The following is a 56912-nucleotide window of genomic DNA, read 5'->3' on the forward strand; positions in this document are numbered from 1 at the left end:
GGCTTTCCGGCGAGCTGGCACCGGCCTTCTCCAGAGCGGCCTCGACCTTCTGCATCGCCATCGCGAAGTCGCGGGTACCATCGGGCTTTTCCGCCCAGTTGGCAGTATAAACGCCGGGATCGCCGCCAAGCGCGTCGATGACCAGGCCGGAATCATCCGATAGCGCCGGCAGACCGGAGGCATGCGCGGAGGCCAGCGCCTTGATCGCGGCATTTTCCTCGAAGGTGGTGCCGGTCTCGTCCGGTTCGATGAAATTGAGATCGGCGGCAGACTTGGCGGTAAAACCGAGCGGGCCGATCAGGTCCCGAATCTCCTGGATCTTGCCGGCATTGTGGCTGGCGACGACGATGGTCTTGGTATCAAGTTTGCGCATATCCTGTCCTGTCATAGGCCCCAGATGCGGGGTTCGGCGCATTCCAGGCTGTTGCCGGCCGGATCGCGGAAATAGATCGAGCGGCCGCCGTTCGGCCAGTGAAAATCAGCTTCGATGTCGATCCCGGCAGCCTTCAGCTTCTGAGCCATCGCCTCGATATCGTTGCCGCTGACCCGGAAGCAGATATGGCCGTGTCCTTTCGTGCCATGCGGTGGCACGGGCAGGGCGCCCGGCTCGTGCGGCTTAACGGTTTCCTCGCTGTTGAAGATCAGCAGCACGCCCGGCCCGCAGCGATAAAAGACATGGCGGTTGCCCCCGCGCGAAATCTTCGGCAGTCCGAGAATGCCGCCATAGAAGGCCTCGGCTGCATCGAGATCGTCCGCATAAAGAGCGGTTTCGAGGACACTTTCGATTATCGCATTGCTCATCGAGTTAGCCCCTCACCCTAGCCCTCTCCGCGCTCGCGGGGAGAGGGGACGACCTCATATATGGACGCCTCCCGATTCCCATGAAGCTGAGGGATGACGGCAGGTGCGTCTTGCCCCTTCTCCCCGTCGAGACGGGGAGAAGGTGGCCGCCCTTCGATAAACTCAGGGGCCGGATGAGGGGCAAGCTGCACGCTCCGCATTTGCTGATATCCTCAGGCAATCGCCTGCTTCTGCAGCTCCACCAGTTCGGCAATGCCGTTTTTGGCGAGGTGCATCAGGGTTGTGAATTCTTCTTCGCTGAAGGGCGTGCCTTCGGCCGTGCCTTGGATCTCGACGATGCCGCCCGCGCCGGTCATGACAAAATTCGCGTCGGTCTCGGCGGATGAATCCTCGAGATAGTCGAGGTCGATCACCGGCTGGCCGGCAAAGATGCCGCAGGAAACGGCGGCGATATGATCCTTCAGGACACGGTCCGTCTTGATCATGTTGCGGCTTTCCATCCACTTCAGGCAGTCGTAGAGCGCGATCCAGGCGCCGGTGATCGAGGCCGTGCGGGTGCCGCCATCGGCCTGGATGACGTCGCAGTCGAGCGTAATCTGGCGTTCACCCAGCGCCTGTAAGTCGACGACAGCGCGCAGCGAGCGGCCGATGAGGCGCTGGATCTCCTGCGTGCGGCCGCCCTGCTTGCCTGAGGCGGCTTCGCGCTTCATGCGTTCGCCGGTGGCACGCGGCAGCATGCCGTATTCGGCCGTGATCCAGCCCTTGCCGCTGTTGCGCAGCCATGGCGGCGTCTTTTCTTCGAGGCTCGCCGTGCAAAGCACATGCGTGTCGCCGAATTTGACCAGGCACGAGCCTTCTGCGTGCTTGGAAAAATTGCGCTCAAATGACACTTTGCGCATCTGGTCGGTTTTTCTGCCTGAAGGCCGCATTCTACTCTCCTGAACGTTTATTGACCGCTTCTACGATCCACCGGCGGCTTTTGCAAAGGAAAAGCAGGTCGGAGGGCTTTGTTGCGGCAGCCTTGACATTTTTCCCTTTTGCCATTGCTAACTGAATGATTATATTTTGACTAAGGCTCAACAGAACGGATTTGACGGCGAAATGGGGTTCACGACATCGTCGGTTTCGGATGCCATTGCAGCGCTGGACGAACGCTCGAAGGAAATCTTCCGCCGTATCGTCGAAGGTTATCTGGAGAATGGTGAACCGCTGGGATCGCGCAATCTCTCGCGCTTGCTGCCCATGTCTCTGTCGCCGGCCTCCGTGCGCAACGTCATGAGCGATCTGGAAGAACTCGGTCTCATCTATTCGCCGCATATCAGCGCCGGCCGCCTGCCGACGCAGCTTGGATTGCGCTTCTTCGTCGACGCCTTCATGCAGGTCGGCGATCTCTCAGCGGAAGACCGCGCGACCATCGACCGCCAGGTGCGCGGCAGCAATCGCGACCAGCCGATGGAATCGGTCATGACCGAAGCTAGCCGCATGCTTTCGGGTATCTCGCGCGGCGCCGGACTGGTGATCACCTCGAAGAGCGATCCGGTGCTGAAACATGTCGAATTCATCCGCCTGGAGCCCACAAAGGCGCTCGCCGTGCTCGTCGGCGATCACGATCAGGTGGAAAACCGCATCATCGAATTGCCGGCCGGCGTTACCTCTTCGCAGCTTACGGAAGCGGCGAACTTTCTCAACGCCCACATGACCGGCCAGACGCTGCCGGAACTGCGCCGTCAGTTGCAGACGTTGAAAGAGAGTGTGCGTCAGGAACTCGATATTTTGTCGCGCGAGCTCGTGGAACGTGGGATCGCGGTCTGGTCCGGCGACGGGGATGACGGCAAGCCGACGCAACTCATCGTGCGCGGCCGTGCCAATCTGCTGGCCGAAGTCGGCGGTGCCGAAGATCTGGACCGGCTACGGCTGTTGTTCGACGATCTCGAAAAGAAGGACAGCCTGATCGAGATCCTGAACCTGGCCGAAAGCGGGCCGGGCGTGCGTATCTTCATCGGCTCGGAAAACAAGCTCTTTTCGCTCTCCGGCTCCTCGCTGATCGTCGCGCCCTATCGCGATGATGACGACCGCATTGTCGGCGCCGTGGGCGTCATCGGCCCGACGCGGCTGAATTACGCCCGCATCGTGCCGATGGTGGACTATACCGCCCAACTGATCTCAAGGCTGTCGCGGCCGGGGATTTGACGAAGGCCCTCCGCAGAGCGGGCAGCTCTATTGAAAGATCGTTTAGTCAGGCAGCAGGGTTCCCGATCCGCCCATCTCCGCCGGCATGTCCTTTTGTTTCGGCAGGCCGTCCCTCAGGTGCAGCACGGTGTTCTCGTAGTTGACATGAAGCATCGGCTGAAAATCGAGGGTTGGAATGATAGCGGCGTAGACATCGGTCACGCCCCACAAGGGATGCTCGGTCAACAGATGGCCGCCGCAAATCTTGCACCATTTGCGCAGGCTCTTTTCGCTTCTCTGATAACTGCCGATGTGATCGGCCCCCTTGGTGACGTGCACGGCTTCCGGCGGCCAAAGCGAAAAGGCGTTGACCGGCCCGGCCGACCACTCCCGGCAGGAGTCGCAATGGCAATAACCCATCGCCACCGGCTCGCCACTGACCGCGATTTCCACTGCGCCGCAGAAACATTTGCCCGAATGAGACTGGCTGCTGGACATGGATGCACCTCATGTCGTGTTGAAAACGGCCCGACTATACCTGGAAAGGCTCTTCGATAGTAGAAGCCTCAACGGAGGAGGCGTTTTCACCCAATTGGTATTCGGGCAAATATGGCCGGATTGCCGGGAAATGCCGGTTCTTGACGACAAAGCCTTGATTTTTTCCGGCCAAACCTCGATATCGGGCACATTCAAAAGACAAAGCAATTCGGAGACCGTCATGACTGACGAAACAACGAAGACCGGACCTGACGCCACGGCGACTGACAATCCCGCGGGCTTTGCGCAAGAGGCTGCCGAAACCGCTGATGCGGCCGAGCCTGCGCAGCCGGATCCGGTCGAGCTGCTTAAGGCTGAAAACAGCGATCTGCGCGACCGCTATCTGCGCCTTGCCGCCGAGATGGACAACTTGCGCCGTCGCACCGAGCGTGACGTTAAGGACGCCAAGTCCTATTCCGTCGCAAGCTTCGCCCGCGACATGCTGGCCGTAGCGGACAATCTGCGCCGCACGCTGGAAGCCATTCCGGCCGAAGCCCGCGCCGAAGCCGATGCCGGCCTGAAGACGCTGATCGAAGGCGTGGAAATGACGGAGCGCTCCATGCTGTCGGCCTTGGAGCGCCACGGTGTCCGCCAGATCGAGCCGGTCGGCCAGAAGTTCGATCCCAACTTCCATCAGGCGATGTTCGAGGTGCCGAACACCGAAGTACCGAACAATACGGTCGTGCAGGTGGTGCAGGCCGGCTTCGTCATTGGCGAGCGTGTTCTGCGTCCGGCGATGGTTGGCGTTGCCAAGGGCGGCCCGAAGGTGGCCGAGATTTCCGAACCGGGCGCCAACAGCCCGTTCGACGAAAAAGACGCCTGATCTTCAAGTCATGTATCAAAGAAAAGAGCCGGATGACAACGTCATCCGGCTCTTTTCATGAGCGTTTAACTCGCGTTGGGCCGCTAGAGTGGTCAAGCGTTTCAACGATTCGCTTTCCCGTTCTAACCCTTTGTTTTTTTGCACAATTCCGGACGAAAAACCGCTTCGCACTTTTCCTGGAATTGCTCTAGGCCGCGTTGGACGCCTGCTCCTCGTTGAGGAAGGCGTAGATCGCCGAGGCGGATTCGGTGGCACGCAGCTTGGCGACGAGATCCTGGTCGCGCAGCACGCGCGCAATGCGCGACAGCGCCTTCAGATGGTCGGCGCCGGCGCCCTCGGGGGCGAGCAGCAGGAAGACGAGGTCAACGGGCTGGTCGTCCAGCGCCTCAAAGTCGACCGGCGCTTCCAGGCGCGCGAAAATACCGATGATGGATTTGATGCTGGTGAGCTTGCCGTGCGGAATGGCAATGCCGTTGCCGACGCCGGTGGAGCCGAGACGCTCCCGCTGCAGCACGACGTCGAAAATCTCGCGCTCGGGCAGTCCGGTCAATTTGGAGGCTTTGGCTGCCAGCTCCTGAAGCAGTTGTTTTTTGGAATTTGCCCTCAAGGCGGGGATGATCGCATCTTGGTGCAGCAAATCTGCCAATGCCATTCTCTTTATCCTTCGTGTCGCCGAGATCCGATGACGGAGGAGCGGCGGCCGGCTGTTACAGCCCGGGGCCGTCGCTCATCTTCTTTTCTCAGCCTTTGATATTGGCTGCGTCGATCCAGCCAATGTTGCCGTCCTGGCGACGGTAAACGATATTCAGATGTTCCTTGCCGGGGCTGCGGAAAAGCAGCAGCGGCTCGTCGGTCATGTCGAGCGCCATCACGGCGGTCGCGACCGACATGGTCTTTAGCTGTTTCGTGCTTTCGGCGACGATCGCCGGCGCGAAATCGGCAGGGACCTCGTCTTCGTCGTCTGGAACACCGTCCATGACAGTATAGGCGACTTCAGCGAGGCCATTGGTGTGGTTGCCGGCTTGGTGATCCTTGAGTTTACGCTTGTAGCGGCGCAAGCGCTTTTCAATGCGCTCGGAGGCCGCGTCGAACGCCAATTGTGGATCCATCGCCTCTCCGGCGGCATGCAGGACAACGCCACTGTCGAGATGAAGTTTGCAATCGGCTGCGAAGCGGGAACTGGATTTCTGTACCGTCACTTGGCCTGAATACCCCCCGTCGAAGTATTTCGTCACGGCCATACCGATCTGGTCTTCAATCCGTTGGCGGAAGGAGTCGCCAATTTCCATATGTTTCCCGGAGACACGCACACTCATGGAGTTTCCCTTCTTGTAGCGGTTATTGGGCGCGCCAGTTTACGCCAAGCCTCAAGCTCATCCAAGCACTTCACGCAGTCAAAGACAAATTGCGTTTGTCAGGCGCCCTGGGGATGGTGGGGATAAGTTCATGGCAGTGATGTCCTGCACCGATTGCGGCGGGCTTCTAGCTCCGCCACATCGGAAAGTCAACTGAATCTTAAGGATCTGTTAGGACATTCGCAGTCTGCGGTTGAGGCTGGGCAATTGCTAAAAGCCGGCTACTTTTGCCAGCGCGCGCTTCTCCCGGCGCCTTTGCACCGAGGAAGGGATGTTCATCGCTTCACGGTATTTTGCAACCGTACGGCGAGCAAGATCTATGCCGCCCTTTTTTAGTGTATCGACGATGTCGTCGTCTGACAGCACCGCGTCGGGGCTCTCCTGCGAGATCAGCATACGGATCTTGTGACGCACGGCCTCGGCCGAATGGCTGTCACCACCCTCGACGGCACTGATCGAGACGGTGAAGAAGTATTTGAGCTCGAACAGGCCACGCGGCGTCAGCATGTATTTGTTCGAGGTCACGCGGCTGACGGTCGACTCATGCATCTTGATGGCGTCCGCCACGGTCTTCAGATTGAGCGGCCGCAAATGATCGACGCCGTGCACGAGGAAGGCATCCTGCTGTCGGACGATCTCGCTCGCGACCTTCATGATCGTCTTGGCGCGCTGATCGAGGCTGCGTGTCAGCCAATTGGCGTTTTGCAGGCATTCCGACAGGAAGGCGTGATCCTGGCTCGTCTTGGAAACAGAGGCGAAATAGGACTGGCTGACCAGCACGCGCGGCAGCGTATCCGGATTAAGCTCCACCAGCCAGCCTCCGTCCGAGGACGGGCGCACCACGATATCGGGCATGATCGCCTCGGATATGCCGGTCTCGAAGCCGCTGCCCGGTTTCGGGTTCAACTGGCGGATCTCCGCCATCATATCGAGCAGATCTTCCTCGTCGACACCGCAGAGCCGCTTCAACGTCGCGAAATCGCGCCGGGCGAGAAGTTCGAGATTCTGGATCAGCCGTTCCATGGCCGGATCGAAACGATCCTTCTGGCGAAGCTGAATTGCCAGACACTCGCTGAGAGAACGGGCAAAGACGCCCGGCGGGTCGAGCAATTGCAATGCCCCGAGCACACGCTCGATATCCGCAACGCTGGCGCCGAGGCGCTCCGCGGTTTCGCTCAAATCGGCCTGCAGATAGCCGGCATCGTCGAGCTGGTCGACGAGATGCTGGGCAATCAGCCGGTCGGCCATGCTGGGCAGAGAGAAGGGAATCTGTTCGTTCAGGTGGTCGCGCAGCGAAATCTGGCCGGCGACGAAATCGTCGAGATCGTAGCTGTCGCCGGCTTCGCCGCCTGGCATGGATTTCCACTGGCTGAGCAGCTCCGGCGCATCCGCGCGCTGCGGGCTGCCGTCGTCGGGGAAGACATTGCTGAAATTGGTGTCGAGCTCGTCGCTCAGCCGGTCGGCATGGCCGGTATTTTCGCTCTCGTACCAGTCGCTGGCGAGATCGCCGCTGTTGCGGTCATCGTCGCTGTGGCCTTCATCCGCCGCATCGAACCTTTCGTCCTTGGCCTCGCGCTCGCCATTGCTGCCTATATCCTCGTCATTTGACGCAAATTCGAGCAGCGGATTTTTCTCGACTTCCTGGGCGATGAATTGGGTGAGCTCAAAATGCGTCATCTGCAGCAACTGGATGGATTGCATCAGTTGCGGTGTCATCACCAGGCTTTGGCTTTGGCGCAGGAAAAGATTGGCCGATAATGCCATGGCGGACGCGAAACTCCCCTTCCTCTTTTTGGGAATCCGCGTTCTTCGTTATGAAAAATCCGCAAAATTCCAACTGGCCCAAAAATTGCTTTTTTATTGGGTTTGGTCAAGCGGAACTGTGGCGGGATGGTGAATTTCCGGAGCGCTACGCCCTGTGGTAAGGCAGGGAAGCGCCCCGGTTCAACCGCAGCTTTTTAAAGGCTGAAATTGTCACCCAGATAGAGCTTGCGCACTTCCGGATTGCTGACGATGTCGTTGGCCCGGCCATGCGTCAGCACTTCGCCGGCATGGATGATATAGGCGCGGTCGATCAGGCCAAGCGTCTCACGGACGTTATGGTCGGTGATCAGCACGCCGATGCCGCGCGCTGTCAGATGATGCACGAGATTCTGGATGTCGGCGACCGAGATAGGATCGACACCGGCAAAGGGTTCGTCAAGCAGCATGAAGGTCGGATCGGTCGCCAGCGCGCGGGCAATTTCCAGACGCCGCCGCTCGCCGCCGGAGAGGGCGATCGCCGGCACCGTGCGCAGATTGCGGATATGGAATTCTTCGAGCAGTTCGTCGATCTTCCGCTCGCGCTTCTTCTTGTCCTTTTCATGGACTTCGAGCACGGCGCGAATGTTCTCTTCCACCGTAAGGCCACGGAAGATCGAGGCTTCCTGCGGCAGATAGCCGACGCCGAGGCGAGCGCGACGATACATCGGCATCGAGGTGACATTGTTGCCGTCGATCTCGATCGTGCCCTCATCGACCGGCACCAGCCCGGTGATCATGTAGAAACATGTCGTCTTGCCGGCACCGTTCGGCCCGAGCAGGCCGACGGCCTCGCCGCGCCGCACGACCAGCGAGACGCCGTTGACGACACGCCGCGTGCGGTAGGTCTTGGTGAGGCCGCGCGCAATCAGGGTGCCCTGATAACGCGCTTTGTCCGCGGTCGGCGTGCCGGATGCCGCAGTGCTCGATCCGGACGCGCCGGGCAAGGTGGGTGTCGTCGATATCGTCACGAGAAGACCGGGATCAGTTCTTTTTCTGCTGTTGCTGCTGCACTTGCTGCGACTTCGGATCGAGCTGAATCTGGACACGGCCACCGCAGGCATCCAGTTGCGCTTCGCCCGTGGCCATGTGCACGGTGAGCTGACAGCCAGTGAATACGTTCGGCCCGTCGGTCAGCACGACCTTCTGGCCCTTGAGAATGGCCAGCTGGTTGGCCATGTCGAAGGAGCCGTCATCCGCCGTCGCCGTCTGCGTGCCCGAAACGAGATAGACTTTGTCGGTGACCAGAATGTGGTCGATGTCGGCATCGCCCGAGACCAGCGACTGATTTTGCTGCTTGGCGGCGGTTGCGACCGGATTTTCGGTTGCCGGCTTGGCATTGGCGTCGGCAGGCTGCTTCTTCTTGTAGAAGACCGTCATCTTGCCGGCCTGCATCGTCGTGGTGCCTTGGACGACCTTGACGTTGCCGGTAAACACCGCCTGGCTTTCCGCATCATGGATCTCGAGCTTGTCGCTTTCGATCTGGATCGGCTGATCCTTGGAAAGCTTCAAGCCGGGCATATTGCTCGTCGTCGCCTGGGCGCCGGCTTCGGTCGCCGCGAAAATCGCAAGCGCGCTGAAGGCGCACAGAAGCGTGGCCTTACGCAGGCCAGAGTTGAAAAGAGAAAATCGCGAATCGTTTGTCATGAACCGCCCGGCTGTTGTTCGCTAGCTGAATTATGGAGTGCGGCTGGTTCGATATGCATCTGAACCTGCCCGTCGAATTCGATTACGCTCCCCTTATCCGTCATCTTGAGCGACTGTGCAACAACCGACATGCCTCCTCTGTAGATTGCAACCTGATCCTGGCTGGAGAGATCGCCCTTCTTCACGTCGAGGAAGGCTGTTCTGAATTCGGCACGCAAGCCGTTATCCATCAGAATGGTAAAGGGGGCGGTGAGCTTCAGCGTGTCGGCCTGGCGGTCGAAATCGGCGCTCTGGGCCGTCACATGCGCGATCACCTGGTTATTGACCGGCATGGAGGCCTTGATGGTCTTGAGCGTGATCATATTGGGGTTCTTGATGTCCTGCAGCGCCTTTTCGGCGAGCATGGAATAATTGATGCCGTCCTTGTTGCGGCCGGCAATGGCAGGACGTTCCATCACGACCTTGCCGTCCTCGATCCGCGCACCTTCGATCTGAATGTTCTCCGGCAGATAGGCGCGCACGACCGAAACCGCGATGAAGATCAGCGAGACGATGAAGGCGGCCAAAGGAAGCAAGACCTTCAGTCTTTTCACGCGCGCAGAATGAAAGATCGCGTCCTTATACGCGTTTCTTTCCAGCTCGGAGCCGATCGCGCGACCGGAAGTCTCGATAGTATTGAGCATGCAACAGGTCCGTCTTCTCTGATCCGGAAAACCACGTTCGAGTGATGCACAGACTGTGCCAACAAGCCTGGCAGATCGTTTCGCATTATTGCATTGGCTTGCCAATATGGATTTTTTTCTGCAACAAGCAATTTTAGCAAAAAAATATAATGTCCGGCGGTTTCGTCCGATCGGTTATCGCCCTATCTGACGAAGCGCTGCATGGAAAGCCTGGAGCACAATCTCGAAAATTGATTTTTGCGAAGGATTATGCCCGTTTCGAGGTGTTGGTATATCCGGTTCGTCGTGTATCCAATTTGTGACAAGGGGAGAGATAAGGCGTCATGGACAGTTCTGCAATCGCAGATCGGCGGCAATTGCGCCGCAAGCTTGGATTTTGGCGCGTCATCGCCGTTCTTCTCCTGGTGGCGCTCGGCTTTGCGCTTTATAGCTTCAGTGCGGGCGAATTGCCCGCCATACGCGGCCCGCAGATCGCCCGCGTCAAAATTTCCGGGCTTATTCAGGATGATACCGAGCTTCTGGAGCGGCTGAAGAAGATTCAGGATAATGACCAGGTGAAGGCGGTGATCGTCTCGATTTCATCGACCGGCGGCACGACGTATGGCGGCGAGCGCATCTACAAGGCCATTCGTGCCATTGCCGCCAAGAAGCCCGTGGTCTCCGATATCCGTACCGTTGCCGCGTCTGCGGGTTATATGATCGCCATGGCAGGTGACGACATCGTCGCTGGCGACACATCGATCACCGGCTCGATCGGCGTCATCTTCCAGTACCCCCAGGCGAAAGACCTGCTCGACAAACTCGGCCTCTCGCTGGACGAGATCAAGTCGGCGCCGTTGAAGGCCGAGCCGTCGCCGTTCCATCCGGCGAGCGAAGAGGCCAAGAACATGATCCGCAATATGGTCATGGACAGCTACGGCTGGTTCGTCGATCTCGTCGCCGACCGCCGCAAATTGCCGCGCGATGAGGTCTTGAAGCTCGCGGACGGCAGCATCTTCACGGGCCGCCAGGCGCTGCAGAACAAGCTGGTCGACACACTCGGCGGGGAGGACGAAATCCGTGCCTATCTCGATACGCGCAAGGTCAAAAAGGATTTGCCGATCGTCGACTGGAAGGCGCAGGAGAAAACCTCATTCTTCTTTTGGCCGAGCGCCGCTTCCTGGTTGCTAAATCGTCTCGGTTATGATGATTTTGTGAAGGGAGAGGATCTCCAGAAAATTATGACAGAGAAGTTGTTTCTTGACGGCCTGCTTTCTGTTTGGCAGGGTGCAGGCAATTGATAAATCAATGATTTAAGGGGGCAACCGTGATTAAGTCGGAATTGGTGCAGATTGTGGCGGCACGTAACCCGCATCTCTACCACCGCGATGTCGAAAATATCGTCAACGCTGTCCTCGACGAGATCACCGATGCGCTTGCTGCGGGAAATCGCGTGGAACTACGCGGCTTCGGCGCATTTTCCGTCAAGAACCGTCCTTCGCGCTCCGGTCGCAACCCGCGTACGGGCGATACGGTGTTCGTCGAGGAAAAATGGGTTCCCTTTTTCAAGACGGGCAAAGAGCTGCGAGAGCGCCTGAATCCCGGCGCCGGCGACGAAGAAGACGACAATTAATTGTCGTTTTGACCGATGTTCTTTGCGAATGTCCCCGGTGGACATGATTGTGCCGCGACCGGGTGGCACTTGAACTCGGCCCGGTCTTTCTTATTCTGCGGCTATAGGCGATAGGAGTGCATGGCACGGATGCGCATGGACAAAGGAGCGTTCGCAATGGCCAAGAAGATCATCAACCTGCTGATATTGCTGCCGCTCGGCATTATCCTCATCATCTTCTGCGTCGCGAACCGCAAGTCGGTCACGCTGGCGCTCAATCCATTCAGGCCCGAGGATCAGGTGCTGTCGCTGAGCGCACCGCTGTTCGTGCTGCTGTTTGTCGCGCTGATCATCGGCATGTTGGTCGGCGCGGCGGTCACCTGGTTCAATCAGGGCAAACACCGCAAGCTTGCCCGCAGCCAATCGCGTGAGGCCGTGCGCTGGCAGGCGGAAGCCGACAAGCACCGCAACCGGGCCGAACAGATCGCCGGCCAGCTTCCATCAAAATAACTCTTTAGTTCGCGCCGAGCTGCATGTCCTTGTAGTCGCCCTCCGGCGATGAGCCATCGCCGATGATTGCAAAACCGAGACTGCGGTAAAAAGCGATGGCGCGCGTATTCTTCACCAGGCATTTCAAGCGATAGCGTCGCTTGGGCCATTCCGGCAGAGCCGCCAGCAGCGCCTTGCCGGCGCCACGGCCCTGGAATGCCGGGAGGATATAGAGCATATGGATGAAATCATCCGGTTCCCACAGCGTCATGAAGCCGGCGACGGTCCCGTTTCGATCCTCGCAGACGAAGACGCGCTCGCCGCGTGTGTGACCGGCAAAATCCTCACTTTGGAATTTGCCGGGATCCACCCAGAGAAATGTCATACGACGCACACGCAGATAGATATCGGAGAGAACGTCCGTATCTCCCTCCTGTGCCGGCCGGATGGTCCAAAGATCTGATTTTGACGTCATGGCAGTCTGCGGCGGGTCGGATGACGATCGCAGTCAAGCGCCGGCTTGGCCATTGAGGGCGGCGGTGAAATCGGCGAAGAACTGCTGCGCCAGTTTCTTGGCGCTGGAATCGACCAACCGCGAGCCGAGTTGGGCGATCTTGCCGCCGACCTGGGCCTTGGCCTCATAATACAGGATCGTCTCGCCGCCGTCCTCTGTGAGTGTGACATCGGCCCCACCCTTGGCAAAGCCGGCAATGCCGCCCTTGCCTTCACCGAAGATCGTATAACTCTCCGGCGCATTGATGTTGGAGAGTTTCACTTCGCCGTTGAAGGAGGCGGAGACCGGGCCGATCTTTAATTTCACCGTTGCCGTCAGTTCGGTCGGCGAAATCTTCTCCAGGCTTTGGCAGCCGGGAATGCATTGCTTGAGAATATCGGGGTCGTTCAATGCGGCCCACACGACGTCCCTCGGTGCGGCAATCCGTTCTTCACCAGTCATATCCATGCGCAACCCTCCCGATCAGGCATCTCATCCAGGGATAATCGCAGATCGGAAAGCGCTTTGCCAAGTGGCGGCCAGATGCTATTTGCACGCACATATCAATTTTGAGACAAGCATGGTGAAACAGAAGGAACGCCGGCCCGGTTCGAAAGCCGCGGGCGGCCCCGGCACAAAGCCCCAAAGGGATGCCAGGCGTGACGCGCCTTTCAAGACCGGCAAGCCACCGGCCAAGCCCGCACGTGATGCCGGCCTGAAATCTGCGCCGGTCGTGCGCGAACGCGGCGAGCGGGTGTCGGAGCCGCGAGGCGAGGCGTCTGTCGCGGTTACATCCGAGCGCCCGTTGATTGTCCGAAATGGCGAGCGTCCCGTGGAGCGCGTGCCCGTTATCCTCGAATCGCTGGGTGCAGGGGATTTTCACCTGATCGACAGCGGCAACGGTCTGAAGCTCGAGCAATACGGTTCCTATCGCATCGTCCGGCCGGAGGCGCAGGCACTGTGGCAGCCCTCGCTCGCTGCACATGTTTGGGACAATGCCGATGCGATCTTCACCGGCGACACAGACGAGGACGGCATGGGCCGCTGGCGGTTTCCGCGCGAAGCACTCGGTGAGACCTGGCCCTTGCAATTGCTCGGTGTCGATTTTCTCGGCCGCTTCACCGCTTTCCGCCATGTCGGCGTTTTCCCGGAGCAGATCGTGCACTGGGCCTGGATGAAAGAGCAGGTCGAAGCCGCAAAGCGGCCGCTGAAGGTGCTGAACCTCTTCGGCTATACCGGCGTCGCCTCCCTGGTCGCTGCGGCTGCCGGCGCGGAAGTCACCCATGTCGACGCCTCGAAGAAGGCGATCGGCTGGGCGCGGGAAAACCAGGCGCTTGGCCGCATGGAAAAACTGCCGATCCGCTGGATCTGCGAAGATGCCATGAAATTCATCCTGCGCGAGGAACGGCGCGGCAACAAATACGACATCATCCTGACAGACCCGCCGAAATTCGGGCGCGGTCCGAACGGCGAGGTCTGGCATCTCTTCGAACACCTGCCGTCGATGCTCGATATCTGCCGCGAGATCCTATCGCCCAAGGCGCTTGGCCTGGTGCTGACAGCCTACTCTATCCGCGCCAGCTTCTATTCGATCCATGAGCTGATGCGCGAAACCATGCGCGGCGCCGGCGGCGTCGTCGAATCCGGCGAACTGGTGATCCGCGAGGCAGGCCTCGACGGCAAGACGTTGGGCCGGGCGCTTTCCACATCCCTCTTCAGCCGCTGGGTGCCGAAATGAACCACGATTTCCGCAGTGACGGTCCTCGCAAGGTCGGACATGTCAAGGAGGTCACCTCACTTGCCAATCCGATCATCAAGGACATTAAGGCGCTGACCAACAAGAAGTCGCGCGAGGAGAGCGGTGCGTTCCTGGCGGAAGGCCTGAAGCTGGTGATCGACGCCCTGGAGCTTGGCTGGACCATTCGCACGCTGGTCTACGCCAAGGCCGCCAAAGGCAAGCCGCTGGTTGAGCAGGTGGCCGCCAAGACCGTCGCTGCCGGCGGTCTGGTGCTCGAAGTCAGCGAAAAGGTCATTGCCTCCATCACCCGCCGCGACAATCCGCAGATGGTGGTTGGCATATTCGACCAGCGCTGGCGCCCGCTCCGCGACGTTAAGCCGAAAACCGGCGACACCTGGGTGGCGCTCGACCGCGTGCGTGACCCCGGCAATCTCGGCACCATCATCCGCACCGCCGATGCCGCCGGTGCCGCAGGCGTCATCCTCGTCGGCGAGACGACCGACCCGTTTTCGTTGGAAACGGTCAGGGCCACCATGGGCTCGGTCTTTGCCGTTCCCGTCGTCAAGGCGACGCCGGAAGAGTTTTTGGCCTGGAAGAAGGCGGCCGATGTTTCCGTCGTGGCTACCCATCTAGCCGGTGCCGTCGATTACCGCACGATTGATTACAAGAAAAAGCCCATAGTTCTGCTGATGGGCAACGAACAGTCCGGCTTGCCGGATGCCTTGGCGAAGGAGGCCGATGCGCTTGCCCGCATTCCGCAGGCCGGCCGCGCCGACAGCCTCAACCTGGCGGTGGCGACGGCGGTTATGCTGTTCGAAGCGCGGCGCCATCTTCTGACCCTCAGCGAGACGCGATGACCGACAGCGAGATGAACGAACAGGCGCCCGTAAAACCTGCACTGTTTTCCCGGCCTTTGCCGATCCTGATTTTCATTGTGGCCGCTGTCGTCCTCGACCAGGCGGTCAAGATCATGGTGGACAACTGGCTGCCTCTGCAGGAGATGGTGCCGGTCATTCCGATGCTGGCGCTCTACCGCACCTATAATCTCGGGGTCGCCTTCTCAATGCTGTCCGGCATGGACGGCTGGTTCATCGTCGGCATGCGGCTCGTTATCGTCGCTTTCGTGCTCTGGCTCTGGCGGCGCACGCCCAATCATCGCTGGCTGGCCCATCTCGGCTTCGCTTTGATCATCGCCGGCGCGCTCGGCAATCTGATCGACCGGTTCCTCTACGGCCATGTGATCGACTACATTCTCTTCCATACGGAAACGTGGTCCTTCGCCGTTTTCAATCTTGCCGACAGTTTCATCACCGTTGGGGCGGGCTGCGTCATTCTGGACGAGCTGCTCCTGCCGAAAAAGGCGAAAGCGTAAAATTCTAACGAATCCCTGAAGGCAACGGGAAGAGTGCGCATGTTAGTAAGGCGGCATGAGCACTCTGGCAAACCTGCAGGAAAAGCTTGTCGCCGCCATTGCCGACGACCACGCCGAGCCACGCGAACGGCGGATCGAAGACGCGCCTCTCATCGTTGCCGATCCCATCGAGATTTCGCCGGCTAACATTTCGGACATGCAGCAGTCCGCGCTTCCGCAATGGCTGCAGCGCCACTGGTTGAACGGCGGCGGTCTGATCGCCGGCGTGGCGTTGTTGTCGGTCGGCTATGCCGGCGGCCCGCTGGCGCTTGCCGCTTTGCTGTGTCTGATAGCGCTGGCGATCGTCATCGCCGGTGTTTTCCGCAAGCGAAATGCTGCCCGCAAGGTCGTGGCGGATATGCTGGCGCTCAGCGAACACGAGCATGACCGTCTCTGGGAGAGCAATGAAAGCACCAGCCTGCTCGCCACCATCCACGATGCGCTTGGCGATATCACCGTAACCCGCGATATCGAACGCCGCATCATCCATGGCAATGCCACCTTCCGCAAATTGATCGGCAAGTCGAACCCGGAGGGTTTGACGCTGGAGGAGGCGGGTCTTGCTTTCCGCGCCGCCGCAGCTTCGCAGCGTCAGGACGCGGAGATTTCAACGCCGGAAGGACCCCGCATCTTTGCCTGGCACGATGTCATGTTCCGCGATCCCGCCAGCGGACAGTTGAGAATTCAGAGCGTCGCCCGCGACGTCACCGAAGAGCGGCAGGCCGCGCGTCTGCGCGAGGAGGCACGGCTGAAGGCGGAATATAACAGCGCCGCAAAATCGCGGCTGCTTGCCACCGTCAGCCATGAGATCCGCACGCCTCTGTCGGGAATTCTTGGCATGAACCACCTGCTTGCCCAGACGCCGCTGACCCTGGAGCAGGCCAATTACCTCACCGGCATCCGCCAATCCGGCAATGCCCTGGTGCAGCTCGTCGAAGACCTGCTGGATTTCTCGACCATCGAAGTCGGTCGCTTCCAGCTCCGGCCGCGCGCCGAACATCTGCGGCCGCTGCTCGAAGGCGTTGTCGAGATGCTCGCCCACCGCGCCCATGAAAAGGGCATCGAGATCGCCGCGACCGTGGCGGCGGATGTTCCCGAAACCATGGAGTTCGATCCCGCTCGCCTCCGCCAGGTCTTGTTCAATGTCATCGGGAATGCCGTGAAGTTCACGCAGACGGGCGGCGTGTTGATCCGCGCCGGCCTCGATGGCGGCGACCTGGTGATTTCCGTCAGGGATAGCGGCCCGGGAATGACCGAGGAGGAGCAGGCTCGCATCTTTGGAGAGTTCGAACAGGCCGGCAACGTGCTGGACAGAAGCGCGGGAACAGGTCTGGGGCTCGCCATCTCCGCCCGCATCCTGCGCGAATTCGGTGGCACATTGAACGTTTCCAGCGCATCGGACGAGGGCAGCGAATTCACCGTCCGTTTTCCGATTTCAGTGGTCGGGGAGAACGAAGAGGCCAGACGCAGCGAGCTGCTCAAAGGGTCCCGCGTCTTGCTGCTGGCGCCGGAAGGCGCCGCAAGCACCGCGATTGCCGATACCATTCGCACACTTGGCGGGCACTGCCGCCTGATCGGTCCCGGCGATGCGGAAAACCCAGCGCAGTCCGCCCTTCAGGACCAAGGCATGCCGCTGACGGATCTCATCGTCGATCACCGCATGGCGCCCTGGTATTTCCGCGAAGCGCACCAACTTGCGCCGTCCGGCCTCAGAAAGATCTTTCTGGTCAATCCGGAGGAGCGCAACACGCATCCGCTCGATCTCTTCGATGCCTGGCTCATTCGGCCGCTGCGCGAACAATCGCTGATCGATGTGCTGAGCGGCCGCATGCGCGGCATGGAAAGGCGGGATGTGCTGAATAGTCCGCCCGAATTCAGTCTCGTTCCACCGGAGGCGGATGTCGCCCTCAACGTTCTGCTCGGCGAGGACGATCCGGTCAACGCCATGCTGGTGCGCGCCATGCTCGCCAAAGCCGGCCATAGGGTTCGCCTCGTCGAGGATTTCGGCGGTCTGCTTGCCCGCGCCGAAAACAGCGAGAACCGCCCGGATGTCGTCGTTACCGATCTCACGATGCCCGGCGGCGAAGGCGCAGCGATGCTCGCGCAATTGCGGGCGCTAGAGCGCCGGTACGGCCTTTCGCCGCTGCCGGTGATCGTGCTGACTGCCGACAGCCGCGACGCGATCCGTCGCCAGGCGCTGCTTGCCGGGGCCGATGCCGTCATCGTCAAACCGGTCGATCCGGAGCGTCTGATCGCCGAGGTGCAAGGCCTGTCGAAACAGGCCTTGGGACGCGCCTAGATTGAAAACCTGTCTGCGAATCGTGATTCGGTCGCATCCGCTTGCGCGATGACGAACTTTGTAAAAAGCCGCTTCGCACCTTTTGAGAGTATCCCCTGGGATACACCTGGGATACAAGGGCTTCATCCAAATTCGGTGCTTGGAACAGGCACGGTTCTTGCTTTTCGCAAAGCACCATGTCACTTTCCTGTCGCACGAATTTGCTTTATGGCGGCTATATCAACCCGTAGAGGGGGAGTCGCCATGTCCATCGAAATTTTGAATCGCGAAGCTCAGGGCGAAATGGTTCAGTCTTCAAAGGCAACGGTTGAGCCGGTTGCCAGCGATGTGCTCGGACGCATCGGAAATCTAGAAACGCGCCTTGCTCGCACGGCGCGGGAAATCGATGCCGCTCAAGCGGTGCGCTATCGCGTCTTCGTTGAAGAGATGAAAGCGCAACTACCGGCCGATGCAATGCGTCGCCAGCGCGATATCGATAACTGGGATTCGATCTGCGACCATCTGCTGGTCCTCGACCGCTCGCTGGAAGGTGATTCGGAAGACCAGATCGTCGGCACCTATCGTCTGCTGCGCCAGGACGTGGCGATGGCCAATGGCGGTTTCTATTCTTCTTCCGAATTCGATATCGACGCCCTGCTCGCCCGTCATCCTGAAAAGCGCTTCATGGAACTCGGCCGCTCCTGCGTGTTGCCGGAATATCGCACCAAGCGCACGGTCGAACTGCTGTGGCAGGGCAATTGGGCCTATTCTCTGAAACACGGCATGAACGCCATGTTCGGCTGCGCCTCTTTCCCCGGCATTCGTCCGGAGCAGCATGCGCTGGCGTTGTCCTTCCTCTACCACAACGTCATGGCCAAGGACGAATGGGCGGTAAGCGCGCTGCCGTCGCTTGCCCGCACCATGGACCTGATGCCGGTCGAAGCGGTCAATTCCAAGAAGGCCCTGATGGCGCTGCCGCCGCTAATCAAAGGCTATCTGCGCCTCGGCGCGATGGTCGGCTCCACCGCCGTCGTCGATCATGCCTTCAACACAACGGACGTCCTGATCGTTCTGCCGATCGCCAGCATTTCGGACCGTTACGTCAACTATTACGGCGCCGACGCCGGCCGGTTCGCGAGCTGATCAAGGCAGCCGGACTGGATCGGCAACCGCCATCGTCAGGGAATCGAAAAAATATCGATCTCATCCGTAATGCCGCGAAGCGAGACGTGGTGGGACTGCGGCGTTAAGCCATGCGTCGTCAGCAATTCGCTGGCGCGAGGGTTGCCGAGTACGGAGCCGGTGGCGAATATTTCGCGCGAATTGGCGAGATGCTGCACGCGAGAAGCAATGTTGACCGTCTGTCCGAAATAGTCCTGGCGCTCGTTCAGGCTGACCGCAATGCACGGTCCCTCGTGGATGCCGATCTTCAGGAGAAGATCGTCATTGCCGCGCTCCTTGTTGAGACTGAGCATTGCTTCGCGCATCCGCATGGCCGCCGCCAATGCCCGGTCCGGCGTCGGAAACGTCGCCATGACCGCATCGCCGATGGTCTTGACGACCGCACCCGCCTCTGCACCGACGATCTCTTGCAGGATCGTGAAATGGGTTCTCACCAGATCGAAAGCCGCGAGGTCGCCGACCCTTTCATATAGCGCCGTCGAACCGCGCAGATCGGTGAACAGAAAAGTGAGGCTGGTGATCTTCAGCCGCTGGTCCACGTCGATCGTGTCCGTGCGGTGGATGTCGCGGAAGGTTTGGTTCGAGAGCAGTCGCTTGGCGGTCAGGAATGGACGCCGTTGACCCAGCAGGTCGTGAAGCACGTCGTTGGCCACACAGATCGATGGCAATGTGCGGACCTCCGTGTGATTTTCCATCAGAATGCGCAGCGGGCCGGGTCGTAAGGTGATGGGTTCGCTATGCCGCTGCATGCGATCGAACACGAGCGAGAGGGTCTGCCGCTCCTTCGACGGTTCGCCTTTGACGTCCAGGAATTGCGCCGCATGCGTGACCGGCTCGAAGATGATGACATACTCCGCCGGCAACTGAAGCGATATGACGGCTTTTTCTCCGGCAGGTAGCTCCAGCGTCTCCAGAACGAATTGATCGACCTTCGCCTCGTAACCTTCTTCAGGAAGATCGACGCCCGAGCCCCAATAAATCTGGCGAAAATATTCGAAGGGCGCCAATTCGTGCTGATTGTGAGCCTCGATGTGGCGCACGCGCGGGCTGACGGTGAAGGTGACTTCGACCATCTCGTCGAGCGTCGGCTCATAGCCGGCAGCGCAAAGCGCGCAGCTATAGGTGTCGCTTTGAACGGTCTTCAGCGAGGTATTGGCATCCAGCACCCCACCGCAGCCGGGGCAAAGAACATTCCAGGAGATATCGAAGAGGCCGAGGCGAGATGCATGCAGGAAGGCATTGATGGTCTGCTCTTCGTCGAAACCTTGCTCGGCCGCGAAGGCAAGCGCGTTCACCCGGTTGAGCTTGCGATCGGGCGCGTCAAGGACGCGCCGCTCGATGGCGTTGACGATATCGGGCTGCGCTGAATGGCGCAGCACTTCGAACAAGGACTGGGCTTCACTCATTGGCGTATCTTACACCAAATCGAAACCGCAGCCATTGGTCTTCTTGTAGACTCGGCTTGGTACCAAGATCACCCCCTCACCCTGCCCTCTCCCCGAGGGGAGAGGGTGAGATCGAGTTTGCTGGTAGTTCTCGCTCAAACACTGCATTGGATGAAGCGAAAGCTTGCCGTCCCCACTGAAACCACCCTCTCCCCTCGGGGAGAGGGCAGGGTGAGGGGGCTCCAGCAAAGTGTCCCCTCTTAACCAGCCCCATAGGCGGCAATTGCCGCCATGTTGACGATGTCCGAATCCTTTGCCCCCATCGAGGTGATCTGCACCGGCTTGTCGAGGCCGACGAGCAGCGGGCCGATGACGGTGGAGCCGCCGAGTTCCTGCAGCATCTTCGTCGAAATAGAGGCCGAGTGGAAAGCGGGCATGACAAGCACGTTGGCGGGGCCGGAGAGGCGGGAGAAGGGATACTGGGTCTCGATGATCTTGCGGTTCAGCGCCACATCGGCGGCCATTTCGCCGTCGAATTCGAAATTGACATAGCGCCTGTCGAGAATGTTCACCGCCTCGCGCACTCGCTCGGAGCGTTCGCCGGGGGGATGGCCGAACGTGGAGTAGGCGAGCATGGCGACGCGGGGTTCATAACCCATGCGCCGTGCGAAGCCCGCGGCTTCCTCGGCTATGTCAGCCAGTTCCTCCGACGTTGGCATGTCATGCACGGCAGTGTCGGCAACGATGACGGTGCGGCCGCGGGCAAGCACCAGCGACGCGCCGATCACCCGGTGCCCCGGCTTGGCATCGATGCAGCGGCGCACGTCGCCGAGCGCGGTCGAATAGTTTCGCGTCACCCCCGTCACCATGCCATCGGCATCACCGAGCGCCACCATGCAGGCGGCGAAATGGTTGCGGTCGTTGTGGATCAGGCGCGTCACATCGCGGTGCAGGTAACCTTTGCGCTGCAGCCGGGCATAGAGATAGTCGATATAGGCCTCGACGCGCTTGGAAATGCGGGCGTTGACGATCTCGAGGCCCGGCCGGTTGAGGTCGATCCCGGCGCGTTCGGCGGTAGCATGCAGCAGATCCTCGCGGCCGAGCAGGATGGCGGTGCCGAGCCCCTGATTGGCGTAGGACAAAGCGGCGCGCATGACCTGCTCTTCTTCCGCTTCGGCAAAGACGATGCGCTTTGGATGCCGGCGCACGCGTTCGTAGAGTTGTGCCAGCGTCGAGGCGATCGGGTCGCGCCGGGCCGAGAGTTCGCGGGCATAGGCGGCCATGTCCGGGATCGCACGACGGGCAACACCGCTTTCGATGGCAGCTTCTGCAACGGCAACCGGGATCGCCGAGATCAGGCGCGGATCGAAGGGCACGGGGATGATGTATTGCGCCCCGAAGCGCGGCCGCGCGCCCTGATAGGCGGCGACCACATCGTCCGGCACGTCTTCGCGCGCCAGGCTGGCGAGCGCCCTGACGGCCGCGATCTTCATTTCATCGTTGATCGTCGAAGCCCGGACATCGAGAGCGCCGCGGAAGATGTAGGGGAAACCGAGGACGTTGTTCACCTGGTTCGGATAGTCGGAGCGTCCGGTTGCCATGATCGCGTCGTCGCGGATGCGGGCGACCTCCTCCGGCGTGATTTCCGGATCGGGATTGGCCATGGCGAAGATGATCGGCTTGTCGGCCATGGAGCGGATCATCTCGGCGGAAAAGGCACCCTTCTGCGATAGGCCGAAAACCACATCGGCGCCCTTCATCGCCTCTTCCAGCGTCCGGCTGTCGGTCTTCACCGCATGAGCCGATTTCCACTGGTTCATGCCCTCGCTGCGGCCCTGGTAGATCACGCCCTTCGTGTCGCAGAGCACGATGTTCTCAGGATTGAAACCCATCGCCTTGATCAGCTCGACGCAAGCGATCGCGGCCGCGCCGGCGCCGTTGCAGACGAGCTTGGTGGTCTTGAGGTCGCGGCCGGTCAATTCCAGCGCATTGATCAGGCCGGCGGCGGCGATGATCGCGGTGCCGTGCTGGTCGTCGTGGAAGACGGGGATGTCCATTAGCTCGCGCAGGCGCTGCTCGATGATGAAACAGTCGGGCGCCTTGATGTCCTCGAGATTGATGCCGCCGAATGAGGGGCCGAGATAGCGGACGCAGTTGATGAATTCGTCGACATTCTCCGTGTCGATTTCGAGGTCGATCGAATCAAGGTCGGCAAAGCGCTTGAAGAGAACGGACTTGCCTTCCATGACCGGCTTCGAGGCCAGTGCTCCGAGATTGCCGAGGCCAAGAATGGCCGTGCCGTTGGAGATCACCGCTACCATGTTGCCGCGGGACGTATAGTCGTAAGCCGTCTGCGGATCGGCGGCGATCGCCTTCACGGGAACGGCGACGCCGGGCGAGTAGGCGAGCGAAAGATCGCGCTGCGTCGCCATCGGCTTGGTCGGATTGATTTCAAGCTTGCCGGGGCGGCCCTGCTTGTGGAAGTCGAGCGCTTCCTGATCGGTAATCCCCGTTCCTGAACGCGACGTGCTGTTGCTGTCAGCCATTGTTCCTCCAAACCTCCTGTGGGCGACCGGTCCCTCTTGCCCGATAGCTGTTGTCTTCTATAGCGGCGCACGGATAGGGTGGCACCTCATTTTTTGGGAAAAACTGCACCTCCGTGAACGAACTTATAACCGCCAGCATCGATGCTTTCTCGGCCGCCGAGCTTGCCTCGGAGGAAAGTCGTGCTTCGGCCACGCCGATGATGGAGCAATATATCGAGATCAAGGCGAACAATCCCGGTTCGCTGCTGTTCTATCGCATGGGCGATTTCTACGAGCTGTTCTTCGAGGATGCCGTCGATGCGTCGCGCGCGCTCGGCATCACACTCACCAAGCGCGGCCAGCATATGGGCCAGGATATTCCGATGTGCGGCGTGCCGGTGCATGCCGCCGACGACTATCTGCAGAAGCTGATTTCGCTGGGTTTCCGCGTTGCCGTCTGCGAACAGGTGGAAGACCCGGCAGAGGCGAAGAAGCGCGGCGGTAAGTCGGTGGTCCGGCGCGATGTCGTCCGCCTCGTGACGCCGGGCACGATCACCGAGGAAAAGCTGCTATCGCCCTCGGAATCCAACTATCTGATGGCGCTTGCCCGCATCCGCGGCGGTTCGGAGCCGCAAATGGCGCTTGCCTGGATCGATATTTCGACCGGCGTTTTCCGTCTGGCCGAGACGGAGCCTTCGAGGCTGCTCGCCGATATCCTGCGCATCGATCCGCGCGAGTTGATCGTGCCGGATACGATATTCCACGATCCCGAGTTGAAGCCGGTCTTCGACGTGCTCGGCCGTACGGCGGTGCCGCAGCCGGCGGTCCTCTTCGATAGCGCCAGCGCCGAGGGGCGTATCACGAGGTATTTCGAAGTCTCGACACTCGATGGGTTCGGTTCGTTCACGCGTGCCGAACTCGCCGCCGCGGCCGCCGCCATTGCCTATGTCGAGAAGACGCAGATCTCCGAGCGGCCGCCGCTTGGGCTGCCGGAGCGCGAAAGCGGCGCCTCGACGCTGTTCATTGATCCTGCCACCCGCGCCAATCTCGAACTGGTGCGCACGCTATCCGGCGACCGCAACGGTTCGCTCCTGCGCGCGATCGACCGCACGGTGACCGGCGGCGGTGCGCGTCTGCTTGCCGAGCGGCTGATGTCGCCGCTGACGGCTCCGGTGCGTATCAACGAACGTCTGGATTCGATCGGCTTCCTTACTGAGGAGCCTTCGCTTTGCAGCGATCTCAGGACTGCGCTGAAACATGTGCCGGACATGCCGCGCGCTTTGTCACGCCTGGCGCTCGACCGCGGTGGCCCGCGCGATCTCTGGGCGATCCGCCAGGGGCTTGGTGCGGCCGCGGGTGTTGCCGATCTGCTTGAGGCCGCATTGCTCCCCGACGAACTGGGAGCGGCACTTGCCGGGCTCCGCGCCTTGCCGGCGGATCTCGAAGCACTGCTTGGCGGCATGCTCTCCGACGAGTTGCCGCTGCTGAAGCGCGACGGCGGGTTCCTGAGGGAAGGGGCGAATGCTGAGCTGGACGAAGTCCGGGCGCTGCGGGATCAGTCGCGCCGGGTCATTGCCGGATTGCAACTGCAATATGCCGAGGAAACCGGCATCAAATCGCTGAAGATCAAGCATAACAACGTGCTCGGTTATTTCATCGAGGTCACGGCCGGCAATGCCGGGCCGATGACGGACAGCGCCGAAGCCAAGGCGCGCTTCATCCATCGCCAGACCATGGCCAACGCCATGCGCTTTACGACGACCGAGCTTGCCGATCTCGAAAGCCGCATCGCCAATGCAGCCGACAAGGCGCTCGCCATCGAGTTGGCCGCCTTCGACCGCATGGTCGCCGCAGTCGTTGCCGAAGCCGAGGCGATCAAGGCCGGCGCCCGTGCGCTATCGGTCATCGATGCCGCGGCCGGTTTGGCATTGCTTGCCGAGGAACAGGGCTATTGCCGGCCGCTGGTCGACGACAGCCGGATGTTTGCGATCAGCGGCGGCCGCCATCCCGTGGTCGAGCAGGCATTGCGCCGGCAGGCAAGCGGCCCGTTCGTCGCCAACAATTGCGATCTGTCGCCCGCTGCCGGTGGCAAGGACGGCGCGATCTGGCTGCTGACCGGCCCGAACATGGGCGGCAAATCAACCTTCCTGCGCCAGAACGCACTGATCACCGTCCTTGCGCAGATGGGGTCGTTTGTGCCCGCTACCTCCGCTCATATCGGGATTGTCGACCGGCTGTTTTCGCGCGTCGGCGCTTCCGATGATCTGGCGCGTGGTCGCTCCACCTTCATGGTCGAGATGGTCGAGACGGCGGCGATTCTCAACCAGGCGACCGACCGGTCGCTGGTCATTCTCGATGAAATCGGCCGAGGGACCGCGACTTTCGACGGTCTCTCCATCGCCTGGGCGGCGGTCGAACACTTGCACGAGGCCAACAGATGCCGCGGTCTTTTTGCGACCCATTTTCACGAGCTGACGGTGCTGTCGGAAAAGCTCGGCCGGCTTTCGAACGCCACCATGCGCGTCAAGGAATGGGATGGCGACGTGATCTTCCTGCACGAGGTCGGGCCGGGTGCGGCCGATCGCTCCTACGGCATCCAGGTGGCGCGGCTCGCTGGCCTGCCGGCTTCGGTGGTGGCGCGCGCCCGCGACGTTCTGACGCGTCTCGAAGATGCCGATCGCAAGAACCCCGCTAGCCAATTGATTGACGACCTGCCACTCTTCCAGGTCGCGGTCCGCCGCGAGGAGGTGGCTGGCCGGCGCGGTCCCTCCAAGGTAGAGGAGGCGCTGAAGGCGCTCGATCTTGACGATCTGACGCCGCGCGCGGCGCTGGAAGCACTTTACGAATTGAAGAAGACTCTGAACAAGGCCGGCTGACAACAGGCGATTTCCAAGGGTAATCCGATGCATATCGAACATCTTCTCGCCGAGGTCCGCATTCTCGCCGAACGTTTTTCACCGATCGCCGCCCGCGGCAAGATTTGCGGCGAGGGCGATGCGCCGGACTGCGACTCTGATCGCGGGCTCCTCAATATCGCCCTATCCTGCAGCCGGATTTCCGACATCAGCTCGCGGATCGCCAAGGCCGGTTATTGGGAATGCGAAAGGGACATGTTGATGCAGATCGGCGCCCAATCGCGCAATATACTATATAGTATCAACGAACTCAGACGGTCGCTTGAGCTGCCGCAGCCCTAAAACTGCCGATTTCTGCATCGACAGCCGTCACGCTTCGTCAACTTTGACCCGATAGAACGTCCGAGGCCGCTCGCTCCGGATATTTGGTCTAGGCTGAATTAGAGGATTCGGGCGTAGAATGCCTGTGTCAATCGCCGGGCAAAGAGGCTATAGCGCATGCAGACGAAAAGACAGGCGCGCCGGCGATGGGCCGCGGTCAATGAACAGGATCCCGGTCGGCCGAGCATGGTAAAGCATGACATCGATTTTTCCGTCATTCTCGACGTCTCTGCGCTAAGGGCGGAATGCGAGACCCTCGCCAAGCGCCATGAGGACAAGAAGGACGAGCGCCCCGCTCTTCTCGCCTTGTTCAAGAAGGCGAGCCAGGAAGGCCGCGAAAAGGCGCGCCGCCTGCTTTCCGAGGACGGCAGCGGGCTCGAATGTGCGCACCGCATTTCCTGGCTGCAGGACCAGATCATCACCGTTCTATACGACTTCACGGTTAGCCACGTCCATCCGAAGCAAAAAGGCAGCTTCGCGATCACCGCTGTCGGCGGCTATGGCCGCGACACGCTGGCGCCCGGCTCGGATATCGACCTCCTGTTCCTCTTCCAGCCGAAGCCGGAAGACGAGACGCACAAGGCGGTCGAGTTCATCCTCTACATGCTGTGGGATATGGGCTTCAAGGTCGGCCACGCCACCCGCACCGTCGAGGAATGCATGCGGCAGGCAAAGTCCGACATGACGGTGCGCACCGCCATCCTGGAGACGCGCTTTATCTGCGGCAGCGAATCCTTGGCGCGTGAGCTGGAAACGCGTTTCGACAAGGAAATCGTCACCAACACCGGCCCGGAATTCATCGCTGCCAAACTTGCCGAGCGCGACGAGCGTCATCGCAAGGCCGGCGATACCCGCTATCTGGTCGAGCCGAACGTCAAGGAAGGCAAGGGCGGTCTGCGCGACCTGCATACCCTGTTCTGGATCTCGAAATATTATTACCACGTCCGCGATCCGGCCGAACTGGTAAAACTGGGCGTGCTCTCGAAACAGGAGTACCGTCTTTTCCAGAAGGCCGAGGACTTCCTCTGGGCGGTGCGTTGCCACATGCACTTCCTGACCGGCAAGGCGGAGGAGCGGCTTTCCTTCGACATTCAGCGTGAGATTGCCGAGGCGCTTGGCTATCACGCCCGCCCCGGTCTTTCCGCCGTCGAACGCTTCATGAAACACTACTTCCTCGTCGCCAAGGATGTCGGCGATCTCACCCGCATCCTCTGCGCGGCACTGGAGGACCAGCAGGCCAAGGCGACGCCGGGGCTATCGGGCGTCATCAGCCGCTTCGCCCATCGCTTGCGCAAGATCCCCGGTACGCTCGAGTTCGTCGAGGATCGCGGCCGCATCGCGCTTGCCAATCCCGATGTTTTCAAGCGCGATCCGGTGAACCTCATCCGCCTGTTCTTCGTTGCTGACATCCATGGGCTGGAGTTCCATCCCGATGCGCTGAAGCGTGTCACCCGTTCGCTGGGCCTGATCGACAACGACCTGCGCGAAAACGAGGAGGCGAACCGCCTGTTCCTGGCGATCCTCACCTCGAAGCGCGATCCCGCGCTGATCCTGCGCCGCATGAACGAGGCCGGCGTGCTTGGCCGTTTCATTCCGGAATTCGGCAAGATCGTCTCGATGATGCAGTTCAACATGTATCATCATTATACGGTCGACGAGCACCTGATCCGCACCGTCGACGTGCTTTCGGAGATCGACAGGGGCAAGGCGGAGGATATTCACCCGCTGACCAACAAGCTGATGCCGAGTATCGAGGACCGCGAGGCGCTTTATGTCGCGGTTCTGCTGCACGACATCGCCAAGGGCCGCGAGGAAGATCACTCCGAGGCCGGTGCCAAGGTGGCGCGCAAGCTTTGCCCGCGTTTCGGCCTGACGCCGAAACAGACGGAGCTGGTGGTCTGGCTGATTGCGGAGCATCTGACCATGTCGATGGTCGCCCAGACCCGCGACCTGACTGACCGCAAGACCATCATCGATTTTGCCGACCGGGTGCAGTCGCTCGACCGGTTGAAGATGCTCCTGATCCTGACCGTATGCGACATCCGCGCCGTTGGTCCCGGTGTATGGAACGGCTGGAAGGGCCAGCTTCTGCGCACGCTTTATTACGAGACCGAACTGCTGCTCGCTGGCGGTTTCTCGGAGGTCTCGCGGCGGGAACGGGCGGAAGAGGCGGCCAAAGCGCTCGAGAAGGCGCTGGAGGACTGGAGCCAGAAAGACCGCAAGGCCTATGTCAAGCTGCACTACCAGCCTTATCTTCTCTCCGTGCCACTGGAAGATCAGATCCGCCATACGCAGTTCATTCGCCAGACCGACAAATCCGGCCAGGTGCTTGCGACCATGGTGCGCACCGACAGCTTTCACGCCATTACTGAAATCACCGTGCTCTCGCCGGACCATCCGCGCCTTCTGACGGTTATCGCCGGCGCCTGCGCTGCTGCGGGCGCCAATATCGCCGACGCACAGATTTTCACGACGTCAGACGGCCGTGCGCTCGACACCATCCATGTCAGCCGCGAATTCCCCGACGACGCGGACGAGCTGCGGCGTGCCGCCACCATCGGCAAAATGATCGAGGACGTGCTTGCCGGCCGCAAGCGCCTGCCTGAAGTCATCGCCACCCGCACCAAGAACCGCCGCAAGAACAAGGCTTTCGTCATCCCGCCATCGGTGACGATCTCCAACAGCTTGTCGAACAAATTCACAGTCGTCGAGGTGGAATGCCTCGACCGCCCCGGCCTGCTGTCGGAAATCACCGCGGTTCTCTCCGATCTGTCGCTCGACATCCAGTCCGCGCGCATCACCACCTTCGGCGAAAAGGTCATCGATACCTTCTATGTGACCGATCTCGTCGGACAGAAGATCTCCAACGAAAACAAGCGAGCCAACATCACCGCGCGTCTGAAGGCGGTGATGGCCGGCGAAGAGGATGAGATGCGCGAGCGCATGCCCTCCGGCATCATCGCCCCCGTCGCCACGCGCTCGTCCGCCGTTGAAAAGCTCGATACCGAAAAGAAAGCCGGTTCAGCCGCATGAGCCTCGTCAAGAAATTCATCACCGTCGGCGGCGCGACCCTTGGCAGCCGCATTTTCGGCTTCGCACGCGAAACGCTGATGGCCGCCGCCCTCGGCACCGGCCCCATGGCCGACGTATTCTACGCTGCCTTCCGCTTTCCGAACCTGTTCCGTCGTCTTTTCGCCGAGGGCGCCTTCAACGCCGCCTTCGTGCCGCTCTTCGCCAAGGAGATCGAGGCGAACGGCATCGAGGGCGCCAAGCGTTTTTCGGAGGAAGTCTTCGGCGTTCTCTTCTCGGTCCTGCTGCTGATCACCATCGTCATGGAACTGGCCATGCCGCTCCTAGTGCGTTGGGTCATCGCGCCTGGTTTCGCCGATGATGCCGAGAAATTCGACCTGACGGTCCGATTGGCCGCCGTGATGTTCCCCTATCTCATGTCGATGTCGCTGACGGCGATGATGAGCGGCATGCTGAATTCGCTGCATCATTTCTTCGCCGCCGCCGTGGCTCCGATCTTCCTCAACCTGGTGATGATCAGCGCGCTGTTCTATGCGATCTATTTCGGCGCCGATCCGCTGGCCACCGCCTGGTACCTGTCCTGGTCGGTACTGGTGGCAGGCGTGCTGCAACTGGCCGTCGTCTATATCGGCGTGCGCCATGCCGGCATCAGTATCGGCCTGCGCTTTCCGCGCTTCACGCCCAATGTCAAGCGGCTCCTGCTTCTTGCCATCCCTGCGGCCATCACCGGCGGCGTCACCCAGATCAATCTGGTAATCGGCCAGGCGATCGCCTCGGGCAAGGAAGGCGCGATCGCCGCCCTGCAATATGCAGACCGCATCTACCAATTGCCGCTCGGTGTCGTCGGCGTCGCGGTCGGAATTGTGCTTCTGCCAGAACTGGCCCGTTCGCTGAAGTCAGGCCATATCAAGGAAGCCGCCAATATCCAGAACCGCTCGATCGAATTCGTGCTGTTTTTAACCCTGCCGGCCGCTGTCGCACTCTGGCTTCTCTCCGACGATATCATCCGTGTGCTTTACGAGCGCGGCGCCTTTAACCCGAACAATACAACGCTGGTCGGCTCCATTCTTGCGATCTTCGGCCTGGGCCTGCCTGCTTTCGTGCTGATCAAGGCGCTGCAGCCCGGCTTTTATGCCCGCGAAGATACGAAATCGCCGATGCGCTACACGGCGGTCGCCGTCTTCGTCAATTCGGCGCTGTCCATCCTACTTTTCCCGGTGCTGGCCGAACGCGGCATCGCGCTCGCCGAGGCGATTGCCGGATGGCTGAACGCTGTGCAGCTCTTCGTCGTGCTCTATCGCCGCGGACATCTCACCTGGGAATGGTCGCTGGCGCGCCGCACCGTCATGCTGCTCGTCTCCTCCGCCATCATGGGCGGCGTCATCATATATTTGTCTCATCGCTGGGAGCCGCTTCTGGGGTCCGGCTCGACGCTGCTCACCAAGACCGGCGTCCTGGGCTTGCTCATATTGATTGCGATGGTGGTGTATTTCGCTGTCGCCTTCCTGATCGGCGGCGTGGACTTGGGCATGGTACGCCGCAATTTGAAGCGCAAGCGACCAGCTCCTGCGCCGGATGCAAAAGCGGTGAATGGGGAGTAAGCGGCAAATCAGAGGACGGTGAATGTCAGACCTCGGGCACCCCCTCTGTCCCTTTCGGGACATTTCCCCCACATGGGGGGAGACCGTTGGGAGTTTGCCGTGCTCTCTGCTAAAGCGATAAATTCAAGCTCAGCAGATGCGATGCTTGTCTGGTGCTGAGGCTGCCACGCGTTACCAATCTCCCCCTTGTGGGGGAGATGTCACGACAGTGACAGAGGGGGTGTGCAATCTCCGTAAACTCGCAATCAATTTGGTTCCGGAGCCCCGATGCCTCAATCCCTCTTCCTCGTCACCCTCGTCGTTGACGATTACGATCGCGCCAAGGCCTTCTATTGCGATGCACTCGGCTTCGATTGCCTGCAGGACGAGGTGCAGCCGGAAGGCAAGCGCTGGGTCATCGTCAGGCCGAAGGATGGCGAGGGAGCCGCGTTGCTGCTTGCGCAAGCAGCCGACGACAAACAGAGGGCGGCGATCGGCAACCAGACCGGTGGCCGCGTCGGCTTCTTCCTTAAGACCGAGGATTTTTCGCGCGATCATGCGGCGATGGTTGCGAAGGGCGTGCGGTTTCTGGAAGAGCCCCGTCATGAGGTCTACGGCACCGTGGCTGTCTTTGCCGATCCCTATGGCAATACCTGGGACCTGATCCAGCATTCCTCCTGAGGCATGATCCCGAACCGGAGGACCGCGTCAGCGAAAACTGCGCGGTTTTCGGATAAAGATCATGCAGAAACGAATCCGCCAGATATCCTCTTGATCCCTGCCTGTCCGGCGTGCATAAGCCCGCCAATACCAGGGGTCGAGCGCGAGCTCGCCCAGGCCCTCCACCAGCCTTTTGAGGACGACATGACTGAATTCAAGCCGCTCGTATTCTCCGGCGTCCAGCCGACCGGCAATCTCCATCTCGGCAACTATCTCGGCGCGATCCGCAAGTTCGTGGCCCTGCAGGCCAACAACGACTGCATCTACTGCGTGGTCGACATGCATGCGCTGACCGCTCAGCTCGTGCATGAGGACATGCCGGGCCAGATCCGTTCGATCACCGCCGCCTTCCTCGCCGCTGGCATCGACCCGAAAAAGCATATCGTCTTCAACCAGTCCGCCGTGCCGCAGCACGCCGAGCTTGCCTGGATTTTCAACTGCGTTGCCCGCATCGGCTGGATGAACCGCATGACGCAGTTCAAGGACAAGGCCGGCAAGGACCGCGAGCAGGCCTCGCTCGGCCTCTACGCCTATCCGAGCCTGATGGCGGCCGACATCCTCGTCTACCGCGCCACGCACGTGCCGGTCGGCGACGACCAGAAGCAGCATCTGGAACTGACGCGCGACATCGCCATGAAGTTTAATCTGGACTACATGGAGCATATCCGCCGCTCGGGCTACGGCATCGACATCACCGTCGGTGACGAGCCCGTGCACGCCTATTTCCCCATGGTCGAGCCGCTGATCGAGGGGCCGGCGCCGCGTGTCATGTCGCTCCGCGACGGCACCAAGAAGATGTCGAAATCGGATGCTTCCGACCTGTCGCGCATCAATCTGCTCGACGACGAGGAGAATATCTCGAAGAAGATCCGCAAGGCCAAGACCGATCCGGACGGTTTGCCGAGCGAGGTCGCAGGTCTCGCCGGCCGGCCGGAAGCCGACAATCTAGTCGGCATCTATGCAGCACTTGCCGATAGGTCTAAGGCCGACATTCTTTCGGAGTTCGGCGGCCAGCAGTTCTCGGTCTTCAAGCCGGCGCTGGTCGATCTCGCCGTGCATGTGCTCTCGCCGATCACCGGCGAAATGCGTCGGCTGATGGCTGATCCCGGCCATATCGACGCCATCCTGCGCGACGGCAGCAACCGTGCGAGAGCCCGCGCCGAAGTGACGATGAAGCAGGTCCGCGACATCATAGGCTTTATCTACTGAGGCTTTTGATCTCTTATCTGTTGGCGCGCCGCCGATGCGGCGCGCCAACCAGCGAACGGATGGTTAGACCTTGAACATCTTGCGGATTGCTTCCTTTTCGGAAAACGGAGCCGGCGGCAATCCCGCCGGCGTCTTGATTGCCGATGTCCTGCCCGATGCCGCCGAGATGCAGCGCACCGCAGCCGATGTCGGTTTCTCCGAGACCGCTTTTGCCTGCCCGGAAGGGCAGGGCTGGAGAGTGCGTTATTTCTCTCCGGAATCGGAAGTTCCATTCTGCGGTCATGCGACGATCGCCCTTGGGGCGGCCCTTGCGTTGCGTCAGGGCGACGGCACTTTTGCGCTGGCGCTCAATCAGGCCAATATCACTGTCGAAGGGCACCGGAATGGCGACGTCCTAACGGCCGCCCTGCAGTCGCCGCCCACCAGAAGCAAAGCGCCGGCGCCGGAATTGGCATCGGAGGTGCTGGCATTGTTCGGATATTCGATCGACGATCTGGACCCGGCCATTCCGCCTGCGCTCATTCACGGCGGCGCCGATCACTTCATGCTGGCCCTGAAATCCCGTGAGGCCCTTGCCGCCATGACCTATGATCTCGATGCGGGCCGTTCCTTGATGATCCGCGAAGGTTGGGTCACGATCCTGCTTGCCTATGCCGAAACGCCGCAACTGTTCCACACCCGCAATGCCTTCGCGTCGGGCGGGGTCTATGAAGACCCGGCGACCGGTGCCTCAACCGCAGGCTTTGCCGGATATCTCCGCGACATTGCTTGGCCGCATGGCGGTGCGATCGACATTATCCAGGGTGAAGATATGGGAATGCGTTCCCGCCTGCACGCCGATATCCCGGCCGCTGTAGGAAGCTCCATTCGCGTATCGGGCGAGGCAAGGCTAATGGACCTGTAAGCCGCCTGAGCGGCAATAGTCACCTGGTTCAAAACGGGGCTTGCCATGGCACGGATTTCGATGTCAGACTTGACCCATGGTATCAAAACGTCTTTCACGGCTCGAAGGTCATCGCCGCAAGTTCATGGCGGTCATCGACGGCACTCCCGAATGCCAGCGTGCCGTCCATTATGCCGGCCGGCGCGCCAAAAATTCCAACGGCGGCCTTGTCCTCCTGTTTGTGATCCCCGAAGGCGATTTCCAGCAGTGGCTGGGCGTCGAGGAGATCATGCGGGCCGAAGCGCGCGAGGAGGCCGAGGCTGCAACGGCCAAGGCGGCGCAGATCGTGCGCGAGAATATCGGCATCGATCCGGAAATCGTCATCCGTGAGGGCTCGGCCGCCGAGCAGATCAATGCGGTGATCGAGGAAGATCGGGATATCGCGCTGCTCGTCCTTGCCGCCGGTTCGGCCAAGGAAGGGCCGGGACCGCTGGTGTCTTCGATCGCCGGGCGCGCCGCGGCCTTCCCGATCCCCGTGACGGTGCTGCCGGATACGCTGACGAATGAGGAAATCGACGCGCTGAGCTAAGTTTTTGGGGCTAATTCTTGAGAATCAGTCTCTTGAATAGCGCGGTCAAAAAGCCTATTTTCTTTTGAAATATTCTAAAGTCGGACACTACTGAAGTGGCTTGGGCCTTTGGTCCGCCGCATGGAGACCAAGATGTTCATTCAGACCGAAGCGACGCCGAACCCGGCAACCCTCAAGTTTTTGCCGGGCAAGGTGGTGATGGAAAGCGGCACCGCCGAATTCCGCAGCGCCGAAGAAGCGGAAGTCTCGCCGCTCGCTGCCCGAATTTTCGATGTACCGGGCGTCAGCGGCGTCTATTTCGGCTACGACTTCATCTCGGTCTCCAAGGAAGACCAGGAATGGCAGCATCTGAAGCCCGCCATCCTCGGTTCGATCATGGAGCATTTCATGTCCGGCAAGCCGGTCATGGGCGAAAGCTCGGTTCTTTCCGAGGCGCAGGATGCCGGCGGCGAGTTCTTCGATGAAGGCGACGAATCGATCGTGCTGACCATCAAGGAATTGCTCGAAACCCGCGTTCGTCCGGCTGTCGCTCAGGATGGCGGCGATATCACCTTCCGCGGCTTTCGTGATGGCAAGGTCTACCTCAACATGAAGGGATCATGCTCCGGTTGCCCGTCATCGACGGCGACGTTGAAGCATGGCATACAGAATCTGCTGCGCCATTTCGTCCCGGAAGTGCAGGAAGTCGAAGCCGTCTAAGCATGATCCCCAAGCGCGCGCAGCGGTTTTTGGATAAGACCGTGCAAAAACATATTTTGGAGTGCGGTGGTGGTTTGACCTTAAATCACTGCGCTTCAAGTTTGGCCTTTTCGGAAAAATTGTGATGATCGTACTGGCGCTCGACACGGCAGGTGTGGATTGCGCTGCCGCTGTGTATGATAGCGGTAGTGATTCTGTGATGGGGGAGGTCACGGAAACGATCGGGCGGGGGCATGCCGAGCATTTGATGGATGTTGTCGACCGGGCGCTGGCTGAAGCCGATATAGCGCTCGCGGCAGTGGAGCGTGTGGTCGTGACCGTCGGCCCCGGCTCCTTCACCGGCATCCGCATCGGCGTCGCCGCCGCCCGCGGTTTCGCGCTTTCCCTGAATATTCCCGCTGTCGGCGTCACGACCCTCGAGGTTATGGCCGCTGCCGCCCGGGAGACGAGACCGGGTAAATCGGTTCTGGCCGCCATCGATGCCAAGCGCGAGGAGATCTATCTCCAGTCCTTCGATGCCGATGGCCATACACTGGATGAGGCGCGCGCCGTGACGATCGAGGAAGCGCGTGCGATATCAACTGCGTTCGACGGCGTGGTCACCGGTTCGGCTGTTGCCCGGCTGAGCGACTCTCCGCCGCCGGCACGGCCGGATGCCTTTCCCATCGCCATCGTCGCTAGGCTGGGGGCCGTCAAACCTCTCAGCGAAAAGCCGAAGCCGCTTTATCTTCGCGGACCCGACGCCCGACCGCAGGCGGGGTACGCAGTCGCCAGGCTATGACCATGTTCGAATCCTATCTCACCCTGAAAGCCGAATATGAGATCGTTCCCATGCAGTTGCAGGATTGCGCCGAGGTGGCAGCCTTGCATGGCGAACGTTTTTCGCGGGTGTGGGACGAAAGCGAGTTTCAAAATCTGCTGTCGCAGAACACCACCTTCGGCTTTGTCGCCCGTCAGACCAACGCTATCCTGAAGAAGCCGCTTCCCGGCTTCGTACTGGCGCGGCAGGCGGCGGGTGAGGCGGAAATCCTGACGGTGGCCGTCCACGCCAAGCTGGGCCGTATCGGTCTCGGTTGGCGGCTGATGCAGGCGGCGTTGCGCGAGGCGCGCAATCGCGGCGGCGAAACCATGTTCCTGGAAGTCGATGGCGGCAATCAGTCGGCCGTCGGTCTTTACCGCAAACTCGGATTCGAAACGGTCGGCGAACGCAAGGCCTATTACGTCGATGAAAACGGCGCGAAATCGACGGCGCTTGTCATGCGCCGCGTTCTTCGCTAGTCCGTTGTCATAGACGAATAGACTGAAGACCGTATTCGATGAACGATCCCGTAAAATCCCTTGAGGAGCTTTGCGCCGAGCGCGGCATGCGCATGACGGAGCAGCGGCGGGTCATTGCGCGCATCATCGAGAGTTCAGAGGATCATCCCGACGTCGAAGAATTGCACCGCCGCTCCGTCAAGGTGGATGGCAAGATCTCGATTTCGACGGTCTATCGCACCGTAAAACTTTTCGAGGATGCCGGCATCATCGCCCGCCACGATTTTCGTCACGGGCGGTCGCGGTACGAGACCGTGCCGGAGGAGCATCACGATCACCTGATCGATCTGAAGAGCGGCGAAGTGGTCGAATTTCACTCGCCGGAGATTGAGGCGCTGCAGGAGCGCATTGCCCGCGAACACGGCTTCAAGCTAGTCGACCATCGGCTGGAGCTCTACGGCATTCCGCTGAAAAAGGATGAGCCGGCGAAGAAGGACGAACGCTGAAGTGGCGGCCGTCGTGCGGGAGCGGATGATTTGATAACCTGGCTGCGCGTCGGCTGTGCCGTCATCGTCATCTGCGCTGTCAGCCTCGTCCTGCTGCCGCTGCAAATTCTCTGCTTGCGCTTCGACTGGAAGCTCAGGCGCTACCTACCGCGCTACTGGCATCGCATCATCTGCTATTGGCTCGGCATCCGCATCCATGTCGTCGGAGAGCTTGAGCGTCGCCGGCCGCTGATGCTGGCCTCGAACCACGCGTCCTGGCTCGATATTCTTGTGCTGTCCGCGGTTGCCGACGTCGCCTTCATCGCAAAGTCGGAAGTGCGGGACTGGCCGATCTTCGGCCTTTTCGCCCAGTGGCAGAAGAGCGTGTTCATTGAACGCGAGCAGAAGCGCAAGACCGGCGATCAGGTGAGCGAGATCGCCGAGCGCATGGCCGATGGCGAGATCATGGTGCTGTTTCCGGAGGGCACGACCTCGGACGGCAACCGCCTGCTCGACGTCAAATCCTCGCTGTTCGGCGCGGCCGCCGCCGCTTTGCCGAAGACGCCTGATGCCGTCGTTCACGTTCAGCCGGTCGCGGTTGCCTATACTCGTGTCCATGGCGTCGCCATGGGCCGTTATTATCGCCCCATTGCCGCTTGGCCGGGCGATATCGAGCTTGTGCCACACCTGAAGGGCATCTTTGCCTGCGGGGCGATCGATGTCGACGTCTGCTTCGGCGAGGCGGTGGATTATCGCGCCGACACCAATCGCAAGGAGGTCAGCGCCACCGTGGCGCGGCGCATCCGCACCATGCTGGCGAGTCGGCTGCTTGGACGCGAGATCGCCTGATATTCCGGCGATTTTAACTTTTTCATTTTCTCCAGAAGCAAAAGCCACTACATAGTGGCCATGACCAAGGATAGTGCACTTCTCGATGCCCCGCAGCCCAATGCTTTGGAGCTTGGCCTGCGCGATGGCTCCAACAGCCGCAAGGTTTTCATCAAGACCTACGGCTGCCAGATGAATGTCTACGACTCGACGCGGATGAGCGATGCGCTTGCCCGCGATGGCTACGAGCCGACCGAAGACATGGAAGAAGCCGATCTCGTCCTGCTGAACACCTGCCATATCCGCGAGAAGGCGGCCGAAAAGGTCTATTCGGCGCTCGGACGCCTGCGCGAGATGAAGAAGCGCAAGGCCGCCGATGGCCGAGACATGATGATCGGCGTCACCGGCTGCGTTGCCCAGGCAGAAGGCGAGGAAATCCTGCGCCGCGCGCCCGCCGTCGACGTTGTCATTGGTCCGCAGACTTACCACCGCCTGCCCGACGCGTTGCGCCGCGCCAAGGAAGGCCAGCGCGTCGTCGATACGGAATATGCGATCGAGGACAAGTTCGAACATCTGCCGACGCCTGAGCAGACGAAAATCCGCGCCCGTGGTGTGACCGCCTTTTTGACGGTGCAGGAAGGCTGCGATAAGTTCTGCACTTTCTGCGTCGTGCCCTATACGCGCGGCTCCGAGGTCTCCCGTCCGGTCGCTCAGATCGTCGAGGAGGCTGAAAAACTTGTGGATGGCGGCGTGCGCGAAATCACGCTGCTCGGCCAGAACGTCAATGCCTGGCACGGCACCGGACCTTCGGGCGAAGCCTGGAGCCTCGGCGACCTGCTCTACCGGCTGGCGGAAATTCCGGGCCTTGCCCGGCTGCGCTATACCACCAGCCACCCGCGCGATATGGATGAGCGGCTGATAGCGGCCCATCGCGATTTGCGCACCTTGATGCCCTATCTGCATCTGCCGGTTCAGTCCGGTTCCAACCGCATCCTCAAAGCGATGAATCGGCGGCATACGGCGGCGGAATATCTCGCTTTGATCGAAAAAATCCGTGGAGCACGGCCGGATATCGCCCTTTCGGGTGATTTCATTGTCGGTTTCCCGGGGGAGACAGAGCAGGATTTTGCGGATACACTTCGTCTTGTGGAGGAGGTGAACTATGCGCAAGCCTTCTCGTTTAAATATTCGACGCGCCCTGGAACGCCGGGTGCGGAATTGAAGGGCCAAGTGCCGGAAGAGATCAAGGCGGAACGGCTGGAACGGTTGCAGGCGCTGCTTTTGAAGCAGCAGCACGAATTCGCTGACGCCTGCGTCGGCAAAGTGGTCGATATCCTGCTCGAAAAGCCGGGTCGTGTGCCGGGCCAGTTGATCGGCCGGTCTCCTTGGCTGCAATCTGTGAATGTTGATGCAAAAGCATCGCAAATCGGTGACATTATCAACGTACGAATCATCGGAACCAGCACGAACAGCCTTTTTGCTGAGTTGCTCTAGGTTCCGGACCAGGCAAAGGAGCCGGACCGCTTGAACGGACAGGAATTGGTTTCTTCTTCATCGCGCCAGCCACGCACCGCGAGCGACGCCAATCACTTCATCCTGACGTTCGAGAACAATCGGTTCGCCAGCGAACTTTTCGGGCAGTTCGATCAGAACTTGAAGCTGCTCGAGGAGCGTCTTGGCATCGACGCCCGCGCCCGTGGCAATTCCGTCATCATCACCGGCGATGTGCTGGCGACCAATCAGGCGCGCCGCACGCTCGATTATCTCTATGACAAGCTGCAGAAAGGTGGGAATGTGGAACGCTCCGACGTGGAAGGAGCAATCCGCATGGCGGTTGCCGCCGACGACCAACTGACGCTGCCGACGATGGAGAAAAAAGCCAAGCTGACGATGGCGCAGATTTCGACGCGCAAGAAGACGATCATCGCGCGCACGCCGACCCAGGACGCCTACATCAGGGCGATGGACCGGTCCGAAATGGTTTTCGGCGTCGGCCCGGCCGGTACGGGCAAGACCTATCTCGCCGTTGCTCATGCCGCTCAGCTTCTGGAGCGCGGCGCGGTCGAGAAGATCATCCTGTCACGCCCGGCCGTCGAAGCCGGCGAGCGCCTCGGCTTCCTGCCGGGCGATATGAAGGAAAAGGTCGATCCTTATCTCCGCCCCCTCTATGACGCCCTCTATGACATGATGCCCGGCGACAAGGTCGAGCGCGCCATCACGGCAGGCGTCATTGAAATCGCTCCGCTCGCGTTCATGCGCGGCCGCACGCTTGCCAACGCCGCCGTCATTCTCGACGAGGCGCAGAACACCACCTCGATGCAGATGAAGATGTTCCTGACGCGTCTCGGCGAGAATTCGCGCATGATCATCACTGGCGACCCCAGCCAGATCGATCTGCCGCGCGGCGTGAAATCCGGTCTCGTAGAAGCCCTGCAGCTCCTGAATGACGTTGAAGGGATAACCATCGTCCGCTTCAAGGACACGGACGTCGTCCGCCATCCGCTGGTGGCGCGCATCGTCAGGGCTTACGACTCGAACTACGCCGCTCCTGTTGAGGGCAACGGGGTCGATCCGCAAATCTGATGGCCGATCTCGATATACAGATCAGCGTCGAAGAGGGCGGCTGGCCCTCCGAGGACGAGTTGCAGGCCTTCGCCGAGCGCGTGTTGGGCGCGGCTGCGGCCTATCTTGAGACAAACGAGAAGCAGCCCTTTCCGAAAATGGCCCCGGAATTGTCGCTGGTTTTCACTGACGATGCTTCGATCCGCGAGATCAATGCGGAATGGCGAGAGCAGGACAAGGCGACCAACGTCCTGTCTTTCCCCGCTTTTCCGCTCGTGCCAGGTGGTAAACCCGGCCCGATGCTCGGCGACATCATCATTGCCAAAGAGACGGTGGAGCGGGAAGCGGCCGAGCTGGAAAAGAGTTTTGATGACCATCTGACCCATTTGATGGTGCATGGTTTCTTGCATCTCTTCGGCTACGACCATATGAATAATAGCGAAGCCGAAAGAATGGAGGGGCTGGAGACTCGCATTTTGGCGGGGCTTGGCCTATCTGATCCCTATGCGGGGCAGGACCCCATTTGACTTGAACCCTGTCTGATCAGGAACAATGAGCGACTTTACGACAAGACCGGCCGCCGAGGCCAAAGACGGAGCCGAAACCGCCTCCTCCGATGAGGTTGGCAGTAGTAGCGGCAAACGATCACATTCTTCCTTCTGGGCCCGCGCTGCGCGCATTCTGCGCCCAGCCCAGGGGTCGGCGCGTCTGCGCGAGGATCTCGCCGATGCGCTGATGACCAACGCCACCGATGACGACGCCTTTTCGCCGGACGAGCGGGCGATGCTGCACAACATCCTCCGCTTCCGTGAGGTGCGTGTCGAGGACGTCATGGTGCCGCGCGCCGATATCGAGGCGGTGGACCAGAACATCACCATTGGCGAGCTGATGATCCTGTTCGAGGAGAGCGGCCGCTCGCGCATGCCGGTTTATGCCGAAACGCTCGACGATCCCCGTGGCATGGTGCATATCCGCGATCTCCTGTCCTACGTCGCCAAGCAGGCGCGCAACAAGCGCCGCGGCAGCAATGGCAAGGCGGCGGCAGCCGCTGCGGCGTCTGCCTCGGCCGCAAGCCCGGCCGAGAAGCCGCCGCGCTCGGCCAAGCCGAATTTCGACCTTTCGCGCGTCGACCTGCAGAAGACGCTCGCCGAAGCCGGCATCATCCGAAAGATCCTGTTCGTGCCCCCTTCCATGCTGGCGTCCGATCTTCTCCGCCGCATGCAGGTCAACCGCACGCAGATGGCGCTCGTCATCGACGAATATGGCGGCACGGACGGCCTTGCCTCGCATGAGGATATCGTCGAAATGGTCGTCGGCGACATCGACGACGAACATGACGACGAGGAAGTCATGTTCAAGCGCGTCTCCGAAGACGTTTTCGTTGCCGATGCCCGCGTCGAACTGGAGGAGATCGCCGAAGCGATCGGCCCGGATTTCGACATCAGCGAGCAGGTGGACGAGGTGGATACGCTTGGCGGCCTGATCTTCTCCGCGCTCGGCCGCATTCCGGTTCGCGGCGAGCTCGTCCAGGCGCTGCCGGGTTTCGAATTCCACATTCTCGATGCCGATCCGCGCCGCATCAAACGGGTGCGCATCACCCGCAAGCGTCATGCCTTGCGCCGCCGTCCGGCGAAGGCGGAGGGTGAAGGTGGTGTAATCGAACGCGACCTGCCGTTGCCCGACATGCTTCCGGACGAACCCCCGACCGAGCAGAAGACCGCGAGCCAATAAATGGCGCTTCAGTGGGACAAATCGCTGCATTTTTGAAAGACTGCGGCCAATTGATTCGCAGTTTGGACGGAGCGCGCGCATGGAACGGCTTTCGGGCAGGGTAATCCTCGTCTGGGGTTTCAAGCGCACACTTCTTGCCATCCTGGCGGGGGCCGTCGGCGTCCTCGCCTTGCCGCCCTTCGGCTTCTTCGCGGCGATGTTCGTTTCCTTCACGCTGCTTGTCTGGCTGCTGGATGGGGCTGCCGCTGGTCCCGACAGCGGCTTCCTGGGTCGCCTCTGGCCTGCCTTTGCCATTGGCTGGCTATTCGGCTTCGGCTATTTCGTCGCCGGTCTTTGGTGGCTCGGCCATGCGCTTCTGATCGATGCCGACGAGTTCGCCTGGGCGCTACCGCTGGCGATCCTCGGCCTGCCGGCGTTTCTGGCAATTTTCTACGGTGTAGCGGCGGCGCTGGCCCGGCTGCTCTGGTCTGACGGCATGGGGCGTATTGCCGCACTCGCCTTCGCCTTTGGATTGGTGGAGTGGCTGCGCAGCTTCCTTTTCACCGGCTTTCCCTGGAACGCCATCGGCTATGGCGCCATGCCCACACCGCTGATGATGCAATCGGCGCATGTGATGGGCGTACTCGGCGTCACCGTGCTTGCGGTCTTCGTGTTCGCAGCCCCGGCACTCCTCGGCACACGCCAGGGGCGGGTACCGGGTATCGCGCTCGCCGCGCTCATCGCCGCCGCTCACTTCGGTTACGGCTACTATGCATTGAGCCTGCCGGAAGCGCCTGCCGGCGGCAAGGCGGCGCCGGTGATACGCATCGTCCAGCCTGCGATCGATCAGGAAGCCAAAATGGACACGGATGCCGATCGCGCCGCCATCTTCGACAAGCATCTCTCGCTCTCGGTGCAGCCGCCGGCCAATGGCGGTAAACGGCCCGACATCATCGTCTGGCCGGAGACCGCGATTCCTTTTATTTTGACGGACAACCAGGACGCGCTGACCCGCATTGCCGATCAGCTCGACGATGACCAGATCCTGATCACCGGCGCCGTTCGCGTCGAGGACATGGGTCCGGGGCTTGAGCCGCGCTACTACAACTCCATCTATGTGATCGACGGCCGCGGCCAGATCATCGGCGCCTCCGACAAGACCCACCTTGTGCCTTTCGGCGAGTATGTGCCCTTCGAAAATATTCTCGGTTACCTCGGAATTCAGAATGTCATCGAGCTGCCGGGCGGCTTTTCGGCCGCCGCCAGCCGGCAGTTGCTGACGCTTCCAAGCGGCATCAATCTCTATCCGCTGATCTGCTACGAGATCATTTTTCCGAATGAGATGACGCCGGAAATCCGAAAGGCCGACGCGATTTTGAACGTTACGAATGACGCTTGGTTCGGCGATACGCCAGGTCCCTACCAGCATTTCCTGCAGGCGCGGGTGAGGGCTGTCGAACAGGGATTGCCGCTGATTCGCAGCGCCAATACCGGTGTTTCGGCCTATGTCGACGCTCACGGACGTTTGATTTCCGGAATCGACTTTAATGAGCAAGGATTTGTCGACGCTACTTTGAGTAGCGCAACCAAGTCGACAATCGATGATAGAATGCGAAATGCGTACTTCTGGTTGGCTGTCGGGCTGGTCGGTATAATCGCTGTGATTTCACGCATGGGTTTTATTTCCAGGGCGAATTGACCAAAAAACCCTAAAATTGCATAGTGGTTGTCCTCTGCCTTTTGAACGTAAACTAGAAGCCTGGTGGGGCGTCGGCTGCAACGTAGCGTTATAGGGGTGGTTAAGGGAACCGGGTGGCAGGACCTGAATTCAACCTATGTTAGGGCAATACGATGATTGAGAACAAAAAGAAGCCGAACCCGATCGACATCCATGTCGGTAGCCGCATCCGCCTTCGACGCACCATGCTGGGCATGAGCCAGGAAAAGCTTGGCGAAAGTCTTGGAATTACCTTTCAGCAGATTCAGAAGTATGAGAAGGGCACCAACCGCGTTGGCGCCAGCCGCCTTCAAAATATTTCCAGCATTCTTAACGTTCCGGTTTCCTTTTTCTTCGAGGACGCTCCGGGTGAGCAGGCGGCAACCGTCGGCGGCATGGCGGAAGCCTCCAGCTCCAACTACGTGGTCGATTTCCTCTCTTCCTCCGAAGGGCTGCAGCTCAACCGCGCTTTTGTGAAGATCTCCGACGGCAAGGTCCGTCGCAAGGTGGTGGAGCTCGTCAAGGCGCTCGCAGCCGAAGCCGACGCCGAATAAGCGTTTCGAAGCGCCGCCCCGGCGGCAAAGTCATAAGGCGGTCATTTTGGCCGCCTTTTTCATGTTTATGGCAAAATTTTATCACTTATGCTGGGATATAAAGATATATTTATGTCCTTCTGCGACTTGTTTTTCGCGCTCGACACGAATATCAAAAGCGAAGATTTGTTCTTTGAGGGGAATCCCATATGCGCGCGAATTATCTGTTTACCAGCGAGTCTGTTGCCGAAGGTCACCCGGATAAAGTCTGTGACCGCATTTCCGACGAAATCGTTGATCTGGTCTACCGCGAAGCGGCAAAGACAGGCATCAATCCCTGGGGCGTGCGCATTGCCTGCGAGACCCTTGCCACCACCAACCGCGTCGTCATCGCCGGCGAAGTTCGTCTGCCGCCGAGCCTGATGAAGAAGGACAAGGACGGCAAGGACGTCATCAATCCCTCGAAGTTCAAGGCTGCGGCCCGCCGCGCCATCAAGGATATCGGCTACGAGCAGGACGGCTTCCACTGGAAGAAGGCGCGCATCGACGTTCTCCTGCACTCGCAGTCCGCCGACATTGCCCAGGGCGTCGACAATGCCGCCGACCAGCAGGGCGACGAAGGTGCCGGCGACCAGGGCATCATGTTCGGCTATGCCTGCCGCGAAACGCCGGACCTCATGCCGGCGCCGATCTACTATTCGCATAAGATCCTGCAGCTTCTCGCTACTGCCCGCAAGAAGGGCGATGGTGACGTCGCCAAGCTCGGTCCGGACGCCAAGAGCCAGGTGACGGTGCGCTACGTCGACGGCAAGCCGTCGGAAGTCACCTCGATCGTGCTTTCCACCCAGCATCTCGATGAGAGCTGGGATTCGCAGAAGGTTCGCTCCGTCGTCGAGCCCTACATTCGCGAAGCCCTCGGCGATTTGAAGATCGCTTCCGATTGCAAGTGGTACATCAACCCCACCGGCAAGTTCGTCATCGGCGGTCCGGATGGTGACGCTGGCCTGACCGGCCGCAAGATCATCGTCGACACATACGGCGGTGCAGCCCCGCACGGCGGCGGTGCCTTCTCGGGCAAGGACACCACGAAGGTCGACCGTTCCGCCGCCTATGCGGCCCGCTATCTGGCAAAGAACGTTGTCGCGGCCGGCCTCTCCGATCGCTGCACGATCCAGCTCTCCTACGCTATCGGTGTTGCCCAGCCGCTGTCGATCTATGTCGACCTGCATGGCACGGGCAAGGGCGTGACCGAGGATCAGGTCGAAGCGGCGATCCGCAAGAACATGGACCTCTCGCCGACCGGTATTCGCCGTCATCTCGACCTCAACAAGCCGATCTATGCCAAGACCTCGGCCTATGGCCACTTCGGCCGCAAGGCCGGCCGCGACGGCTCCTTCTCCTGGGAGCGTACGGACCTGGTAAAGGCTCTCAAGGAAGCCGTGAAGATCCGGGAAGCTGCATGACCGATACCGAGCGCCGGTCGCGGGCGACGGAAGCATTCTTCGGCCGGCGCAAGGGGAAAGCCTTGCGCGGCCAGCAGGCCGAAAGGCTGGAAGCGCTGCTGCCGCAATATCTCGTCGATCTCTCCGCACCGGCGCCACAGCCGCTGAATGACCTGTTCCAGGTGTCGACCGAGCGTTTGCGCCTGGAAATCGGCTTCGGCGGCGGCGAGCACCTGATCCATCGAGCACTGGAACATCCAGCCACCGGCTTCATCGGTGTCGAGCCTTTCGTCAATTCCATGCAGAAACTGCTTGCTCGCGTCGACGAGACCGGCGCGCGCAACATCCGCGTCTATAATGATGACGCAACGCAACTGCTGGATTGGCTGCCAGACGCCTGCCTCGACCAAATTGATCTTCTCTATCCTGATCCCTGGCCAAAGAAAAAACATTGGAAGCGCCGCTTTGTCTCGCAGGTGAATCTTGATCGCTTCCATCGTGTCCTGAAGCCCGGCGCCCTCTTCTGCTTCGCCTCCGACATCGACACCTATGTCAACTGGACGCTGCAGCATTGCCACGCCCATGGCGGCTTCGAATGGATGGCAAACAATGCCAGCGACTGGCTGACGCCCTATGAGGGCTGGCCGAGCACGCGCTATGAGGCAAAGGCCCGCCGCGAGGGGCGGTCTTCGGCTTACCTGACGTTCAAGAGAGTTTGAGCGGCAATTCCTTCTGCGGCCTTCGCAATTTCACGGCACGCAATTACTCAAATCCACCTTCTCCGCTGGGGCGGAGGAGCTTCCGGCACGTAGACATTAGCGTGAAGATGGCGTTGCACCGTCTTTCTGGCGGGAGAAGGACGCGTTAGCACGGGTTGAGGCGCGATGCGCCGAAAGGAGTGAGCCCGTGTAGCAGGATGGAAAGGCTTTGACGCAATCGACGACGACGGCCGCAGCACCTGGAGCGGTGCTTACACAAATTCAATGCAAGCTGACCGTCTTCAACTCGTCCTCGGCCGCCTTGTAGAACGTGCTGGACCGGTTATCGGTCAGAAGGATCGGCGTGCCGTCGGCGCCGAAGAGCGCCCAGAGATCGACCCCAGGATCGATGTCCGGTGCCTCGGGAAAGCAACGGGAAACTTCATCCGAATGCATCCTTCTGACATAGGCAACCTCGCCGGCACCAATGTTGGCGAGTTCTGATTGGGTCAGGCGGGCAGTGGCTTCTCTCAAAAGCATGTTCGTACCTCCAGCATGAGAGACCAACGGCAATCAGCCGTTGTCTTACTGTGATACCGAAATGTTAATTTTCTTTACCATCCGGGCGGGTTCCGGCCGAATGAGATCGACGGAAAGCAGGCCGTTCTTCAAGGCGGCGCCCAGCACCTGCATACCCTCGGCCAAAACGAAGACGCGCTGGAACTGGCGGGCCGCAATGCCGCGATAGAGATAATCGCGTTCCTCCTGCTCCACCTGCCGCCCGCGGATCAAAAGTTGATTTTCTTCCGTGGTGATATCAAGCTCGTCTTCCGAGAAGCCGGCAACCGCAAGCGTGATGCGCAGCCGCTCCGGCTCGCCGGAAACGCGGTCCGCGCGCATGCGTTCGATATTGTAAGGGGGATAACCATCACTGGCCTTGGAAATCCGCTCCAGCGTCTTTTCCATGGTGTCGAAGCCCAGAAGCAGAGGGCTGGCAAAGGGAGTCGTCCGGCTCATCGTCTCAAGTCCTTGGTAGCAAGCGACCTTTCCGGACCTGATCTTTCAGCACCCGGTTACGTATAATATGGGAGCAGGGGCGGAGGAGTGCAAGGAGGCGCGTTCTTCGCATTTGCGAGATCCGGCAATGCGAACTTAACTGCTAAGCCGGCGTCTGCTTGACAAAGTTCGAACGGGCTCGCATCAAGATTGCCGATCTGCACCGGAGGAAAGCGACAGAGATGACCGAGCCTAGAAAGATTATCATCGATACCGATCCCGGCCAGGACGACGCCGCTGCAATTTTCCTCGCCTTCGGAAGCCGTGAGGAGATCGACGTGCTTGGGATCACCACGGTTGCTGGCAATGTGCCGCTGCGGCTGACGAGCCGCAATGCCCGTATCGTCTGTGAGCTCTGCAACCGCCGCGATGTGAAGGTTTTTGCCGGTGCCGATGCGCCGCTCAAGCGCAAGCTGGTCACCGCCGAACACGTTCACGGCAAGACCGGTCTCGATGGCCCAGACCTGCCGGAACCCACCATGGACCTTCAGCCTGGCCATGCCGTCGATTTCATCGTAGAGACGCTGCGCAACGAGCCCGAGGGCGCGGTCACGCTCTGCACGCTCGGTCCGCTCACCAATATTGCCCTTGCCTTCCAGAAGGCCCCCGACATCATCCCGCGCGTCCGCGAACTGGTAATGATGGGCGGCGGCTTCTTTGAGGGCGGCAACATCACGCCGGCCGCCGAATTCAACATCTATGTCGATCCCGAAGCGGCCGATATCGTCTTCCGCTCCGGTGTGCCTATCGTCATGATGCCGCTCGATGTGACCCACCAGCTCCTGACCCGCAAGGATCGGGTTGCACGTATCGCCGCAGTCGGATCCGCCCCGGCAAAGGCCATGGTCGAGATGCTGGAATTCTTCGAACGCTTCGATATCGAAAAATACGGCTCCGACGGCGGTCCGCTGCACGATCCGACGGTCATCGCCTATCTGCTGAAGCCGGAACTATTCAAAGGCCGCGATTGCAATGTCGAGATCGAGGTTACGTCGGAACTGACCGTCGGCATGACCGTCGTCGACTGGTGGCATGTCACCGACCGCAAGCACAACACCAAGGTCATGCGCCACGTTGATTCAGACGGCTTCTTCGCGCTGCTGACGGAGCGTTTTGCCCGTCTTTGACTGGCGCTGCCGCAGGAAAATGAAAAGGCCGCCGGATCGCTCGGCGGCCTTTGACGTTTGCCGTTTAGTCGGCTCAGAATTCTTCCCATTCATCCTGTGCCAGCGCATTCGAGCCGTGGGTCTGCGGCTGCACTTTGCGAGCCGGAGCGGCCGCAGGGGCGGGCGCGGCACGGCGGGCAGGCGCCGGGGCACGCATCTGCTGGGCGGTGGCGCGCAGTGCACTGGCATTGTCCTGACCGCCATGTGACGTGCGGAAGCGGGCGACCAGCGATTTCAAAGTCTGGGCCTCGTCGTTCAGCGTCACGCTGGCGGCGGTGGTTTCTTCCACCATGGCGGCATTCTGCTGCGTCACCTGGTCCATCTGGTTCATGGCCGAGTTGATTTCCTTCAGCCCGATCGCCTGTTCGCTGGCAGAAGCCGAGATCTGGCGGATGAGGCCATTGATCTCCATGACCTGCTCGGCGATCTTATGCAGCGCATTGCCGGTACGGCCGACGAGATCGACCCCTTCCTTGACCTGGCCGGCCGAGGTGTTGATCAGCGTTTTGATCTCCTTGGCGGCATTGGCCGAACGCTGCGCCAATTCGCGCACTTCCTGCGCGACGACCGCAAAGCCCTTGCCGGCTTCACCGGCACGGGCCGCCTCGACGCCGGCGTTCAGAGCGAGAAGATTGGTCTGGAAAGCGATTTCGTCGATCACACCGATGATGCGTGAAACCTCCTGCGAGGACTGCTCAATACCGTGCATGGAGGCGATCGCCTTCTGCACAATCTCGCCGGAGCGTCCGGCGTCCTCGGAGGCCGAGTTGACGCTGCTGGCAGCGGTGCGGGCATTGTCGGCGCTGGAATTGACCTGAGCCGTGAGTTGGTTAAGCGCGGCGGCGGTTTCCTCCAGGCTTGCCGCCTGCTGCTCGGTGCGGCGGGCAAGGTCCGAGGCGCTGTTGCTGATCTCACCGGTGCCGTTGCCGATATTGCCGACGCTGAGGTTCATCGTGTGCACCGTCTCTTCCAGGCTGGCGAGCGCGGCATTGAAGTCCTGCTTCAACTGGCCGTACTCGCCAGGGAATTCCTCCGCGATGCGGTGGCCAAGGTTGCCCTTGGAGAGTTCCGCAAGGCTCTGGCCGAGAATGGTGACGATGCGCCGCTGCAGCGCCACGGTTTCGCCGCGCTCCGCTTCCGAGCGGTGACGTTCGCCTTCGGCGGCACGACGCTGTTCGTCGGCCTCGGTCTCCAGCCGCTTGGTGTTGGCAAGGGCGAAGCGGAAGCCTTCGAGCGCCTTGGCGACCGAGCCAATCTCGTCGGCGCGGTTTTGACCCTCGACGGGTTCGGCATAGTTGCCGGCACTGAGATCATTGACGCTGGCGACCAATCCGCCGAGAGGCTTCTGCACGAAGGTGCGCACGGCGGCGTAAAGCGCCAGCATGACGGCAGCAAGCACCAGCACGCCGCCGATGATCATCATATAGGTCTGATCGCGCACGGGCGCGGCAATCGCACTGTGCGGTACGTCGACGAGCACGACCCAGGTGGCATTGAGGCCCGGCACGGCAAAGGGATAGACCACACGGTCGAATTCTTCCAAGCCGCTGTCGCTGAGATCCTTCACCAGGCCCGCCGTCGAGGAGGTGAGGGCCGCCTTGACCGCGTCGGCGCCGTCGCCGCTGTAGTCCTTCATCAAGAGGTCCCTGTTCGGCGCCACCAGCCATTTGTTGTCCTGGGAGACCAGGAGGACGCGGCCGGAGCCGAATGGATGCAGGCTCTGCAGCTTGGCGGAGAGCGAGGCGAGCGAGATATCGACGCCGGCGACGCCGATCATCTTGCCGCCTGACATCACGGGATAGGCGATCGAGCTCATGGTCGTCGGCACTTCGGTACCCTCGGCCATATATGGCGGGGTGATGGCGCCCTTGCCGCTATCGGCCGCCAGCTTCCACCATGCGGCAGTGTAGTCGTTGTCGAACGTGGAGAACTGGATACCGCCGTCCTTTGTCTTCGACCAATAGGGTGTGAACGCGCCCTTTTCGTTGACGGCTTCGTCCTTGTTGTTGGCAAGCTCGGTCGTCTTGCCGTCGAATGCGCCGAGTTTTTCGCAGAACCAACTGCCGAAGGCGAAGGCATTCTGCTCGACATTGGCCTTGAGGATATTGATGATGCCCTTGCGATCGAAGGTGTGGCCCTCGTGGCCGCGGCCGATAATCGCGGCCATGGAGCGAGCGGCGCTGGCGAGCTCGCCGACATTTGCGGCAATTTCGTTGGAGATGGATTTGGCCTCGCTATTGGCCTGATCCATCGTCAGCATCTGCACGCGATCGCTGGTCTGGGAAATCAGCAGGAAGTTGGAGACGAACAGAACCAGCGCAATCGCTACCCCGGTGACCAGGATGAGCTTGGCCGCAAGCGACTTCATACGAAAGATGGACATCATTTCCTCGAGAGAACGATGCGTCGGATGCACATTATCCGGATGCAAGGTCGGCACAGGATGGCCCCATCATGGGACCGCCGTGAAAGCGCCCGCCGCTGCGAGACAGCCAATGCGCGGCAGGCCAGAGGAGAATGATACGGAAGCGCAAAAATTTAATTAATTGCGCTTCGTCCTGTCTGGGGAATTTGATCCTTAAAGCTTTTCGGTAACGTCGCTCGCAACCGGGATCGACGGCTGCGCGCCTGGCTTCAGGCAGGCAAGCGAACCGGCGACTGCGGCGCGGCGCAGGCTGACATGAAAATCCAGGCCCTGATCAAGGCTGGCGGCCAAATAGCCGCAAAAGGTGTCGCCGGCACCGACCGTATCGACCGGTTCGATGACGAGGCCCTTGGCACGCGACAATTCGCCATTTCGGATGGCGATGACGCCGTCGGCGCCCAGCGTGACGATCAGCGTCTGCCCCGTTTCGGCGTGCAGGCGGGTGAGTGCCGCCTCGCGATCGCTTGCCGACATGTTGTCCTGGCCGGCCAGCCTTTCGAACTCCGTTTCGTTGGCGATGACAATATCGGCAAGGCGGCCGAGCCGCGCGGCATCCGGAATAAGCGGCGCGAGATTGAGAACGGTGCGGACGCCCTTGGCTTTTGCCGCGACGAGTGCGGTTTCGACGGCTGCGACGGGGATTTCGAATTGCAGCATGAGCGTATCGCTCGGGCTCAACGCATCGACGGCTTTGGTCGCGTCCTCCGCCGTCATCGTGCCGTTGGCGCCGGGCACGACCGCGATCATGTTTTCGCCGTCGCCGCCAACGAGGATCAGTGCGGTGCCGGTCGGCTCGGACACTTGGCTGACGGTGGAGAGATCGGTGCCGGCGGCATCAAGCAGGGCAAGTGCCGGCGCGGCAAAACCGTCATTGCCGACCGCGCCGGTCAACCGCACCGCCGAACCGGCGCGCCGCGCTGCCAATGCCTGATTGGCGCCCTTGCCGCCGGCTGCGGTGGAAAAACCATTGCCCGCCACCGTCTCGCCTGGCTTCGGCAGACGGTCGGTGGTGGCGATGAGGTCCATATTGATGGAGCCGAAAATGGTGATCATGAGATGTCCGCCCTGCTTGTTGATCTCGCGTGATCCATCCAAAACCGCTTTGTAGATTTTGATGACCATGCATTGATTGGGCGCGACACTGCCCGATGCGATCAGTCCTCGTCAACCACCCTGAGCTTAAGTTGGCCGGTGCGGTTGTCGATCGGTTTCGGCCGCTCCTCGGCGATCGCCTTCGCCGGCTCGCCGGCGGCTTCGAATTCCAGTGCTTCTATCCTTTCGCCGCGGCGTGCCAGCTTGTCGGCGGAGGTGACGATCATGTCGACGTCCTTCTGCGCCAAGGCGAAATGCCCCTGCAGCTTGCGCACGCGCTCATCGAGGCGGGAAAGATCGTTCATCAGTTGCGCCACTTCGCCCTGGATCACATGCGCCTGCTCGCGCATGCGCTGGTCCTTCAGCACCGCCTGGATGACCTGGATAGACAACATCAGCAGCGACGGCGAGACGATGACGATGCGCGAACGCTGCGCCTTCTGCACGACCGCTTCAAAATTCTCGTGGATTTCGGCAAAGATCGATTCGGAGGGAACGAAGAGGAAGGCGGTATCCTGTGTCTCTCCCTGAATAAGATATTTCTCTGCGACATCGCGGATATGCACTTCGAGGTCCCGGCGGAATTGCTGCGTGGCAATTCTGCCCTGGTCGGGATTTGTCGCCGCGGCATTGCGGATGGCATTCCAGGCTTCCAGCGGAAATTTGGCGTCGATGACCAGCGGCGGCGAGCCGTTCGGCATACGCACGGTGCAGTCCGGCCGCGAACCGTTGGAGAGCGTCGGCTGGAAGGCATAGGCGCCCATCGGCAGTCCGTCGGCGATGATCGTCTCCATGCGGGCCTGACCGAAGGCGCCGCGCGTCTGCTTGTTGGAGAGGATTGCCTGAAGGCCGACGACATCCTTTGCCAAAGATTGAATATTGCTCTGCGCAGCGTCGATAACGGCCAGTCGTTCTTGCAGGCGGCGCAAATTCTCATGTGTCGAGCGCGTCTGCTCGCCAATCGTCGCCGTCACCCGCTGCGACATGCCGTCGAGCCGTTGATTGATGGCATGGTTGAACTCCGCCTGTCGTGAGCCGAACACTTCGGCCATCGTGGCAAGCCGTCCCTGCATTTCCGCCTGCGCCCTGAGGAGCGCCGCCATGTTGTGCTCGGCATCCTCGGCCCGCAGCATATCTTCCTCAGCCCGTCGCCCTCTATTGTTGAGGACGAGGACGATGACGGTGATCAGCAGCAGGATGACAAGGCCGGTCAGAACCGGCACTATGGGGATCTCTTGGCCGAAGAGTGTGAAGGACATGAATCAGGTACTCGTGGAACTCGAGTCTGCACCATAACAAAACCGCCGAGAATATCCAGATCAAAACGTGAACAAAATTCCGACGGGCTGTGATCGACCTGAAGTCGCAAGCGTTGAAAAAACACCCTTCAACAGCCATCTAAATAATTCCATCGCACAGCAAGATGCGTTATGGGAAACTTCATGACGATCAAGCCACTCATCATTTTGCCCGATCCGTTGCTCCGCCAGGCCTCCGCGCCGATCGAGCGCGTCGATACCGAAGTTCAACGCCTTGCCGACGATATGTTGGCAACCATGTATGATGCACCAGGCATTGGCCTCGCCGCCGTCCAGATCGGCGTTCCCCGTCGCATGCTGGTGATCGACGTGTCGCGCGAAGGCGAAGACAAGCAGCCGCTGGTCTTCATCAATCCCGAAATCGTCAGCTCTTCCGACGAACGCTCGGTTTACGAGGAAGGCTGCCTGTCCATTCCGGATTACTACGCCGAAGTCGAGCGTCCGGCTCGCGTTACCGTCAAGCATCTCGACCGTGAGGGCAAGGAACAGACCGTCGAAGCCGATGGCCTGCTCGCCACCTGCCTGCAGCACGAAATCGACCATCTGAACGGTGTTCTGTTCATCGACTATATCTCGCGCCTGAAACGCGACATGGTAATCAAGAAGTTCACCAAGGCGGCGAAGTCTAAGGCGCTTTGAAACTAGCGCCTATTGAAAAATGGGTTTGAAGCGCCTATGATATCATTGATATCAAATGGAGGTGCGGATGGGCGATCTTTTACTTCGCGGCGTGGACGACGCGTTGAAGAAGCAATTGCAGGCAAATGCCAGCCGGCATGGCCGAAGTCTGTCCGAGGAGGCGATCGCTCTGCTGCGTCAGTCGCTTGGACGGCAGCAGGATCTGAACAGTTCAGCAGGTCTGCGACTAAGAGCGGTTCTTGGTGCGGAGAAGCTGAGTGAAGAAGAAATCGAGGCAATCAATGCCTTCCGGCATGCGCCGGATCGTGAACCGCCGCATTTCGAATAGCTGGTGCCGGGATAATCCCAGATGATTGTTCTGGACACAAATGTCGTATCCGAGCTGCAAGGGCGACTGTACAGTGATCGCATATTATCTTGGCTTGATGGCTTCGCCGTCGAATCGGTTTTCTTAACAGCCATCACCATCGGAGAGATTCGCTTCGGACTGGAGCTCCTGGCTGACGGCAAGCGCAAAGCGACGTTGATCGCGGAGCTGGAAGCGATAGAGGCAGAGTTTTCCGGCCGTGTTCTGGGTTTTTCAAGCAATGCGGCCCATCAATATGGAATAATTTCTGCCCAACGCCACAGGATCGGGCGACGTATGGAAACCAAGGACGCCATGATCGCCGCCATCTGCCTGGCCAATGGCGCCACATTGGCGACGCGGAATACAAAAGACTTCGAGGGGCTTGATCTGAAGCTCGTAAACCCGTTTGAAGGCGGCTAAATGCATGACTCCAAAAAGTGCGACGCGGTTTTTGGACAAGATCATGCCGAACTAAATATCTCTTAGCCGGACGGATCGCATGTCGCTGAGCATCATCTTTATGGGAACGCCCGAATTTTCCGTGCCGACGTTGCGGTTGCTGGTCGAGGCTGGGCACAGGATTCGCGCCGTTTATACGCAGCCGCCGCGGCCCGGCGGGCGCCGTGGGCTCGATCTCCAGAAGTCGCCGGTGCACCAGGCGGCGGAGCTGCTCGGCCTGCCGGTCTTCACGCCGGTGAATTTCAAGGATGCAGAAGAGTGCCAGCGTTTTCGCGAGCTCGATGCCCAAGTCGCCGTGGTTGTTGCCTATGGCTTGCTGCTGCCGGAGGCGATCCTCACCGGCACGCGGTTCGGCTGCTATAATGGTCATGCCTCGCTGCTGCCGCGCTGGCGGGGTGCTGCCCCCATCCAGCGGGCGATCATGGCCGGTGACAAGAAGACCGGCATGATGGTGATGAAGATGGACAAGGGCCTCGATACCGGCCCCGTCGCTCTCACGCGGGAAGTCGAGATCGGAGACACGATGACCGCGGGCGAGCTGCACGACAAGCTGATGCTGGTCGGCGCCAAGGCGATTGTCGAAGCGATGAACAAGCTGGAGCATGATGAATTGCCGCTGTCCGAGCAGTCCGCCGAGGGCGTCGTCTACGCGGCCAAGATCGACAAGGGCGAAACGCGCATTGATTTCAGTAAATCGGCTGCGGATGTTCACAACCATATTCGTGGCCTCTCGCCCTTTCCCGGTGCCTGGTTCGAGGCCGAAATCGCCGGCCGGGCGGAGCGCATCAAGGTTCTTGGCTCCGAACTAGCCGATGGCCAAGGTGCGGCCGGCGAAGTGCTGACCGGCGATCTGGTCGTCGCCTGCGGCACCGGCGCCATCCGGCTGACGAACCTGCAGAAGGCCGGCGGCAAGCCGCTGGCCGCTGCCGATTTCCTGCGCGGCACGCCGATTGCGCCGGGCACCATCTTGGCGGCGGGACCAGCCTGATGCCGCGTTACCGTATGACCGTCGAATATGACGGCGTCCCCTATGTCGGTTGGCAGCGTCAGGACAACGGTCCTTCCGTACAGGGCGCAATAGAGGGCGCCATCCTGTCGCTGACGGGCGAGAAGGTCTCTATTCGCGGCGCGGGACGCACCGATTCCGGCGTTCATGCCATGGGCCAGGTTATGCATGCCGACCTCTCCAAAGAATGGAAGCTGCATACCCTGCGCAATGCGCTGAACGCGCATCTGAGGCTCGCCGGAGAGCGTGTCGCCATTCTCGATGTCGAACAGGTCGACGCCGGTTTCGACGCCCGTTTCTCAGCGATCCGCCGGCATTATCTCTACCGGATCATCGCTCGCCGCGCCCCGCTGGCATTGGAAGCTGGACGCGCATGGTGGGTGCCGAAAGATATGGATCATGAGGTCATGCATGCAGCGGCGCAGACGCTGGTCGGCCGGCATGATTTCACCACCTTCCGTTCGGCGCATTGCCAGGCGAACAGTCCGGTGCGCACGCTCGACCGGCTCGATGTCACCCGCAATGGCGAGCTCATCGAAATCCGCGCCACGGCGCAAAGTTTCCTGCACAACCAAATCCGCTCCTTCGCCGGCACGCTGAAGCTTGCGGGCGAGGGAAAGTGGAGTGTGGACGACGTGCGCGCTGCGCTGGACGCGCGGGACCGCAAGGCGTGCGGCCCGGTCGCTCCGCCGGATGGGCTTTATTTCATGCAGGTGGATTATCGCGACGGCGTTGGGCCCGTTGCCGCCGATGATGAACAGGACGATTTCTAGCCTCCGTCGGATGCCCGGGATGCCCGCCAGCGACGACACAATCCTTCGACAACATTTCAGCGTCGATTCCGATCCTCTCCAATGATGATGTTCTCAGGCAGATGCCGTAGACAATCTCAGCTCCAAACGCGGCATACAGTCCATCGGGCGGGCAGCGGGAAGCCGCCGCCCGTCAATCGACATACTATTTGGGAGGAACTCGACTTTAGTAGCAGACTGTGGCGAGAGGTTATCGCGGCAGCGAGATTTTCAGGTGCAACAGATCGTCACCTGTTCATGTCCTCGACCACCCAGCGAAAGAATAAAATGATCAAAGCTGCAAATAATAGTAATTGCGCTATCTTTGATAGATCAAGCATATCATGGCTCTCTAATTTATCGCTGCATCATGCAGATCGGCCACGATAAACAGGAATGTATTAAGCGACCATATATAGCGGAAACGAAGTAAGATTGCGGTTAATACGTTGTTTACATTTCATGCATTCATTATAATTGAAAATATCAGAATATAACCTATCAATATTTTACGGCGACGAGACG

General features: G+C 60.5%; 56 protein-coding genes (1 of these 56 running past the window's edge). 37 read left to right on the forward strand and 19 right to left on the reverse strand.

Annotation, left to right across the window (positions count from 1 at the left end):
• The 3 genes from rdgB to rph all read right to left on the reverse strand — a co-directional run.
• Nucleotides 1-373 carry the 5' portion of an RdgB/HAM1 family non-canonical purine NTP pyrophosphatase gene (rdgB, locus tag QDY28_RS07940; protein WP_331381150.1) on the reverse strand. The gene continues 272 nt to the left of window position 1, outside the view, so the window shows 373 of its 645 coding nt (coding positions 1-373); its start codon is at nucleotides 371-373; the stop codon falls past the left edge of the window.
• 11 nt (nucleotides 374-384) lie between these two features.
• Nucleotides 385-801 carry a VOC family protein gene (locus QDY28_RS07945; protein WP_331381151.1) on the reverse strand — a complete coding sequence of 139 codons (417 nt, stop codon included), beginning with the start codon at nucleotides 799-801 and terminating at the stop codon, nucleotides 385-387.
• A gap of 212 nt (nucleotides 802-1013) precedes the next feature.
• Nucleotides 1014-1730, reverse strand: a complete 717-nt coding sequence (gene rph, locus QDY28_RS07950; RefSeq protein ID WP_331381152.1) for a ribonuclease PH — start codon at nucleotides 1728-1730, stop codon at nucleotides 1014-1016.
• A 172-nt stretch (nucleotides 1731-1902) separates the two neighbouring features.
• On the opposite strand from rph, the gene hrcA reads away from it, so the two are divergent.
• Nucleotides 1903-2991 carry a heat-inducible transcriptional repressor HrcA gene (gene hrcA, locus QDY28_RS07955; protein ID WP_331381279.1) on the forward strand — a complete coding sequence of 363 codons (1089 nt, stop codon included), beginning with the start codon at nucleotides 1903-1905 and terminating at the stop codon, nucleotides 2989-2991.
• A 42-nt stretch (nucleotides 2992-3033) separates the two neighbouring features.
• On the opposite strand, the gene QDY28_RS07960 is transcribed toward hrcA, so the two are convergent.
• Nucleotides 3034-3468 (reverse strand): GFA family protein, encoded by a 435-nt coding sequence (locus tag QDY28_RS07960; protein WP_331381153.1) that lies wholly within the window; start codon nucleotides 3466-3468, stop codon nucleotides 3034-3036.
• A gap of 220 nt (nucleotides 3469-3688) precedes the next feature.
• Between QDY28_RS07960 and grpE the strand changes: the two genes are divergently transcribed.
• Complete coding sequence (gene grpE / locus QDY28_RS07965) at nucleotides 3689-4330, forward strand: nucleotide exchange factor GrpE (RefSeq protein ID WP_331381154.1); 642 nt, start codon at nucleotides 3689-3691, stop codon at nucleotides 4328-4330.
• A 187-nt stretch (nucleotides 4331-4517) separates the two neighbouring features.
• Here grpE and ptsN read toward each other — a convergent pair whose 3' ends face one another.
• The 6 genes from ptsN to lptC all read right to left on the reverse strand — a co-directional run bounded on the left by ptsN (nucleotide 4518) and on the right by lptC (nucleotide 9815).
• Nucleotides 4518-4982 carry a PTS IIA-like nitrogen regulatory protein PtsN gene (gene ptsN / locus QDY28_RS07970; RefSeq protein WP_028751006.1) on the reverse strand — a complete coding sequence of 155 codons (465 nt, stop codon included), beginning with the start codon at nucleotides 4980-4982 and terminating at the stop codon, nucleotides 4518-4520.
• 88 nt (nucleotides 4983-5070) lie between these two features.
• A complete protein-coding gene (hpf, locus tag QDY28_RS07975; protein WP_028751007.1) occupies nucleotides 5071-5646 on the reverse strand; it encodes a ribosome hibernation-promoting factor, HPF/YfiA family in 576 nt (191 codons plus the stop codon).
• A gap of 249 nt (nucleotides 5647-5895) precedes the next feature.
• Nucleotides 5896-7449 (reverse strand): RNA polymerase factor sigma-54, encoded by a 1554-nt coding sequence (gene rpoN / locus QDY28_RS07980; RefSeq protein ID WP_331381155.1) that lies wholly within the window; start codon nucleotides 7447-7449, stop codon nucleotides 5896-5898.
• A 194-nt stretch (nucleotides 7450-7643) separates the two neighbouring features.
• Nucleotides 7644-8432 (reverse strand): LPS export ABC transporter ATP-binding protein, encoded by a 789-nt coding sequence (gene lptB / locus QDY28_RS07985; protein WP_028751009.1) that lies wholly within the window; start codon nucleotides 8430-8432, stop codon nucleotides 7644-7646.
• Nucleotides 8433-8469: 37 nt separating this feature from the next.
• A complete protein-coding gene (locus QDY28_RS07990) occupies nucleotides 8470-9132 on the reverse strand; it encodes an LptA/OstA family protein (RefSeq protein ID WP_331381156.1) in 663 nt (220 codons plus the stop codon).
• The gene (gene lptC / locus QDY28_RS07995) at nucleotides 9129-9815 is read right to left on the reverse strand and encodes an LPS export ABC transporter periplasmic protein LptC (RefSeq protein ID WP_331381157.1); all 687 of its coding nucleotides are present in this window, start codon (nucleotides 9813-9815) and stop codon (nucleotides 9129-9131) included. The genes QDY28_RS07990 and lptC overlap by 4 nt, the downstream gene beginning before the upstream one ends.
• 323 nt (nucleotides 9816-10138) lie before the next feature.
• Here lptC and sppA point away from each other — a divergent pair, with 323 nt between their 5' ends.
• The 3 genes from sppA (at nucleotide 10139) to QDY28_RS08010 (ending at nucleotide 11916) form a co-directional block, all read left to right on the forward strand.
• Entirely contained in the window at nucleotides 10139-11095 is a 957-nt protein-coding gene (gene sppA, locus QDY28_RS08000; RefSeq protein WP_331381158.1) for a signal peptide peptidase SppA, read from the forward strand.
• Nucleotides 11096-11121: 26 nt separating this feature from the next.
• On the forward strand, nucleotides 11122-11427 hold the full coding sequence (locus QDY28_RS08005; protein ID WP_004120746.1) for an integration host factor subunit beta: 306 nt from the start codon (nucleotides 11122-11124) through the stop codon (nucleotides 11425-11427).
• 156 nt (nucleotides 11428-11583) lie between these two features.
• Nucleotides 11584-11916, forward strand: coding sequence for a LapA family protein (locus QDY28_RS08010; RefSeq protein WP_331381159.1), 333 nt, complete (start codon nucleotides 11584-11586; stop codon nucleotides 11914-11916).
• 4 nt (nucleotides 11917-11920) lie between these two features.
• Here the strand turns inward: QDY28_RS08010 and QDY28_RS08015 are convergent, their stop codons facing one another.
• Together QDY28_RS08015 and QDY28_RS08020 are read right to left on the reverse strand one after the other, a co-directional pair.
• Nucleotides 11921-12370, reverse strand: a complete 450-nt coding sequence (locus QDY28_RS08015; protein WP_331381160.1) for a GNAT family N-acetyltransferase — start codon at nucleotides 12368-12370, stop codon at nucleotides 11921-11923.
• Between the two features lie 33 nt (nucleotides 12371-12403).
• Entirely contained in the window at nucleotides 12404-12856 is a 453-nt protein-coding gene (locus QDY28_RS08020) for an SRPBCC family protein (RefSeq protein WP_331381161.1), read from the reverse strand.
• 115 nt (nucleotides 12857-12971) lie between these two features.
• On the opposite strand from QDY28_RS08020, the gene QDY28_RS08025 reads away from it, so the two are divergent.
• From QDY28_RS08025 to QDY28_RS08045, 5 genes are all read left to right on the forward strand, one after another.
• The gene (locus QDY28_RS08025) at nucleotides 12972-14126 is read left to right on the forward strand and encodes a class I SAM-dependent methyltransferase (RefSeq protein WP_331381280.1); all 1155 of its coding nucleotides are present in this window, start codon (nucleotides 12972-12974) and stop codon (nucleotides 14124-14126) included.
• On the forward strand, nucleotides 14123-14983 hold the full coding sequence (locus tag QDY28_RS08030; protein WP_331381162.1) for a TrmH family RNA methyltransferase: 861 nt from the start codon (nucleotides 14123-14125) through the stop codon (nucleotides 14981-14983). Before QDY28_RS08025 ends, QDY28_RS08030 begins: the two co-directional genes overlap by 4 nt.
• Nucleotides 14980-15498: a signal peptidase II gene (gene lspA, locus QDY28_RS08035; protein WP_331381163.1), complete on the forward strand. Its 519-nt coding sequence runs from the start codon at nucleotides 14980-14982 to the stop codon at nucleotides 15496-15498. The genes QDY28_RS08030 and lspA overlap by 4 nt, the downstream gene beginning before the upstream one ends.
• 55 nt (nucleotides 15499-15553) lie before the next feature.
• On the forward strand, nucleotides 15554-17836 hold the full coding sequence (locus tag QDY28_RS08040) for a hybrid sensor histidine kinase/response regulator (RefSeq protein WP_331381164.1): 2283 nt from the start codon (nucleotides 15554-15556) through the stop codon (nucleotides 17834-17836).
• A gap of 243 nt (nucleotides 17837-18079) precedes the next feature.
• Nucleotides 18080-18958, forward strand: coding sequence for a GNAT family N-acetyltransferase (locus QDY28_RS08045; protein WP_331381165.1), 879 nt, complete (start codon nucleotides 18080-18082; stop codon nucleotides 18956-18958).
• Nucleotides 18959-18993: 35 nt separating this feature from the next.
• Here QDY28_RS08045 and QDY28_RS08050 read toward each other — a convergent pair whose 3' ends face one another.
• Both QDY28_RS08050 and QDY28_RS08055 read right to left on the reverse strand, forming a co-directional pair.
• Nucleotides 18994-20403, reverse strand: coding sequence for an adenylate/guanylate cyclase domain-containing protein (locus QDY28_RS08050; protein ID WP_331381166.1), 1410 nt, complete (start codon nucleotides 20401-20403; stop codon nucleotides 18994-18996).
• Between the two features lie 239 nt (nucleotides 20404-20642).
• Nucleotides 20643-22928 carry an NADP-dependent malic enzyme gene (locus tag QDY28_RS08055; protein WP_331381167.1) on the reverse strand — a complete coding sequence of 762 codons (2286 nt, stop codon included), beginning with the start codon at nucleotides 22926-22928 and terminating at the stop codon, nucleotides 20643-20645.
• Nucleotides 22929-23125: 197 nt separating this feature from the next.
• Between QDY28_RS08055 and mutS the strand changes: the two genes are divergently transcribed.
• The 21 genes from mutS to trmB all read left to right on the forward strand — a co-directional run bounded on the left by mutS (nucleotide 23126) and on the right by trmB (nucleotide 46106).
• Nucleotides 23126-25783, forward strand: coding sequence for a DNA mismatch repair protein MutS (gene mutS / locus QDY28_RS08060; RefSeq protein WP_331381281.1), 2658 nt, complete (start codon nucleotides 23126-23128; stop codon nucleotides 25781-25783).
• A 27-nt stretch (nucleotides 25784-25810) separates the two neighbouring features.
• Nucleotides 25811-26104: a hypothetical protein gene (locus tag QDY28_RS08065; protein ID WP_331381168.1), complete on the forward strand. Its 294-nt coding sequence runs from the start codon at nucleotides 25811-25813 to the stop codon at nucleotides 26102-26104.
• 156 nt (nucleotides 26105-26260) lie between these two features.
• Entirely contained in the window at nucleotides 26261-29176 is a 2916-nt protein-coding gene (locus QDY28_RS08070; protein WP_331381169.1) for a [protein-PII] uridylyltransferase, read from the forward strand.
• Nucleotides 29173-30774 (forward strand): murein biosynthesis integral membrane protein MurJ, encoded by a 1602-nt coding sequence (murJ, locus tag QDY28_RS08075; RefSeq protein ID WP_331381170.1) that lies wholly within the window; start codon nucleotides 29173-29175, stop codon nucleotides 30772-30774. Before QDY28_RS08070 ends, murJ begins: the two co-directional genes overlap by 4 nt.
• Before the next feature lie 267 nt (nucleotides 30775-31041).
• A complete protein-coding gene (locus QDY28_RS08080; protein WP_331381171.1) occupies nucleotides 31042-31434 on the forward strand; it encodes a VOC family protein in 393 nt (130 codons plus the stop codon).
• Nucleotides 31435-31617: 183 nt separating this feature from the next.
• Nucleotides 31618-32682 (forward strand): tryptophan--tRNA ligase, encoded by a 1065-nt coding sequence (gene trpS / locus QDY28_RS08085; protein WP_331381172.1) that lies wholly within the window; start codon nucleotides 31618-31620, stop codon nucleotides 32680-32682.
• Between the two features lie 70 nt (nucleotides 32683-32752).
• Nucleotides 32753-33586 (forward strand): PhzF family phenazine biosynthesis protein, encoded by an 834-nt coding sequence (locus tag QDY28_RS08090; protein WP_331381173.1) that lies wholly within the window; start codon nucleotides 32753-32755, stop codon nucleotides 33584-33586.
• A gap of 76 nt (nucleotides 33587-33662) precedes the next feature.
• Nucleotides 33663-34154, forward strand: coding sequence for a universal stress protein (locus tag QDY28_RS08095; protein WP_028751029.1), 492 nt, complete (start codon nucleotides 33663-33665; stop codon nucleotides 34152-34154).
• A gap of 132 nt (nucleotides 34155-34286) precedes the next feature.
• Entirely contained in the window at nucleotides 34287-34853 is a 567-nt protein-coding gene (locus tag QDY28_RS08100) for a NifU family protein (protein WP_331381174.1), read from the forward strand.
• A 124-nt stretch (nucleotides 34854-34977) separates the two neighbouring features.
• Nucleotides 34978-35634 (forward strand): tRNA (adenosine(37)-N6)-threonylcarbamoyltransferase complex dimerization subunit type 1 TsaB, encoded by a 657-nt coding sequence (gene tsaB, locus QDY28_RS08105; RefSeq protein WP_331381175.1) that lies wholly within the window; start codon nucleotides 34978-34980, stop codon nucleotides 35632-35634.
• Nucleotides 35635-35636: 2 nt separating this feature from the next.
• Complete coding sequence (locus tag QDY28_RS08110; protein ID WP_331381176.1) at nucleotides 35637-36131, forward strand: N-acetyltransferase; 495 nt, start codon at nucleotides 35637-35639, stop codon at nucleotides 36129-36131.
• 38 nt (nucleotides 36132-36169) lie between these two features.
• Complete coding sequence (locus tag QDY28_RS08115; protein WP_331381177.1) at nucleotides 36170-36616, forward strand: Fur family transcriptional regulator; 447 nt, start codon at nucleotides 36170-36172, stop codon at nucleotides 36614-36616.
• 30 nt (nucleotides 36617-36646) lie between these two features.
• Complete coding sequence (locus QDY28_RS08120) at nucleotides 36647-37444, forward strand: lysophospholipid acyltransferase family protein (RefSeq protein WP_331381178.1); 798 nt, start codon at nucleotides 36647-36649, stop codon at nucleotides 37442-37444.
• A 60-nt stretch (nucleotides 37445-37504) separates the two neighbouring features.
• Nucleotides 37505-38917 (forward strand): tRNA (N6-isopentenyl adenosine(37)-C2)-methylthiotransferase MiaB, encoded by a 1413-nt coding sequence (gene miaB / locus QDY28_RS08125; RefSeq protein WP_331381179.1) that lies wholly within the window; start codon nucleotides 37505-37507, stop codon nucleotides 38915-38917.
• 30 nt (nucleotides 38918-38947) lie between these two features.
• Nucleotides 38948-40006 (forward strand): PhoH family protein, encoded by a 1059-nt coding sequence (locus QDY28_RS08130; RefSeq protein ID WP_331381180.1) that lies wholly within the window; start codon nucleotides 38948-38950, stop codon nucleotides 40004-40006.
• Nucleotides 40006-40512, forward strand: coding sequence for an rRNA maturation RNase YbeY (gene ybeY / locus QDY28_RS08135; RefSeq protein WP_331381181.1), 507 nt, complete (start codon nucleotides 40006-40008; stop codon nucleotides 40510-40512). Before QDY28_RS08130 ends, ybeY begins: the two co-directional genes overlap by 1 nt.
• Before the next feature lie 25 nt (nucleotides 40513-40537).
• Nucleotides 40538-41716 carry a hemolysin family protein gene (locus QDY28_RS08140; RefSeq protein WP_331381182.1) on the forward strand — a complete coding sequence of 393 codons (1179 nt, stop codon included), beginning with the start codon at nucleotides 40538-40540 and terminating at the stop codon, nucleotides 41714-41716.
• Between the two features lie 79 nt (nucleotides 41717-41795).
• A complete protein-coding gene (lnt, locus tag QDY28_RS08145; protein ID WP_331381183.1) occupies nucleotides 41796-43394 on the forward strand; it encodes an apolipoprotein N-acyltransferase in 1599 nt (532 codons plus the stop codon).
• A gap of 152 nt (nucleotides 43395-43546) precedes the next feature.
• A complete protein-coding gene (locus tag QDY28_RS08150) occupies nucleotides 43547-43966 on the forward strand; it encodes a helix-turn-helix domain-containing protein (RefSeq protein ID WP_028751040.1) in 420 nt (139 codons plus the stop codon).
• A gap of 188 nt (nucleotides 43967-44154) precedes the next feature.
• Entirely contained in the window at nucleotides 44155-45408 is a 1254-nt protein-coding gene (gene metK / locus QDY28_RS08155) for a methionine adenosyltransferase (protein ID WP_331381184.1), read from the forward strand.
• Nucleotides 45405-46106 (forward strand): tRNA (guanine(46)-N(7))-methyltransferase TrmB, encoded by a 702-nt coding sequence (gene trmB, locus QDY28_RS08160; RefSeq protein WP_331381185.1) that lies wholly within the window; start codon nucleotides 45405-45407, stop codon nucleotides 46104-46106. Before metK ends, trmB begins: the two co-directional genes overlap by 4 nt.
• A gap of 261 nt (nucleotides 46107-46367) precedes the next feature.
• Here trmB and QDY28_RS08165 read toward each other — a convergent pair whose 3' ends face one another.
• Together QDY28_RS08165 and QDY28_RS08170 are read right to left on the reverse strand one after the other, a co-directional pair.
• A complete protein-coding gene (locus QDY28_RS08165; RefSeq protein ID WP_331381186.1) occupies nucleotides 46368-46625 on the reverse strand; it encodes a DUF1150 family protein in 258 nt (85 codons plus the stop codon).
• Between the two features lie 45 nt (nucleotides 46626-46670).
• Complete coding sequence (locus QDY28_RS08170) at nucleotides 46671-47102, reverse strand: Hsp20 family protein (RefSeq protein WP_331381187.1); 432 nt, start codon at nucleotides 47100-47102, stop codon at nucleotides 46671-46673.
• Between the two features lie 221 nt (nucleotides 47103-47323).
• On the opposite strand from QDY28_RS08170, the gene QDY28_RS08175 reads away from it, so the two are divergent.
• On the forward strand, nucleotides 47324-48268 hold the full coding sequence (locus QDY28_RS08175) for a nucleoside hydrolase (protein WP_331381188.1): 945 nt from the start codon (nucleotides 47324-47326) through the stop codon (nucleotides 48266-48268).
• A 73-nt stretch (nucleotides 48269-48341) separates the two neighbouring features.
• Here QDY28_RS08175 and QDY28_RS08180 read toward each other — a convergent pair whose 3' ends face one another.
• From QDY28_RS08180 to QDY28_RS08190, 3 genes are all read right to left on the reverse strand, one after another.
• Nucleotides 48342-50690, reverse strand: a complete 2349-nt coding sequence (locus QDY28_RS08180) for a methyl-accepting chemotaxis protein (protein WP_331381189.1) — start codon at nucleotides 50688-50690, stop codon at nucleotides 48342-48344.
• Between the two features lie 195 nt (nucleotides 50691-50885).
• Nucleotides 50886-51785, reverse strand: a complete 900-nt coding sequence (locus tag QDY28_RS08185) for a ribokinase (protein ID WP_331381282.1) — start codon at nucleotides 51783-51785, stop codon at nucleotides 50886-50888.
• 101 nt (nucleotides 51786-51886) lie between these two features.
• Nucleotides 51887-53083, reverse strand: coding sequence for a DNA recombination protein RmuC (locus tag QDY28_RS08190; RefSeq protein ID WP_331381190.1), 1197 nt, complete (start codon nucleotides 53081-53083; stop codon nucleotides 51887-51889).
• A gap of 183 nt (nucleotides 53084-53266) precedes the next feature.
• Here QDY28_RS08190 and def point away from each other — a divergent pair, with 183 nt between their 5' ends.
• The 5 genes from def to truA all read left to right on the forward strand — a co-directional run bounded on the left by def (nucleotide 53267) and on the right by truA (nucleotide 56369).
• A complete protein-coding gene (def, locus tag QDY28_RS08195) occupies nucleotides 53267-53782 on the forward strand; it encodes a peptide deformylase (RefSeq protein WP_331381191.1) in 516 nt (171 codons plus the stop codon).
• 67 nt (nucleotides 53783-53849) lie between these two features.
• Nucleotides 53850-54110, forward strand: a complete 261-nt coding sequence (locus QDY28_RS08200; protein WP_331381192.1) for a FitA-like ribbon-helix-helix domain-containing protein — start codon at nucleotides 53850-53852, stop codon at nucleotides 54108-54110.
• Nucleotides 54111-54131: 21 nt separating this feature from the next.
• Nucleotides 54132-54551, forward strand: a complete 420-nt coding sequence (locus QDY28_RS08205; protein WP_331381193.1) for a type II toxin-antitoxin system VapC family toxin — start codon at nucleotides 54132-54134, stop codon at nucleotides 54549-54551.
• A gap of 79 nt (nucleotides 54552-54630) precedes the next feature.
• The gene (gene fmt / locus QDY28_RS08210; protein WP_331381194.1) at nucleotides 54631-55578 is read left to right on the forward strand and encodes a methionyl-tRNA formyltransferase; all 948 of its coding nucleotides are present in this window, start codon (nucleotides 54631-54633) and stop codon (nucleotides 55576-55578) included.
• The gene (gene truA / locus QDY28_RS08215) at nucleotides 55578-56369 is read left to right on the forward strand and encodes a tRNA pseudouridine(38-40) synthase TruA (RefSeq protein ID WP_331381195.1); all 792 of its coding nucleotides are present in this window, start codon (nucleotides 55578-55580) and stop codon (nucleotides 56367-56369) included. The genes fmt and truA overlap by 1 nt, the downstream gene beginning before the upstream one ends.
• The last annotated feature ends 543 nt before the right edge of the window (nucleotides 56370-56912 follow it).

Source organism: Rhizobium sp. BR 362 (genome assembly GCF_036528765.1).
Taxonomy (GTDB): Bacteria; Pseudomonadota; Alphaproteobacteria; order Rhizobiales; family Rhizobiaceae; genus Rhizobium.

Coding starts and splice junctions, on each gene's coding strand:
- QDY28_RS07945 (WP_331381151.1), bottom strand. CDS start 801: ATGAGCAATGCGATAATCGAAAGTGTCCTCGAAACCGCTCTTTATGCG.
- rph (WP_331381152.1), bottom strand. CDS start 1,730: ATGCGGCCTTCAGGCAGAAAAACCGACCAGATGCGCAAAGTGTCATTT.
- hrcA (WP_331381279.1), top strand. CDS start 1,903: ATGGGGTTCACGACATCGTCGGTTTCGGATGCCATTGCAGCGCTGGAC.
- QDY28_RS07960 (WP_331381153.1), bottom strand. CDS start 3,468: ATGTCCAGCAGCCAGTCTCATTCGGGCAAATGTTTCTGCGGCGCAGTG.
- grpE (WP_331381154.1), top strand. CDS start 3,689: ATGACTGACGAAACAACGAAGACCGGACCTGACGCCACGGCGACTGAC.
- ptsN (WP_028751006.1), bottom strand. CDS start 4,982: ATGGCATTGGCAGATTTGCTGCACCAAGATGCGATCATCCCCGCCTTG.
- hpf (WP_028751007.1), bottom strand. CDS start 5,646: ATGAGTGTGCGTGTCTCCGGGAAACATATGGAAATTGGCGACTCCTTC.
- rpoN (WP_331381155.1), bottom strand. CDS start 7,449: ATGGCATTATCGGCCAATCTTTTCCTGCGCCAAAGCCAAAGCCTGGTG.
- QDY28_RS07990 (WP_331381156.1), bottom strand. CDS start 9,132: ATGACAAACGATTCGCGATTTTCTCTTTTCAACTCTGGCCTGCGTAAG.
- lptC (WP_331381157.1), bottom strand. CDS start 9,815: ATGCTCAATACTATCGAGACTTCCGGTCGCGCGATCGGCTCCGAGCTG.
- sppA (WP_331381158.1), top strand. CDS start 10,139: ATGGACAGTTCTGCAATCGCAGATCGGCGGCAATTGCGCCGCAAGCTT.
- QDY28_RS08010 (WP_331381159.1), top strand. CDS start 11,584: ATGGCCAAGAAGATCATCAACCTGCTGATATTGCTGCCGCTCGGCATT.
- QDY28_RS08015 (WP_331381160.1), bottom strand. CDS start 12,370: ATGACGTCAAAATCAGATCTTTGGACCATCCGGCCGGCACAGGAGGGA.
- QDY28_RS08020 (WP_331381161.1), bottom strand. CDS start 12,856: ATGGATATGACTGGTGAAGAACGGATTGCCGCACCGAGGGACGTCGTG.
- QDY28_RS08030 (WP_331381162.1), top strand. CDS start 14,123: ATGAACCACGATTTCCGCAGTGACGGTCCTCGCAAGGTCGGACATGTC.
- lspA (WP_331381163.1), top strand. CDS start 14,980: ATGACCGACAGCGAGATGAACGAACAGGCGCCCGTAAAACCTGCACTG.
- QDY28_RS08040 (WP_331381164.1), top strand. CDS start 15,554: ATGAGCACTCTGGCAAACCTGCAGGAAAAGCTTGTCGCCGCCATTGCC.
- QDY28_RS08045 (WP_331381165.1), top strand. CDS start 18,080: ATGTCCATCGAAATTTTGAATCGCGAAGCTCAGGGCGAAATGGTTCAG.
- QDY28_RS08050 (WP_331381166.1), bottom strand. CDS start 20,403: ATGAGTGAAGCCCAGTCCTTGTTCGAAGTGCTGCGCCATTCAGCGCAG.
- QDY28_RS08055 (WP_331381167.1), bottom strand. CDS start 22,928: ATGGCTGACAGCAACAGCACGTCGCGTTCAGGAACGGGGATTACCGAT.
- mutS (WP_331381281.1), top strand. CDS start 23,126: ATGATGGAGCAATATATCGAGATCAAGGCGAACAATCCCGGTTCGCTG.
- QDY28_RS08065 (WP_331381168.1), top strand. CDS start 25,811: ATGCATATCGAACATCTTCTCGCCGAGGTCCGCATTCTCGCCGAACGT.
- QDY28_RS08070 (WP_331381169.1), top strand. CDS start 26,261: ATGCAGACGAAAAGACAGGCGCGCCGGCGATGGGCCGCGGTCAATGAA.
- murJ (WP_331381170.1), top strand. CDS start 29,173: ATGAGCCTCGTCAAGAAATTCATCACCGTCGGCGGCGCGACCCTTGGC.
- QDY28_RS08080 (WP_331381171.1), top strand. CDS start 31,042: ATGCCTCAATCCCTCTTCCTCGTCACCCTCGTCGTTGACGATTACGAT.
- trpS (WP_331381172.1), top strand. CDS start 31,618: ATGACTGAATTCAAGCCGCTCGTATTCTCCGGCGTCCAGCCGACCGGC.
- QDY28_RS08095 (WP_028751029.1), top strand. CDS start 33,663: ATGGTATCAAAACGTCTTTCACGGCTCGAAGGTCATCGCCGCAAGTTC.
- QDY28_RS08100 (WP_331381174.1), top strand. CDS start 34,287: ATGTTCATTCAGACCGAAGCGACGCCGAACCCGGCAACCCTCAAGTTT.
- tsaB (WP_331381175.1), top strand. CDS start 34,978: ATGATCGTACTGGCGCTCGACACGGCAGGTGTGGATTGCGCTGCCGCT.
- QDY28_RS08110 (WP_331381176.1), top strand. CDS start 35,637: ATGTTCGAATCCTATCTCACCCTGAAAGCCGAATATGAGATCGTTCCC.
- QDY28_RS08115 (WP_331381177.1), top strand. CDS start 36,170: ATGAACGATCCCGTAAAATCCCTTGAGGAGCTTTGCGCCGAGCGCGGC.
- miaB (WP_331381179.1), top strand. CDS start 37,505: ATGACCAAGGATAGTGCACTTCTCGATGCCCCGCAGCCCAATGCTTTG.
- ybeY (WP_331381181.1), top strand. CDS start 40,006: ATGGCCGATCTCGATATACAGATCAGCGTCGAAGAGGGCGGCTGGCCC.
- QDY28_RS08140 (WP_331381182.1), top strand. CDS start 40,538: ATGAGCGACTTTACGACAAGACCGGCCGCCGAGGCCAAAGACGGAGCC.
- lnt (WP_331381183.1), top strand. CDS start 41,796: ATGGAACGGCTTTCGGGCAGGGTAATCCTCGTCTGGGGTTTCAAGCGC.
- QDY28_RS08150 (WP_028751040.1), top strand. CDS start 43,547: ATGATTGAGAACAAAAAGAAGCCGAACCCGATCGACATCCATGTCGGT.
- metK (WP_331381184.1), top strand. CDS start 44,155: ATGCGCGCGAATTATCTGTTTACCAGCGAGTCTGTTGCCGAAGGTCAC.
- trmB (WP_331381185.1), top strand. CDS start 45,405: ATGACCGATACCGAGCGCCGGTCGCGGGCGACGGAAGCATTCTTCGGC.
- QDY28_RS08165 (WP_331381186.1), bottom strand. CDS start 46,625: ATGCTTTTGAGAGAAGCCACTGCCCGCCTGACCCAATCAGAACTCGCC.
- QDY28_RS08170 (WP_331381187.1), bottom strand. CDS start 47,102: ATGAGCCGGACGACTCCCTTTGCCAGCCCTCTGCTTCTGGGCTTCGAC.
- QDY28_RS08175 (WP_331381188.1), top strand. CDS start 47,324: ATGACCGAGCCTAGAAAGATTATCATCGATACCGATCCCGGCCAGGAC.
- QDY28_RS08180 (WP_331381189.1), bottom strand. CDS start 50,690: ATGTCCATCTTTCGTATGAAGTCGCTTGCGGCCAAGCTCATCCTGGTC.
- QDY28_RS08185 (WP_331381282.1), bottom strand. CDS start 51,785: ATGATCACCATTTTCGGCTCCATCAATATGGACCTCATCGCCACCACC.
- QDY28_RS08190 (WP_331381190.1), bottom strand. CDS start 53,083: ATGTCCTTCACACTCTTCGGCCAAGAGATCCCCATAGTGCCGGTTCTG.
- def (WP_331381191.1), top strand. CDS start 53,267: ATGACGATCAAGCCACTCATCATTTTGCCCGATCCGTTGCTCCGCCAG.
- QDY28_RS08200 (WP_331381192.1), top strand. CDS start 53,850: ATGGGCGATCTTTTACTTCGCGGCGTGGACGACGCGTTGAAGAAGCAA.
- QDY28_RS08205 (WP_331381193.1), top strand. CDS start 54,132: ATGATTGTTCTGGACACAAATGTCGTATCCGAGCTGCAAGGGCGACTG.
- fmt (WP_331381194.1), top strand. CDS start 54,631: ATGTCGCTGAGCATCATCTTTATGGGAACGCCCGAATTTTCCGTGCCG.
- truA (WP_331381195.1), top strand. CDS start 55,578: ATGCCGCGTTACCGTATGACCGTCGAATATGACGGCGTCCCCTATGTC.